General features: G+C 72.1%; 50 protein-coding genes (2 of these 50 only partly in view). 30 read left to right on the top strand and 20 right to left on the bottom strand.

What is annotated here, in order from left to right; translation table 11 throughout:
• The 6 genes in view from ACIBG7_RS03550 to ACIBG7_RS03525 are tightly spaced (at most 22 nt apart) and all read right to left on the bottom strand, a layout consistent with a single transcriptional unit that may run on beyond the window.
• Positions 1-1651 carry the 5' portion of a C2 family cysteine protease gene (locus ACIBG7_RS03550; RefSeq protein ID WP_397335052.1) on the bottom strand. Its footprint begins 215 nt before the window's first position, so only the first 1651 of its 1866 coding nucleotides appear in the window; it begins with the start codon at positions 1649-1651; its stop codon lies off the left edge, out of view.
• Entirely contained in the window at positions 1651-1968 is a 318-nt protein-coding gene (locus ACIBG7_RS03545; RefSeq protein ID WP_357916406.1) for a hypothetical protein, read from the bottom strand. Before ACIBG7_RS03545 ends, ACIBG7_RS03550 begins: the two co-directional genes overlap by 1 nt.
• Complete coding sequence (locus ACIBG7_RS03540) at positions 1955-2404, bottom strand: hypothetical protein (RefSeq protein ID WP_397335051.1); 450 nt, start codon at positions 2402-2404, stop codon at positions 1955-1957. Before ACIBG7_RS03540 ends, ACIBG7_RS03545 begins: the two co-directional genes overlap by 14 nt.
• Positions 2404-4197 (bottom strand): polymorphic toxin type 17 domain-containing protein, encoded by a 1794-nt coding sequence (locus tag ACIBG7_RS03535; protein ID WP_397335050.1) that lies wholly within the window; start codon positions 4195-4197, stop codon positions 2404-2406. The genes ACIBG7_RS03540 and ACIBG7_RS03535 overlap by 1 nt, the downstream gene beginning before the upstream one ends.
• 22 nt (positions 4198-4219) lie before the next feature.
• Positions 4220-4498, bottom strand: coding sequence for a hypothetical protein (locus ACIBG7_RS03530; RefSeq protein WP_357916415.1), 279 nt, complete (start codon positions 4496-4498; stop codon positions 4220-4222).
• 2 nt (positions 4499-4500) lie between these two features.
• Positions 4501-6408 carry a hypothetical protein gene (locus tag ACIBG7_RS03525; RefSeq protein WP_357916418.1) on the bottom strand — a complete coding sequence of 636 codons (1908 nt, stop codon included), beginning with the start codon at positions 6406-6408 and terminating at the stop codon, positions 4501-4503.
• 190 nt (positions 6409-6598) lie between these two features.
• Between ACIBG7_RS03525 and ACIBG7_RS03520 the strand changes: the two genes are divergently transcribed.
• The 12 genes from ACIBG7_RS03520 to ACIBG7_RS03465 all read left to right on the top strand — a co-directional run bounded on the left by ACIBG7_RS03520 (position 6599) and on the right by ACIBG7_RS03465 (position 17563).
• Entirely contained in the window at positions 6599-7426 is an 828-nt protein-coding gene (locus ACIBG7_RS03520) for an SAF domain-containing protein (protein WP_357916421.1), read from the top strand.
• Between the two features lie 3 nt (positions 7427-7429).
• A complete protein-coding gene (locus tag ACIBG7_RS03515) occupies positions 7430-8206 on the top strand; it encodes a hypothetical protein (protein WP_357916424.1) in 777 nt (258 codons plus the stop codon).
• Entirely contained in the window at positions 8203-9510 is a 1308-nt protein-coding gene (locus tag ACIBG7_RS03510; protein ID WP_357916427.1) for an ATPase, T2SS/T4P/T4SS family, read from the top strand. The genes ACIBG7_RS03515 and ACIBG7_RS03510 overlap by 4 nt, the downstream gene beginning before the upstream one ends.
• Entirely contained in the window at positions 9507-10358 is an 852-nt protein-coding gene (locus ACIBG7_RS03505; protein ID WP_357916429.1) for a type II secretion system F family protein, read from the top strand. The genes ACIBG7_RS03510 and ACIBG7_RS03505 overlap by 4 nt, the downstream gene beginning before the upstream one ends.
• Complete coding sequence (locus ACIBG7_RS03500) at positions 10355-11269, top strand: type II secretion system F family protein (RefSeq protein WP_397335049.1); 915 nt, start codon at positions 10355-10357, stop codon at positions 11267-11269. The genes ACIBG7_RS03505 and ACIBG7_RS03500 overlap by 4 nt, the downstream gene beginning before the upstream one ends.
• A gap of 14 nt (positions 11270-11283) precedes the next feature.
• Positions 11284-11523, top strand: coding sequence for a hypothetical protein (locus ACIBG7_RS03495; RefSeq protein ID WP_357916435.1), 240 nt, complete (start codon positions 11284-11286; stop codon positions 11521-11523).
• 95 nt (positions 11524-11618) lie between these two features.
• Complete coding sequence (locus ACIBG7_RS03490; RefSeq protein ID WP_357918364.1) at positions 11619-12044, top strand: TadE/TadG family type IV pilus assembly protein; 426 nt, start codon at positions 11619-11621, stop codon at positions 12042-12044.
• Positions 12041-12454 (top strand): TadE/TadG family type IV pilus assembly protein, encoded by a 414-nt coding sequence (locus tag ACIBG7_RS03485; RefSeq protein WP_357916438.1) that lies wholly within the window; start codon positions 12041-12043, stop codon positions 12452-12454. The genes ACIBG7_RS03490 and ACIBG7_RS03485 overlap by 4 nt, the downstream gene beginning before the upstream one ends.
• The gene (locus ACIBG7_RS03480) at positions 12451-12882 is read left to right on the top strand and encodes a pilus assembly protein TadG-related protein (RefSeq protein WP_357916441.1); all 432 of its coding nucleotides are present in this window, start codon (positions 12451-12453) and stop codon (positions 12880-12882) included. The genes ACIBG7_RS03485 and ACIBG7_RS03480 overlap by 4 nt, the downstream gene beginning before the upstream one ends.
• Positions 12883-12906: 24 nt before the next feature.
• The gene (locus ACIBG7_RS03475; protein ID WP_397335048.1) at positions 12907-15750 is read left to right on the top strand and encodes a BTAD domain-containing putative transcriptional regulator; all 2844 of its coding nucleotides are present in this window, start codon (positions 12907-12909) and stop codon (positions 15748-15750) included.
• Positions 15747-16637, top strand: a complete 891-nt coding sequence (locus tag ACIBG7_RS03470) for a hypothetical protein (RefSeq protein WP_397335047.1) — start codon at positions 15747-15749, stop codon at positions 16635-16637. Before ACIBG7_RS03475 ends, ACIBG7_RS03470 begins: the two co-directional genes overlap by 4 nt.
• The gene (locus ACIBG7_RS03465) at positions 16634-17563 is read left to right on the top strand and encodes a hypothetical protein (RefSeq protein ID WP_397335046.1); all 930 of its coding nucleotides are present in this window, start codon (positions 16634-16636) and stop codon (positions 17561-17563) included. Before ACIBG7_RS03470 ends, ACIBG7_RS03465 begins: the two co-directional genes overlap by 4 nt.
• A 438-nt stretch (positions 17564-18001) precedes the next feature.
• Here ACIBG7_RS03465 and ACIBG7_RS03460 read toward each other — a convergent pair whose 3' ends face one another.
• Positions 18002-23641: an FtsK/SpoIIIE domain-containing protein gene (locus tag ACIBG7_RS03460; RefSeq protein ID WP_397335044.1), complete on the bottom strand. Its 5640-nt coding sequence runs from the start codon at positions 23639-23641 to the stop codon at positions 18002-18004.
• A 538-nt stretch (positions 23642-24179) separates the two neighbouring features.
• Here ACIBG7_RS03460 and ACIBG7_RS03455 point away from each other — a divergent pair.
• The 12 genes from ACIBG7_RS03455 (at position 24180) to ACIBG7_RS03400 (ending at position 34620) form a co-directional block, all read left to right on the top strand.
• Positions 24180-24857, top strand: coding sequence for a hypothetical protein (locus ACIBG7_RS03455; RefSeq protein WP_397335043.1), 678 nt, complete (start codon positions 24180-24182; stop codon positions 24855-24857).
• A 1-nt stretch (position 24858) separates the two neighbouring features.
• On the top strand, positions 24859-25614 hold the full coding sequence (locus ACIBG7_RS03450) for a hypothetical protein (protein WP_397335042.1): 756 nt from the start codon (positions 24859-24861) through the stop codon (positions 25612-25614).
• Entirely contained in the window at positions 25611-26903 is a 1293-nt protein-coding gene (locus ACIBG7_RS03445) for a CpaF family protein (RefSeq protein ID WP_397335041.1), read from the top strand. The genes ACIBG7_RS03450 and ACIBG7_RS03445 overlap by 4 nt, the downstream gene beginning before the upstream one ends.
• Positions 26903-27748, top strand: a complete 846-nt coding sequence (locus ACIBG7_RS03440; RefSeq protein WP_357916464.1) for a type II secretion system F family protein — start codon at positions 26903-26905, stop codon at positions 27746-27748. Before ACIBG7_RS03445 ends, ACIBG7_RS03440 begins: the two co-directional genes overlap by 1 nt.
• A complete protein-coding gene (locus tag ACIBG7_RS03435; protein WP_357916467.1) occupies positions 27741-28658 on the top strand; it encodes a type II secretion system protein in 918 nt (305 codons plus the stop codon). The genes ACIBG7_RS03440 and ACIBG7_RS03435 overlap by 8 nt, the downstream gene beginning before the upstream one ends.
• Positions 28659-28660: 2 nt before the next feature.
• Positions 28661-28888, top strand: coding sequence for a hypothetical protein (locus ACIBG7_RS03430; protein WP_357916470.1), 228 nt, complete (start codon positions 28661-28663; stop codon positions 28886-28888).
• Positions 28885-29349, top strand: a complete 465-nt coding sequence (locus ACIBG7_RS03425) for a TadE/TadG family type IV pilus assembly protein (RefSeq protein WP_397335040.1) — start codon at positions 28885-28887, stop codon at positions 29347-29349. Before ACIBG7_RS03430 ends, ACIBG7_RS03425 begins: the two co-directional genes overlap by 4 nt.
• Positions 29340-29768, top strand: a complete 429-nt coding sequence (locus ACIBG7_RS03420; protein WP_397335039.1) for a TadE family protein — start codon at positions 29340-29342, stop codon at positions 29766-29768. The genes ACIBG7_RS03425 and ACIBG7_RS03420 overlap by 10 nt, the downstream gene beginning before the upstream one ends.
• Positions 29765-30187: a pilus assembly protein TadG-related protein gene (locus ACIBG7_RS03415; protein WP_357916479.1), complete on the top strand. Its 423-nt coding sequence runs from the start codon at positions 29765-29767 to the stop codon at positions 30185-30187. The genes ACIBG7_RS03420 and ACIBG7_RS03415 overlap by 4 nt, the downstream gene beginning before the upstream one ends.
• A 205-nt stretch (positions 30188-30392) precedes the next feature.
• A complete protein-coding gene (locus ACIBG7_RS03410) occupies positions 30393-33140 on the top strand; it encodes a hypothetical protein (protein ID WP_397335038.1) in 2748 nt (915 codons plus the stop codon).
• Entirely contained in the window at positions 33137-33712 is a 576-nt protein-coding gene (locus ACIBG7_RS03405; RefSeq protein ID WP_397335037.1) for a hypothetical protein, read from the top strand. Before ACIBG7_RS03410 ends, ACIBG7_RS03405 begins: the two co-directional genes overlap by 4 nt.
• On the top strand, positions 33703-34620 hold the full coding sequence (locus ACIBG7_RS03400) for a hypothetical protein (RefSeq protein ID WP_397335036.1): 918 nt from the start codon (positions 33703-33705) through the stop codon (positions 34618-34620). Before ACIBG7_RS03405 ends, ACIBG7_RS03400 begins: the two co-directional genes overlap by 10 nt.
• A 57-nt stretch (positions 34621-34677) precedes the next feature.
• Here the strand turns inward: ACIBG7_RS03400 and ACIBG7_RS03395 are convergent, their stop codons facing one another.
• The 4 genes from ACIBG7_RS03395 to ACIBG7_RS03380 form a co-directional block, all read right to left on the bottom strand.
• Positions 34678-35814 (bottom strand): alpha/beta hydrolase family protein, encoded by a 1137-nt coding sequence (locus ACIBG7_RS03395; protein WP_397335035.1) that lies wholly within the window; start codon positions 35812-35814, stop codon positions 34678-34680.
• A gap of 129 nt (positions 35815-35943) precedes the next feature.
• Positions 35944-36444: a methylated-DNA--[protein]-cysteine S-methyltransferase gene (locus ACIBG7_RS03390; RefSeq protein WP_357916492.1), complete on the bottom strand. Its 501-nt coding sequence runs from the start codon at positions 36442-36444 to the stop codon at positions 35944-35946.
• Positions 36441-37859, bottom strand: a complete 1419-nt coding sequence (locus tag ACIBG7_RS03385) for an AlkA N-terminal domain-containing protein (RefSeq protein ID WP_397335034.1) — start codon at positions 37857-37859, stop codon at positions 36441-36443. The genes ACIBG7_RS03390 and ACIBG7_RS03385 overlap by 4 nt, the downstream gene beginning before the upstream one ends.
• Positions 37860-37957: 98 nt before the next feature.
• Positions 37958-39178: an MFS transporter gene (locus ACIBG7_RS03380; protein ID WP_357916498.1), complete on the bottom strand. Its 1221-nt coding sequence runs from the start codon at positions 39176-39178 to the stop codon at positions 37958-37960.
• A gap of 60 nt (positions 39179-39238) precedes the next feature.
• Here ACIBG7_RS03380 and ACIBG7_RS03375 point away from each other — a divergent pair, with 60 nt between their 5' ends.
• Positions 39239-40192, top strand: coding sequence for a DUF5937 family protein (locus ACIBG7_RS03375; protein ID WP_397335033.1), 954 nt, complete (start codon positions 39239-39241; stop codon positions 40190-40192).
• Here ACIBG7_RS03375 and ACIBG7_RS03370 read toward each other — a convergent pair.
• From ACIBG7_RS03370 to ACIBG7_RS03360, 3 genes are all read right to left on the bottom strand, one after another.
• Positions 40181-41122 carry an NYN domain-containing protein gene (locus ACIBG7_RS03370; RefSeq protein ID WP_357916504.1) on the bottom strand — a complete coding sequence of 314 codons (942 nt, stop codon included), beginning with the start codon at positions 41120-41122 and terminating at the stop codon, positions 40181-40183. The two genes, ACIBG7_RS03375 and ACIBG7_RS03370, sit on opposite strands and share 12 nt — an antisense overlap.
• 105 nt (positions 41123-41227) lie before the next feature.
• Positions 41228-41422 carry an acyl-CoA carboxylase subunit epsilon gene (locus ACIBG7_RS03365; protein ID WP_357916506.1) on the bottom strand — a complete coding sequence of 65 codons (195 nt, stop codon included), beginning with the start codon at positions 41420-41422 and terminating at the stop codon, positions 41228-41230.
• Complete coding sequence (locus ACIBG7_RS03360) at positions 41419-43008, bottom strand: acyl-CoA carboxylase subunit beta (RefSeq protein ID WP_397335031.1); 1590 nt, start codon at positions 43006-43008, stop codon at positions 41419-41421. Before ACIBG7_RS03360 ends, ACIBG7_RS03365 begins: the two co-directional genes overlap by 4 nt.
• Positions 43009-43237: 229 nt before the next feature.
• On the opposite strand from ACIBG7_RS03360, the gene ACIBG7_RS03355 reads away from it, so the two are divergent.
• From ACIBG7_RS03355 to ACIBG7_RS03340, 4 genes are all read left to right on the top strand, one after another.
• The gene (locus ACIBG7_RS03355) at positions 43238-44005 is read left to right on the top strand and encodes an ABC transporter ATP-binding protein (RefSeq protein WP_397335030.1); all 768 of its coding nucleotides are present in this window, start codon (positions 43238-43240) and stop codon (positions 44003-44005) included.
• Between the two features lie 39 nt (positions 44006-44044).
• Positions 44045-44338 carry a pentapeptide repeat-containing protein gene (locus ACIBG7_RS03350; RefSeq protein WP_397335029.1) on the top strand — a complete coding sequence of 98 codons (294 nt, stop codon included), beginning with the start codon at positions 44045-44047 and terminating at the stop codon, positions 44336-44338.
• Complete coding sequence (locus ACIBG7_RS03345) at positions 44257-45846, top strand: hypothetical protein (RefSeq protein WP_397335027.1); 1590 nt, start codon at positions 44257-44259, stop codon at positions 45844-45846. The genes ACIBG7_RS03350 and ACIBG7_RS03345 overlap by 82 nt, the downstream gene beginning before the upstream one ends.
• A 166-nt stretch (positions 45847-46012) precedes the next feature.
• Positions 46013-48634, top strand: coding sequence for a phosphoenolpyruvate carboxylase (locus ACIBG7_RS03340; protein ID WP_397335026.1), 2622 nt, complete (start codon positions 46013-46015; stop codon positions 48632-48634).
• 86 nt (positions 48635-48720) lie between these two features.
• On the opposite strand, the gene ACIBG7_RS03335 is transcribed toward ACIBG7_RS03340, so the two are convergent.
• From ACIBG7_RS03335 to xylA, 4 genes are all read right to left on the bottom strand, one after another.
• Positions 48721-50121 carry an MFS transporter gene (locus ACIBG7_RS03335; RefSeq protein WP_357916521.1) on the bottom strand — a complete coding sequence of 467 codons (1401 nt, stop codon included), beginning with the start codon at positions 50119-50121 and terminating at the stop codon, positions 48721-48723.
• A gap of 168 nt (positions 50122-50289) precedes the next feature.
• Positions 50290-51369 (bottom strand): epoxide hydrolase family protein, encoded by a 1080-nt coding sequence (locus ACIBG7_RS03330; RefSeq protein ID WP_357916524.1) that lies wholly within the window; start codon positions 51367-51369, stop codon positions 50290-50292.
• A gap of 85 nt (positions 51370-51454) precedes the next feature.
• Complete coding sequence (gene xylB, locus ACIBG7_RS03325; protein WP_397335025.1) at positions 51455-52831, bottom strand: xylulokinase; 1377 nt, start codon at positions 52829-52831, stop codon at positions 51455-51457.
• Complete coding sequence (xylA, locus tag ACIBG7_RS03320) at positions 52828-53982, bottom strand: xylose isomerase (protein ID WP_397335024.1); 1155 nt, start codon at positions 53980-53982, stop codon at positions 52828-52830. Before xylA ends, xylB begins: the two co-directional genes overlap by 4 nt.
• Positions 53983-54025: 43 nt before the next feature.
• Here xylA and ACIBG7_RS03315 point away from each other — a divergent pair, with 43 nt between their 5' ends.
• The gene (locus ACIBG7_RS03315; RefSeq protein ID WP_397335023.1) at positions 54026-55150 is read left to right on the top strand and encodes an ROK family protein; all 1125 of its coding nucleotides are present in this window, start codon (positions 54026-54028) and stop codon (positions 55148-55150) included.
• Here ACIBG7_RS03315 and fdhD read toward each other — a convergent pair.
• Together fdhD and ACIBG7_RS03305 are read right to left on the bottom strand one after the other, a co-directional pair.
• Complete coding sequence (gene fdhD, locus ACIBG7_RS03310) at positions 55120-55992, bottom strand: formate dehydrogenase accessory sulfurtransferase FdhD (protein WP_357916534.1); 873 nt, start codon at positions 55990-55992, stop codon at positions 55120-55122. The genes ACIBG7_RS03315 and fdhD overlap by 31 nt on opposite strands.
• Positions 55989-56404 carry the 3' portion of an FdhF/YdeP family oxidoreductase gene (locus ACIBG7_RS03305; RefSeq protein WP_397335022.1) on the bottom strand. Its footprint extends 1795 nt past the window's final position, so 416 of the gene's 2211 nt are visible here — the last part of the coding sequence; its start codon lies off the right edge, out of view — the gene reads right to left on this strand; it ends in the stop codon at positions 55989-55991. The genes fdhD and ACIBG7_RS03305 overlap by 4 nt, the downstream gene beginning before the upstream one ends.

The raw sequence follows: 56404 nt of genomic DNA, 5'->3' as shown, positions 1-56404 counted from the left end.
CGTTGCGGTTGTCGATGTCGTAACCGTGCGGGACGCTCATCGTCATCGGCACCTTCTTGTCGACGAGATCCTTGAGCTTGTCGTAGGTGATGTCCTCGGCGTCCATCATGGGCCGGTCCTTGCCGTTCATGTCCTCCCACGGGCGCAGGACGTGGCCGTCCCGCCAGCGGTTGGGGGAGAAGACCTCGCCGACGTCCGGGATGTACTCCGAGTCGCCCTCGATGCCGCGGTACCGGCCGTTCCCGCGGAACTGGGCGAAGGCCTTCTCGTAGATGTTGACCAGAGGCGGATCGACCCCGCTGTCCATGGTCTGGCCGTCCACGCGGACCTTCACCGGCTTGCCGTCCCGGAAGAAGGTGACGGTGTAGCTGCCGTCCGGGTTGAGCACCATGCGCTTGGACAGGAAGTTGGGGTCGCGCTTGAGCTCGCTGATCACCCCGGCCAGGAACCAGCAGTCGCCCACGGCGCCCTGCGAGACGATCTCCCAGTCCACCGGCAGCTTGGGATCGGGGGGCGGGTTGGTCGGGCTGAAGGTGGCGCCGTCGAGCGTTTCCGGGTTCGGGACGGTGAGTTTGTCCGACCAGTCGTTGACGATGGTGTCCAGTGTCTTCTGCACGTCCCCGAACGGGCTGGGAAACCCGCGCTTGGTCTGCGTGAGCCCGAGGATCTTCGCCATGAGTCCCTCGGCCGGGTTGGGCCCGCCGGGCGTCATCCGCTCGTAGTTCTCGTGCGACTCCAGCGTCGCCGCCTTGACGAAGCGGGCGAGGGGGTCGATGAGCTTGGGGTCCTTGATCTGCGTCCAGCCCCAGGCGTTCCCGGACACCATCCCGTTGATGCGGTCGAAGTTGTCCTGGTAGATCTGCGTGGCCGCGAAGGGGTTGCGGGCGGCGGCGTCCAGGAGCTTGGCGATGGTGTAGTTCTGGGAGCCGTCCTTGAGCCCGCCGTTGACGATCTTGACGACGGCGTCCTTGCTCCAGGTGCCGTGCATCATCAGCTCGGCGAGCATGTTGTAGTCGGTGCCCCGGCCGGTGGGGTTGAACTTCTTCAGCCAGTCGTCGTCGATGACGCCGCGGTGGCTGGCGACGGCCAGGATGTTGGCGATGGCCTGGAAGCGGCCCTCGGTGTCCTCGTCGTCGTCGCCCCAGGAGTCGGGGCTCTTGGCGCGTCCGGCCAGCCAGCCGAGCTTGTCGGGGCCGAGCTCGCGGGCGAAGGCCTCCGCGAAGTCGGGGTCGAACTGGTACTTGCGGACCTGCTCCCACACCTCGGCCGGAAGCTCGCCGGGCTCCTTGTACTTGGCGGCCAGCTCCTTGGCCTTGGCCCGGGCCTCCTCGGGACTCTTGAAGTGCCCCGCCCACTCCGACTCGACCATCGCGCCGGTGAAGCCGTAGACGCCGTGCTCCTTGGAGATCTGCTCGGTCATCGACTGCCGCCGGCGTAACATCGGCAGCTCGCCGTGGATCCAGTCGGCGACCGAGCGCAGCGTGGTGATGTGCTTGGCGCTCAGCCCGGCCCGGCCGAAGTCGCGGTCCAGGTGCATGGTCTTCTCGTTGATCAGCGACTTCACGTCGTCCAGGTCGCCGATCATGCCCTTGAGCTGGACCGGGTCGATGCCCGCGAAGTCACCGCCGCCCGGAGGCTCGGGGGGAGCCATCAGTACCTCGACGAGCGGTTGTAGGAGTCCACCTGCCTGCGCCAGCGCTCGGCCTCCTCGGGCGAGCACTTGCGCGGCGTGGCGGCCAGCATCGCGGCCAGCTCGTCATCGAGCGCGCCGACCGCGGTGTTGTACGCCTTCACCTTGTCGTGCAGCTTGCCCTTCCAGTCGGTGGCCGTCTTGCTGGTCCAGACCTTGCCGCTGTCCATGGCGGTGGCGGGCTTGTTCAGCTTCTTCTCCATGGCGTTCTGGATGCCTTGCACCTTGTCCAGCAACGCCTTGAGGTACTCCCACTTGGGGTTGTCAACGTCGGCCATCGTCCTCACCTCGCAGCCGGGCCATCAGCGTCTCGGTCTCCTCCTCGCTCAGCGGCGGATCGGGAAGCAGCGGGGTCAGCTCCTCGACCTCCTGCGGCTCGCCGCTCGCTGGGTGGCCGGCGGCGACGGAGATCCAGTCGATGCCGGGGAAGGGCGTCTGCTCGTCGAACCACACCCCGTGCGCGAGGTCGGCGTCGCCCTCCACGGGCGCGTCGACGCCCAGCAGGCCGAGCGTCTCGGCGACCAGCGACGTCGAGTCCCCCTCGCGCAGGCCGAGGTCGGCGTCGACCATCCAGGTCCCGGCGATCTTCCAGTACGGCTCGGCCGCCGGCTCGCCGTGCGGCGCCACCCGCTGGAGCACGGGCGCGGCCAGCCGTTCGGCCTCGGCCCGGCTGGAGGCCGTCACGTTGAGCGTGATCGTCACCTGCCTGGTCATCAGTTGCCCACCCGCCCGGTCGCCCATTCGACGTTGAGATGTTTGCCGTCGGCGGTCAGCTTGGCCAGCCCGCCGTCCTTCTTGACCTGCACGTCCCACTCCTTGCCCACGTTGTTCTGGCCGCGGCCGTGCTGCTTGCCTTGCTGCCAGACGTTGCCGAAGGCGTCCTCGATGCCGTTGCGGGCGTTGGCCTGGCTCGGCTCCCAGTTCTTCTTCGGCACGAAGGGCACCGGGCCGTCGGTGGGCAGGCCCAGCTTCTCCGCCCGTTCCTTCCACTTGGGGAACCTGGCGTAGATCTTGGCCGCGTCGGTGTGGAGCCGGTTGACGACGCCCAGCGCGTCCATCACTTTGGTCGGGCTCTTCAGGTCGACGTTCTTCAGGGTGTTCTTGAGGTTGTCGAAGCCCTCGTTGATGGCCTTGACGTACGACTTGAGCTTGCCGGCGTCGGCGGCCGCGTCATCGGGCACCTTGAAGAAGATCTTGAGTGCCGGGAAGGCCTTGACCAGCGTCATGAAGGTCTTGATCGGCTTGGCCGCGGCGTCCCCGAAGTACGGGACCACCGCCGCCATGGAGAGCATGGCGCCCTTCCAGTCGCCCTCGCCCAGCGACAGCAGGCCCGAGACGCCGTCGGCGATCGGTGTCGGGTCGAAGATGCCGACCAGGTCGGCGACGAGCTGGACCGTCTGGTACCAGGTCAGGCCGCCTTCGGGCAGCAGGTCCTCGGTGTAGGGGCCCTTGAAGAAGCGCTGGACGATGTCGATGAAGGAGTTCTCGACGGCCTCGAACGGGAAGCGCTCGTCCTTGTGCTCCGCCACGACCTGGAAGAGCTTGAGCACCAGTTCGTCCGCCGGGTTCTTGGCTCCCGGGTTCATCCGTTCGAACGCGTCCGCCGCGTCCACCGTGGCGGCCTTGAGGAAGCGCCCCAGCGGGTCCCCGAGGTCGGGGTTCTTGGTGTTCATCCACCCGATGTGCTTGCCGTACGCCATGTTGTTGATCAGCTCGAAGTTGGTCTTGTAGACCTCGTGAGCGGCGAGCGGGTTGCGGGCGACGGCGTCGAGGATGCGGGCGGTGATGACGTTGCCGCCGCCGAGCTGCACGATCTTGACGCCCTGGTTGCCGATGCGGACCAGGGTCTGGGTGTTCCAGGTGCCGTGCATCATCAGGTCGGCCATCAGCGGCAGGCCCATCTTCTCGACGAACTTGTCGTCGACGACGCCGCGGTGGCTGGCGACGGCCAGGATGTTCGCGATGGCGGGGAAGCGGCCCTCGGCGTCCTTCTCGTCGTCGCCCCAGGCGCGCGGGTTCTTGGCGCGGGCGGCCAGCAGGGCGAGCTTCTCGGGGCCGAGCTCCTTGGCGAAGGCCTCGGCGAAGTCGGGGTCGAACTGGTACTTGCGGATCTGCTCCCAGGCGTCGGCCGGGAACTCGGCCGGGTGCTCGTACTTCCCGGCGAGTTCCTTGGCCTTGGCCTGGGCCTCCTCGGGGCTCTTGAAGTGTCCGGCCCACTCCGACTCGACCATTGACCCGGTGAAGCCGTGGACCCCGTGCTCCTTGGAGATCTGCTCGGTCATCGACTGGCGGCGGCGGAGCATGGGCAGCTCGCCGTGGATCCAGTCGGCGACCGAGCGCAGCGTGGTGACGTGCTTGGTGTCCAGCCCGGCCCGGCCGAAGTCGCGGTCCAGGCCCAGGGTCTTCTCGTTGATCAGCGACTTGACGTCGTCGAGATCGCCGATCATGCCCTTCAACTGGACGGGATCGATCCCCGCGAAGTCGGTGCTGTCTCTGTCGGGAGGCACGGGGGATACCTTACGGCCATGGTCAAGATTTGGCTGATTCGCGTAGTTCGCGAGCTTCGCGACGCAGGTTCTCCGCCGTCGTACGGCAGGCGGAAGCCAGCCCGCCGAGGTTCGAGTTCTGGGTCCTGAGCGTGCCGTTGAAGCGGTCGGCCGCCGGGCCGGTCCAGATCTCCCGTCCGCCCGAGGGCGTGGTGGTGATCTCCTTCAGCACCCCCTCGACCTGCCCCGCCCAGCCCTCGAACTTCTTGGCCAGTTCCTCCTTCGCCTCGGCCTGCGCGATCAGCTTGGCCTTGTCGGTCACGATCAGCCTCCGCGCTTCTTGAGGGCGTCGACCACGGCTTCGGTGTAGAAGCCCTGGATGGCGTTCTTGAGCAGCACCCGGTCCTCCGGGCTGAGCGCGGGCGCGCCCGCGACCTTGAGCCGGTCCTCGTAGGCCTTGAGATGTTGCTCGGACAGCTCGATGACCAGGTCGCTGGCCTCGCCGTTCTCGTTGCCGCCGAACAGCCCGCCGATGAGCGGCAGCTTCTGGAAGAAGTTGTCCTCCTTGTCGAGCGTCTTGGCCAGGTTGCCGGCGACCGGCCACTTCATCCGCTCTTCCAGCAGGTTCTTCCACAGCGTGCTCTGCACCTCGCCGGGCACGAGCTTGCCCAGGCGGCCGATGGTCAGGTCGATCGGGAGGATGAGCATCTCGACGGTGAGCTTGCGCCGCTCCTCCTCCTTGAGGTCGATGTCGTGCACCGCGCCGACCATCAGGCTGCCGAGGCCGCCGAGCTGCGCCATGGCGAGGGTGAACTTCTTGCGGTCCTCGGGGTTGTTGAGGTCGCCGTTGCCCACGTCGAGGGTGCCCTGGAGGCGGCGCATGCCGTCCGCCAGCGTCTCGCGGCCCTCGGGCCGCTGGAAGATGCCGGCGATGAGGTTGGTGAGGTCCTTCTCGCTCAGGTCGTCCCAGCCCTTGCCGGGGCTGAGGTAGCCGAGCTCCTTGTCGTTGCGCCCGGCGGCGAGCCGGGCGATCTCCGGCAGCCAGTTCGCGGCGTGCTTGGCCACGATCGCGTTGATCTCGGCGTCCTTGAGCGCGGCCGGCTTGAGCCCGCGGGCGGCCAGCGCCTTGGCCAGGGTCTGGAAGGCCTCGCGGCCGGTCTTCGGGTCGCTCAGGTCGGCGTTGAGCCCGTCCATGAGCGCCTTCTTGAGCACCGGGTCCTTGGCGAAGGAGTCGGTGTAGGCCCCGGCGGCGTGGGCCAGCGCCTTGCGCCGTTCAGGTCCGGGCAGGCCGCCGGTCAGCGCCCGGGCGATGGCGGCGCTGACCAGGGCGTCGAGGCCCGGTGGGCGACCCTCTTCGAGTACGGCCGGCTGCAGCAGCAGGTCGGCGGTCTTCTGGTCGGTGGCCAGCAGCGCCTGGAAGGCCTCGGGGTTGCCGTCGAGCGCCTTGAAGAACCAGTACAGCCGCCAGTTGTCCTCAGGCCCGGTGTGCCCGGTGACCGCGGAGGCGAGGTACTTGCCCGCCTCGACGAGGAACTCCTTCGACTGCGGCGCGGCGGCCAGCATGGCCGTCATCACGTCCGGGCCCGGCGTGGTGAGCATGTGCTTGCGCAGGTCGGGGATGAGCCCGGCGGCGTCGGCCGCGGCGAAGCCGTCGACCAGCGGCCCGAGCTCCTTCTTGAACTCCTCCAGTTCCTCCGGCGTCAGGCCCTTGCCGAGCGGGTCCTTGTTGTACTCCATCCACTTGGCCATGATGTCGCCGTAGGCCTTGGGCCCGAGCTTGTTGAGGAAGCCCGCGGCGAAGGCCGGATCCTTCATCTGGTCGGCCTTGAGCAGCTTCAGCAGCTCGTCGAAGGTGCTCATCCTGGGGTCCTTCTCGTAGGCAGCCCAGGCGTCCTTCAGCTTCTGCGCCTCCGCCTCGCCGGCCCGCTTGGCCGCGTCGGCGCTGGAGTAGGGGAAGTCGGCGACCTTGAAGTCGTCGCGCACCCGCCGCGCGCCGGGCACCGACTGGATGGTCTGGATCCGCCATTTCAGGTCGCGCTCGGAGTCGCCGAGGAAGGTCGCGCACTGGCCGAGCAGTTCGGCCCCCTTGGCGCCGCTGGGGAAGGCGGCGCCCGCTTCGGCGATCCCGGCCGACAGCGCGCTCTTCAGGGGGCCGGTCGCTTCGGCCGCGGTCTTGAGGGAGGTGGCCAGCTTGGTCGCGGCGGCTGGGTTGAGCCCCACGAACTCAGTCATGTCGCGTCACTTTCATAACGTTTGAGACGTTATCGCCCTGGACCGTGCCAAAGATCATCCTTGCTGAAACGTTCACTGATTCGCCACTAACGTGGTTGAGGGTGTTTATGCGGTCAGTGTGACTTGGGTTGCTTGGGCTAGGTATTGTCGGAAATCGTCACCAGCGTCCCTAACACTGGAGTCCCTGTAGATGAAGGCCACCGAACAGTCCTTCCGCAGGCCCGAAGCGCAGCGCCTGGCTGATCAAGGTCCTTCCTCGCAGCCCGTCCAGAGCCGTCGGCTGCCTTCCGCGCCGCGGGAGCGCAAGCCCGCGCTCGCGGCGCTCGCCGTCCTCCTGATCGTGGGCGGCGCGCTGCTCACCGCGTACCTGGTGATCATCATGGGCGACCGTGTGCCGGTGCTCAAGACCGCCCGCGACGTGCCCGCCGGGCAGCGCTTCGTCGCCGAGGACTTCGTCGAGGTGTCCGTGCCCTCCGACATGGAGGTCGCCTACATCCCGGCCGACCAGCTCGACATCGCGATCCAGAAGTACGCCAAGGTCGGCCTCACCACCGGGACGCTGCTCACCGAGGCCATGACCGCCGACGCGCAGGAGGGCCTGGTCGCCGGCAAGGCGGTCGTCGGCCTGGCGCTCAAGGCCGGGCAGTACCCGGCGATGCTCAACCCGGGCCAGCGCGTGCAGGTGATCTTCGTGTCCGGCGAGGAAGGCAGCGCCGAGGCCGGGCGCGTGCTGGCCGACCGGGCGCTGGTGCAGTCCGCTGAGACCTCGGTCGACGGCGGCGGGGCCCGCGTGGACATCGTCATCGACAAGGCCGTCGCCGCCGACATCAGCGCCGCCGCCTCCGCCGGCCGCGTCGCCCTGGCGTACCTGCCGGGCGGCAAGCCCGGCGACGCCGCCACCCCGGTGACGCCGACGCCGCAGGCCAGCACCCCGGTCACGCCCAGCCCCAAGGAATCGCCGACCGGCAAGGCCTCGCCCAGCGCCAAGGCCACGCCGACGACCACCGAGGACGAGTGAGCCATGGCCCTCATCGCCCTCGCCGCGGACAAAGGCGCGCCCGGCGTGACCACCGCCGCCACCGCGCTGGCCGCCGTCTGGCCGCGCCAGGCCTTCCTGGCCGAGTGCGACCCGGCCGGCGGTGACCTCGCCTACCGGCTGCCCGGGGAGCACGGCCACGCGCTCAACCCCGCGCACGGCCTGCTCAGCCTGGGCGCCGCGGCGCGCAAGGGGCTCGGCCCGCAGCAGGTCCTCGAACACTCCCAGCGCCTCATCGGCGGCCTCGACGTGCTGCTCGGCCTCACCGCCGCCGAGCAGGCGGCCGGGCTGACCTGGCTCTGGGACCCGCTGGCCCAGGCCCTCCGCGGCCTGCCGGAGACCGACGTGGTGCTCGACTGCGGCCGGCTCGGCTCGTACGCGCCGATCACCGGGCTGCTGGCCGCCTGCGACATGGTCGTCCTGCTCGTCCGGCCGCAGCTCGACCAGGTCGCCCACCTGCGCGACCGCGTCTCGGCCCTCGGCGCCGCGCTCGCCGAGCGCACCCGCACCCCGCCGGCCATGGGCGTCGTCGTGGTCGCCGAGCCCAAGGAGTACGGCAGGGCCATCGGTGAGGTCCGCCGCGTGCTGGCCGGAGCCGGGCTGCCCGACCTCGTGCTCGGCGGGCTGGCCTACGACGTCAAGGGCGCCGAGCTGCTGCGCGGCGAGTGGGGCGGCCGGCTCGACCGCACCCTGCTCATCCGGTCCACCCGCGAGCTGGCGACCACGCTCACCGGACATCTCGCGAGGGCGGCGTTCGCATGATCGACCACGGACTGGTGAAGCGGTTCCGGCAGGAGGTCGGCGACCGGCTGGCGCAGCAGCGGCGGCTGGACGCGGCCAACGGCCTGGCGCCGATGACCGGCGAGGACGAGCGCCAGTTCGCCCGCGCGCTCATCGCGCAGGTGCTGGAGGAGCACGCCCGCAGCGAGATCGGCATCGGCCGCACCCCGCCCAACGCCGAGGAGGAGGAGGCGCTCGCCGCCGGCATCCACGCCGCCCTCTTCGGCGTCGGCCGCCTCCAGCCGCTCCTGGACAACCAGGAGATCGAGAACATCGACATCAACGGCTGCGACCGCGTCTTCGTCAGCTACGCCGACGGCCGCGAGGAACTCGGCGAGCCGGTCGCCGAGTCCGACGAGGAACTGGTCGAGCTGATCCAGATCCTCGCCGCCTACTCCGGGCTCAGCTCCCGGCCCTTCGACACCGCGAACCCGCAGCTCGACCTGCGCCTGCCCGACGGTTCCCGCCTGTCGGCGGTCATGGACGTGGCGGTTCGGCCCGCGCTGTCCATCCGGCGCGCCCGCCTGGGCAAGGTCTTCCTGCCCGACCTGATCGGCAACGGCACGATCAGCCCCGAGCTCGGCCGCTTCCTGGCCTCCGCGGTGGCCGCGCGCAAGAACATCATGATCGCCGGCTCCACCAACGCCGGTAAGACGACGCTCCTGCGCGCGCTGGCGAACGAGATCGCGCCCAACGAGCGCCTGATCACCGTCGAGCGAGCCCTTGAGCTGGGCCTCGACCAGTTCCCCGAGCTGCACCCCAACGTGGTGGCCTTCGAGTACCGGCTGCCGAACGCCGAGGGTCAGGGCGAGATCACCATGGCCGAGCTGGTGCGGCGCTCGCTGCGCATGAACCCCTCGCGCGTGATCGTGGGCGAGGTCCTGGGCGACGAGATCGTCACCATGCTGAACGCGATGACGCAGGGCAACGACGGCTCCCTGTCGACCATCCACGCCAACTCCTCCATGGAGGTCTTCAACCGCATCGCGACCTACGCGCTGCAGGCCTCCGAGCGGCTGCCGATCGAGGCGACGCACATGCTCATCGCGGGCGCCATCGACTTCGTCGTCTTCATCACCAAGCGCAACGACTACGACCGGGGCGGGCGGCTGCGGCGGTTCGTCTCGTCCGTTCGTGAGGTGACCGGCGTCGACGGGCGGGTGCTCTCGTCCGAGGTGTTCGCACCGGGGCCGGACGGCGCCGCCGTACCGCACGCGCCCATCCAGTGCATCGAGGAGCTCGCCTACTACGGCTACCAGCCCGGCTACAACGGGGGGTGGCGGTGAACACGCTGATGACGGCGGTGCTCGGCGGCGCGATGCTGTCCGGCGGGCTGTTCCTGCTCGGCCTCTTCATCCGCGGCACCGAGGTGCGCCCACGTGCGGCCACCCCGGCCGACCGCCGCCAGCAGCTCCGCGCCCTGTCGGCCCGGATCGGCCTGGCGGTCGTGGTCGGCGCGGTGGTCCTGGCGGTCACCCGCTGGCCGGTCGTCGCGGTCGGCGCCGGGCTGCTCGTGCTGGGCTGGAACAGCCTGGCCGGCGGCGCGGCCGAGGAGCGCGCGGCGATGAAGAACCTCGAAGCCCTGGCCGCCTGGACCGAGTCCCTGCGCGACACCATCGCCGGCGCCGCCGGTCTGGAGCAGGCCATCCCGGCCTCCATCCGCGCCGCCGCCCCGACCCTGCAGCCGCACATCCGCGCCCTGGTCGACCGCCTGCACACCCGCATGTCGCTCCCGGACGCGCTGCACCGCTTCGCCGACGACCTGAACGACCCCTCCGCCGACCTGGTCGTCGCCGCGCTCATCCTCAACGCCAAGCTGCGCGGCCCCGGCCTGCGCGAAGTGCTCAGCGCCCTGGCCACCTCGGCCCGCGAGGAGCTCGACGTGCGCCGCAAGGTCGAGGCCGAGCGGCGCTCCACCCGGCGCTCCATGCAGATCGTCGTCGGCGCGTCGGTCGGCTTCGCGGCGGCGCTGGTCATCTTCAACCCGTCCTACGTGGGCGAGTACCAGGGCTGGCTCGGCCAGCTCGTCCTGCTGGTCGTGGCGGCCCTGTTCGGCGCCGGATTCGCCTGGATGCGGCGGCTGGCCAAGTACAACAAGCCCGAGCGGCTGCTGGCCCGGGTGACGCCGCAATGAACGTGCTGACCATCTCGCTGCTCGGCGGGGCCCTGATCGGGCTCGGCCTGTTCACCCTGAGCCGCGCCCTGTTCCCGGCCCGCCCCGGCCTCGCCGCGCGGCTGTCGGCCACGGACGGCCTGCGCCGCGAGTCCGAGATCTCGGTCAGCGTGATCAGCCGGGAGGAGGTCAGCCCGTTCCGCCGCCGCCTCGGCGAGTCCATGGGCCGCTTCTACGCCGCCCGCGGCTGGGAGATGCGATCCGCCCGCGCCGACCTGGCCCTGCTCGGCCGGTCCTGGGACGGCTTCCTGGCCACCAAGTGCCTGCTCGGCGCGGCCGGCCTGCTGTCGGCGCCGCTGGTGGCCGGCTGGGTCTCGCTGATGGGCTGGGGGCTCAACCTCAGCGTCCCGCTCTGGTCCGCGCTGGTCATCGCGCTGATCTTCTTCATGCTCCCCGACGTGCAGCTCAAGCGGGACGCCGCGGCCAAGCGCCGCGACTTTCGGCACGCCGTCGGCGCCTTCCTCGACCTGGTGTCCATGAACCTCGCCGGCGGCCGTGGCGTGCCCGAGGCGCTCATGATGGCCTCCTCCGTCGGCGACGGCTGGGCCATGGTCCGCGTCCGCGAGGCCCTGTCCAACGCCCGCATCGTCGGCATCACCCCCTGGCAGGCCCTGGGCCAGCTCGGGGAGGAGGTCGACCTCGACGAACTGCGCGACCTGTCGTCCGCGCTCGGCCTGGTGGCCGAGGACGGCGCCAAGGTCCGCCAGTCGCTCGCCGCCCGTGCCGAGACCATGCGCAAGCGCGAACTGGCCGAGGTCGAGGGCCAGGCGGGCGAGCGCTCCCAGTCCATGCTCGTCGCCCAGCTCCTCCTCTGCGCCGGCTTCCTGATCTTCCTGAGCTATCCGGCCGCAATGAAAATGTTGGGATCATGAAAGGGGACATCCCAATGAATCCGCTTCAGTCACCGCTGGTCGTGTACCTGCGGGCGATGCTGGGAGTCCGCATCGAACGGGCTCGCAACGCACCCTCCCGCGGAGCCTCCGCCGTCGAGTGGGTCATCATCACGGCGGTCATCGCCGCCGTCGCCATGGGGCTCGCGCTGGTCATCCAGCAGGTCGTCACCGAGCGGCAGGAACAGATCAAGACCGGCTTCGGGTCGGGTGGCGGCAAGCCGGCCGGCGGCTGACGCCCGTGCCCGCGCGCCCCGCCTTCCCGGCCGGCCGCCCGCCTGTCCGGTGGGCGGCCGGTCGATGTGCGCGGTTTTCCGCGCGGGCCGGGCGGTTGCCGCGGGTACGGCGGGGCGATCGGGGTGCGTCGGCCATCGAGCTGGCGATCATCATGCCCGTGGTGCTGATCGTGCTCCTGCTCATCGTGCAGTTCGCGCTGATCTTCCATGGCCGCCAGGTCGCCGACGCCGCCGCCCGGGAAGGCGCCCGCGTGGCCCGCTCGGCGGGCGCGGGAGCCCGTGACTGGCAGAGTACGGCCAGCCGCCGGGCCAAGGACATCCTGCGCGCGATGGGCCCCAAGATGCTGGAGAGCGCGACCGTCACCCCCTGGCAGCGCGGCAGCGAACGAGGTGTGACCGTCCGCGGCAACGCCGTGGCGGCTGTTCCGCTCATGCCGGGCATGACCTTCACCATCACCTCGACCTTCGGCGGCCCCATCGAGTGCTTCCGCCCGGACAACGGTTCCGGAGGCTGCGGATGAGGCGGCCGGCCGGTGACGGCGAGCGGGGGTCGATGGCGGTGGAGACGGTGCTGCTGGCGCCGGTCCTGCTGCTGTTCATCCTCTTCCTCGTCGGCGCGGCGGTCATCGTCGAGTCGCAGGGCGAGGTCAACGGCGCCGCCCGCGACGCCGCCCGGGCCGCGTCGGTCCAGCGGGAGTTCGGCGCCGCGCAACGGGCCGCCACCGCGGCGGCGCGGGCCTCGTTGAGCGGATCGTGCGCGAGCCCCGTCGTCAGCCTGGCCGGCTCGAACTTCACCGAGGGCGGCGAGGTGCGCGCCCGCGTCACCTGCCGGCTCGACCTGGGCTCGGTGGCCGGGTTCGGCTTCCCCGCGACCAAGGAGATGAGCTCCACCGCCGTCGCCCCGCTGGAGCAGTTCCGGAGGATCGGATGAGACGGCTGCGGGAACGGCGCGGCGACCGGGGCAGCACGGCGGTGTTCGTCGTGGTCTTCTCGCTCGCGCTCTTCTTGCTGGCTGGGCTCCTGGTCGACGGCGGCGCGGCGATGAACGCCCGGCTCCGCGCCGGCGACATCGCCGAACAGGGCGCGCGGGCGGCGGCCGACACCATCGACGAGGACGAACTGCGCGCCAGCGGGCGGATCCGCATCCGCGACGCCGCGGCCGCCTGCGGGCGGGCCCGGCGGGTGGTCACCGCCCACGCGGAGGCCAAGGCCCGCATGACCGCCTGCAGCGTGCGAGGCGGCAACCGCGCCGAGGTCGGCGTCGAGATCAAGTGGAACGCGATCCTGCTGTCGATCATCGGCATCACCGAGGGAACCATGTCCGCCGAGGTCTCGGCCGGACCGGAAACAGGTAGATAAGGCATGTCACGACAACCTGTGCGAGTGCAGTCGAGGTCCGGCCTCGACATCCTGCTCGGCGTGCTCTCCGTGATCGCCCTGCTCGGGCTGGTGGGCGGCGTGCCGTACGCGCTGGTGCGGTTCTTCGGCAACCCGCTGCCCGAGCAGTTCTCGATCGAGGCGCTGACCAGGCAGGTCGGGTTCGGCACGGTGCTGGACATGCTGGCGATCCTGGTCTGGCTGGCCTGGGCGCAGCTCGTCGTGTGCGTGGTGGTCGAGCTGTGGTCGGCCATCCGGCGGGTGGGCGTGCCGGCGCAGGTGCCGTTCGCCCGCGGGCCGCAGGCGCTCGCGCACCGGCTGGTGACGGCGGCGCTGCTGCTGTTCACCGCGGCGGCGGTGGTGACGCCCATGGTCAACGCGGTGGCCCAGCCCGGCGGCGCCCAGATCGCCGCGGCGCAGCAGGCCGTGCCGCAGCCGGTGGTCCAGGAGGCCGAGCAGCTCGCGCCGGTGAAGAAGGCCAAGAAGGTCTACACCGTCCAGCCGCCCGAGGGACGCCACCACGAGAGCCTGTGGGAGATCGCCGAGAAGTGCCTGGGGGAGGGCCGCAGGTACAAGGAGATCTACGAGCTCAACAAGCACAAGGAGCAGCCGGACGGGACGAAGCTGCACATCGCCAGCCTGATCCGGCCCGGCTGGGTGCTGGAGATGCCGGACGACGCCCGCAACGTGCACATCGTCGCCGAGGACGACTCGCGGCCCGAGATCCTCGACCGGCACCCGGACAAGCCCGCCGAACTGGACGGCCGGACCGCGCACCAGCAGGTCCAGCAGGCCGACGACCGGGCGGGCGACCCGTCCCGCGCCGACGACGCCGCCCCCGGCCGGGCCGACCTTTCGCAGATGTACGGTGACCCCGAGCAGACCATGAACGTCCGGCCGGGGCAGGTCCAGCCCGCCGAGCAGACCCTCCAGGTACGGCCGGCCGAAGTGCTGGCCGGCGACCAGGACCAGGGCCTCGACCTGTCCGCGCTGCCCGACTACCTCGCCGCCGCCTCGCTGGCCGCCGCCGGGCTCCTGGCCGCGCTGGGCCGCCGCCGCCGCGAGCAGTTGTGGGGCCGTGCGTTCGGCCGCCGGCTGCCCGAGCCCTCCGGCCCCGGCGCGCTGGCCGAGAAGGCGCTGCTGCTGGGCGCCGACCACCACGGCACCCGGCTGCTCGACCTCGGCCTGCGGCACCTGGCCAAGGAGCTCGGCGCGGCCGGCCGTACCCCACCCACGGTCTACGGCGCGTTCCTGGCCCCCACCCACCTCGACCTGTGGATCCACCCGGCCGACCGCGAAGCGCCCGCGCCGTGGGTGGCCGTGGACGGCGGGCAGGTGTGGCGGCTCGACGCCACCGCGGGTCTGCGCCTGCCCGAACAGCCGCTGGCCGGCGTGCTGGCTCCCTATCCCGGCCTGGTCTCGCTCGGCGCGAACGAGGGCGGGCGCGTGCTGGTCGACCTCGAAGCCGCGCACGGCATCATCAACCTGCGCGGACCGGCCGAGTACGTGACCGCGGCGCTGGCCGCCGTCGCCGTCGAGCTGGCCACCAACCGCTGGTCCGACCACATGAACCTGGTGCTGGTCGGCTTCGGCGCCGAGCTGTCGATGATCGCCCCCGAGCGCATCGCCGCCTACGCCACCCTCGGCGAGGCCCTGCCCGCGCTGGAGGCCGCGACCGCCGAGGTGCGCGGCGCGCTGGCCGCGCTCGGCGCCGACTCCGTGCTCACCGGCCGGGCACGCGGAGTGCAGAGCGAGTCGTGGATGCCCACGTACCTGATCTCCGCCGTGCCGCCCACACCCGAGCAGGCCCAGCGCCTGGCCGAACTGGCCCGCACCGGCTCCCGGCTGGCCTCCGGCTACCTCGTCGCGGGCGAGGCCACGCCCGGCGCGGTCTGGCAGTGGGAGATGCACGGCGACGGCCGCGCCACACTGCCCGCCCTCGGCTTCTCGGTCAAGGCGCAACTGCTGCCGCAGGACCAGTACCGGCAGGTCATCGATCTCTTCCGCAGCGCCACCGGACGTGAAGGGCTGCCGCTCGGCGACCCCTCACCGTCGGGGCCGGTCGCGCACCAGCTCCAGCCCGGCTTCCAGGCGCTCGCCGACGTGCGGATCCTCGGCCCGGCCGACGTCCAAGCCGGGGGACCGCTCGAACCCGACCGGATCGCGCAGTGCCAGGAACTCATCGCCTACGTCGCCACCCACCCCGGCGGCGTGCACCCGCGCGTCCTGGCCGGGGCGCTGTGGCCGCGCGGCGTCGAGGAGACCGTGCGGGACGCGGTCATCGACCGGGCGATGGACTGGCTCGGCGACGACGTCAACGGGCGGCCCAACCTCTTCCTCGACATGCAGGGCCGGCTGCACCTGGGGCCGTTCGTGCGGGTGGACTGGGAGATCTTCAAGGAGCTCCTGCGGGTCGCGCGGCAGGACGCCGGGCAGGAGGCGGCGATCCTCTCCTACGCCCTTGACCTGGTGCGTGGTCCCCTCCTGGCCGATCGGCCGTCCGGGCGTTACCTGTGGCTGGCCGGCGACCCGATCGAGACCGAGGTCACCGCCCGGGTCTCCGACGCCGCGCAGCGGCTCTGGCACCTTCGCATGTCCGTCTCCGACGCCCAGGGCGCCATCTCGGCGGCCTTGGCGGGCCTTCGGGTGTCCGAGGGGGACGAGGCGCTCTGGCGGTGCCTGCTCCGCGCCGCCCACGCCACCGGCGACCCCGGCACCCTCCAGTTCTGGGTCGGCACCCTGCGGCAGCGGGCGGCCAACTCGCAGTACTGGGGGCGGCTGGTGCCGGAGACCGAGGCTTTGATCGAGGAACTGCTCCCTTCACCGGTGCCGGAACGGGCGGCGGGATGACCAAGAAACCATCCACCCGTTCCTCGGTTTCGCCACGTTCTCTGGCCACCTCCGCCTCCTCGTGGTCCTCGGGCTCCTCCGGTTCGTCGCTGTTGTGGCGGTTCGCGGCACTTGCCGTCTGTACGGCTGTCGCGGTGACGGCGTGCGGGCCCTCGCCGAAGAAGGCCAGCGGCTTCGGCCACTCGGGCTCCACCGACACCGCGGGCCGCCCGGGAACCTCCGCCTCTCCCGGCTCCGGCCCCGACTCCGCCTCCGGCTCGGGTGATCCGGAGTCCCCGAGCACCGCCACCGGCGACCCGGCCTCTCCCGCCCCCGGCCACCCAACGCCCGGCGACCCAACGCCCGGCGACCCATCGCCCGCCGACCCCGAGGCGAATCTCCCGCCCGACCCCTCCAAGGGCAAGCCCTTCGCCCAGGTCCGCCTCCCCGCCGACTTCCGCCTCACCTTCCCCACCCCCACCGGCGAGGCCCGCGCCGCCGTACAGACCTTTCGCGACTTCTGGACCTACTGGTGGTACGCGATCACCACCAACGGCCGCGACCAGCAGTACCAACGCCTCCTGTCCCGCGCCGACCTCCTGGACGGCGGCCTCGGCATCTTCCCCGAGATCGTCGCCGGCTGGCGGTCCGAGGGCGTCCGCCCCACCGGCCACCTCCGCGTCGACCACCTGCGCACCACCCTGATCGAACCCGCCAGGATCGGCTTCGCCGCCTGCGTCGACGCCACCAAGCTCGGCACCCGCTCCCTCTCCTCGGGCGAGGAGCGCTGGACGCTGGGCAAGCGCGACACCTCCCGCTACCAGATGCGAGTCCTCATGAAGCAGACGGCCGACGGCTGGCGGGTCGCCGCCTTCACGTCCGACTACACGGCTAAGGAGTGCCGATGAAGCGGCGCCTGCTCGCCCTCCTCCTGGCGATCGTCACCCTCATCCCCCTGGGCGCCACCTCCGCCCTCGCCGACCCGCCCGTCGGCGGCGGCAACGGCAGCGAGTACTACGTCGAGACCCAGGTCAACCTGTCCGGCAACGGCCACAACCCGGGCGGCAAGACGCACATCCCGCCGGACTTCGACCCGCCCAAGTGCTGGTGGGAGCCGAAGTTCACCTACGACGAGATGGTGAAGTTCCTCACCGACATCCAGGAGCGCTTCGGCGTCTTCGGCGGCGTCATCGAGGCCCTGGTCGACTACATCATCGAGAAGATCCTCGCTGACTACAAGCAGTACGAAAGCTGGCCCGGCAAGATCTTCTGGCTCCTGACTCACGACAAGACCGCCGAGGGCGAGGCCTGCTACCAGGCCACCACCCCCAAGTGGCGCGTCATCCAGCAGGTCCCCGTCGCCGAGAACGACAAGGTCATCGACCCCTGGGACCTCGCCAAGATCGCCCGCGCCAACCTTGTCCTGCCCCGGCCCCGCATCAAGATCAACCCGCCCGGCGGCCGCTCCTACGTCGGCCTGGAGACCTGGATCGGCGTCCGCCCCATGCGCCCCCGCTCCGTCACCGCCTCCGTCCCCGGCTTCCCCCAGCTCAGCGCCACCATCCGGGCCCGGCCTTCCGCCATCCGCATCGAGACCAACGGCCCCGGCCAGGTCAAGTCCGGCACCACCTGCCCGCTCTACACCAAGGGCGCCTCGCTGGCTTCCGGCTGCTGGATCAAGTTCACCAAGTCCTCCCTGGGCGGCCGCTACACCATCACCGTCACCCAGCTCTGGGAAGTCACCAGCACGCCCAACTTCAACCTGCCCCAGGGCGAAGTCTCGGCCAGCTCCACCATCCAGATCGACGAAATCCAATCCACCGTCCGCAAGTAATCGACCGTAGGTTTCCCCCGTGGGGGCCACCTCTTGTGGTCGCCCCCTCGGACCGCCCGCGTTCCGCCCTCCGGGCCAGCTCCCTGGCCGCCCCCTCGGACCGCCCGCGTTCCGCCCTCCGGGCCACCTCCCAGGTGGCCCGCTCGGGCCACGCGCCGGGCTGTCCGCTCGGGCCACCTGCCGGGCTGTCCGCTCGGGCGACCTGCCGGGCTGTCCGGCTTGGCTCGTAGGGGCGGCCCGCTCGACTTGCCCCGACGAGCCACCCACTCGGGCCGCCCCGCGCAGGTAACCCCGCTCAGGCGCCTCAGCTAGTCCGCGGGAAGCCAGGCCCCTCGCCCGCCGGACTTCCCATCTGAAGGGCCGCCTATCCAAAGACCGCTCGCCCGCACAGCACGGCATCGGCCGGTCGGCCACCTCCGGCCTGCCCCCGCCGTACGATCAAGCCCCGCCGCGGTCCGGCAAGGCGGTCTGAACCGGCGTAACCACCCCCATGCCGATCAACAGCCCCCGCCCCGGCGGCCCACCCACAGCCCCCCGAGGCAAGCGCACGTTGAACAGGTCCCCATCCGCCGGGCTCTGGACCGACAGCAACACCCCAGTCCGGGGCTTACGTGCCTCTGCCACGAACCCGCGATAAGCCGTGGTCAGATCCCCGGTAGCTCCGCCGATGATCAACCCGTGCTCCCCGTCCCGCCCGCTCCGCAGTACCTCATCCAGCACCAGCCCCAACGGTGCATCGGGGTTGATGAGCTCAGCGTCGTCCACGATCACCACATACCGCTCCCGGTCGGCGATCAGGTCCTGTAGCCCGGTCCCGTTCCCGTCGAGTACGGCAAGCGCCCCCTCCAACTCCCGCAACGGGCTTCGCCGAGGCACGACGGCGATCACCGGCGTCCCTTGATCGATCAGCGACCGGGCAGCCGTCAGCAGCACCGACGACCGGCCCGACCGTGGCGGCCCGGCCACTACCGCCCCCGGGCCCTGGGCGAGCAGGTCGATCCCCATCGGGGCCAACGAGTCGCCCCCTACGCCCACCAACGCCCACAACGGTGACGGCGGCACGAACCCCGGCACCAGCGCCATGGCCTGGCCGGCGGTGATGCGATTCGGCATGGAGTCCACCCGCAACGGCGGCTCCCCATCCCAAATCCACCCCGCGCTAACGACCCCGCCCTCGCTCAGGCCGACCCCGCCACCGATTGCGCTCTGAGCCGGGATGATCTCGGTGCCGGTGCCGGTGCCGGTGCCGGTGCCGTTGCCTCCGCCACCGTCTCCGCTCCGGCTTGGGGCACCCTGGCTCGGAATGCTCCCGCTGCCCGCACTGACCTCGCTGCCCGCACCGGCCTCGCTCAGGACGTCCCCGCTCGCTCCAGCTTGGTTCGGAACGCCCCCGCCGCTCGCGCCGACCTCACTCAAGAGGTCTCCGTTCACTCCAGCCTGGCTCGGGACGCCCTCGCCTCGGATGGTCCGCTCGCCGGGAGCGCGCTCGTCGCTCTGGGCGGCTCGGGCGAGGCGTGCGAGCTTCTGGAAGGCCGCCACCTGGGCGGGCCCCGAGGGATCTGGGTCCAGCAGGGCGATCTGGCTTTCGATCAAGCCGTGGTCGCCCATCGACACAGCGCGCCCGGGTGGCATGGTCGACGGCAGCTCCTTGATCGGCAGACCTGCCAGGCCGTAGTCGGCCGAGTCGGCCAGGCGGAGGATGAGGCGGTCATCGAAGACCGTGGAGACCTGGCCGATCAGCGCCGATCGGTCCCCGGTGACCACGGCCCGGAGGCCGACCGCCGCGCCCTCGCGCAACAGTTGCAGGAGGGCCTCGGTCAGTCGGCCGTAGTCGTAGCCCTCGAACGCCGCGACATACCCCTCCCAGCGGTCGATCAACAGCACGAGCCACGGCAGTCGGTTGCCCGCTGCTCGGTACTCGGCCAGGGAGGAGTGTCCGGCCTCGGCGAGCAGTTGTTGGCGGCGGCCTACCTCGGCTCGTAGTCGGATGAGGAGGCGTTCGACTCGGTCGAGCTGGTCACGGGTGACGACTGCCCCGCAGTGCGGCATGGCCACCAGCGGCAGCAGCGCTCCCGAGCCGCAGTCGATGGCGTGGACGTGTACGTCTGCGGGCGAGGCTGTGGCGGCGATGCGGCCGGCGATGGTGCGCAAGGCTGTCGACCGGCCTGTGCGTGCGCTGCCGGCGATCAGTAGGTGGCCGCCCTTTTCCAGGTCCAGGGTGAGGGGGCGTTGTTGCTGTGCCCACGGCAGGTCGGTGACGCCGAACTCCACTGGAGCAACCTCCGCCGCGGTGGCGCTTGGACGGTGAGCTTCCGGGATGGTGGGGTCAGCGTGTCGTTCTGGGGTGGCGATGACTACCTGCTCGGGTAGCGGGTCTAGCCAGGGGCTTGGCTGTTCGGGGACCTGGGCCAGTCGGGCTGCCTCGGCGATGGCGTCCACCAGTAGGGCCAGGTCGGTGGTGCCTGAACCGTCGTCGGGGTCCTGCGGTGCGGGTAGTGCGCGGCCCAATGACCGCCATGTCAGGTCTGTCACCCGGACTGGTGCGCTCGATCGGGTTCCGCCGCCTCGGCCGCCGATTCGGGCCGTCTGTACGGCTGTCGCGGCTCCTACCCCGGCTCGGACGTAGCAGCGGCCGGGGGTGGAGCGGGAGATGTGGGCGGCGTCCGGGACGTCGATGACGTCGGCGGATTCGGCTGGTTCGGTTACCCGGAGGGCTATGCGGAGGGAGGTGTTGGCTTGGATGTCGGCTGTTACCACGCCTGCTGGGCGTTGGGTGGCGAGGATCAGGTGGATTCCCAGGGAGCGGCCTCGGCGGGCTATGTCGACCAGGCCGCTTACGAAGTCGGGTAGTTCGGCCACTAGGGCGGCGAACTCGTCGATGATCAGGACTAGGCGGGGGAGGGGGTCCAGCTCCTGCTCGGAGGGGCCCTTCTTGGTTGGCAGGACTTCTGGGGGAGCTTCGGCGTGGGGTTCCCGTGTTTGGGTTCCGGGGGCCTGGCTTCCGGGGGCCTGGGTTCGGCTGGCGTGGGGTCCGCTGGAGCGGGGTTCGTCGAGCTGGGAGGCGTGTGGTTGGCGGGCGTTGGGGTGTGGGCCGCCTCCATAGGGGTGGCTTCCTGTGGGGGCCGGGTCGGCTGCTGCCCAGCTTGGGAGGGCGCTGTTGTGTGGGCTCGTGGCGGGTGCCGCAGGGCCGTGGGGGGCGGTTGAGCCGGTCAGCCAGGGGCCGTCGAGTCGGGACTGTTCCACCGCTCGCAGTCGGGCGAGCCACCCCGCCGGGCCGGAGCCCAGGGTGCCGCGGCTTCCAGAGCCCAAGGGGCCGCTACTCCCAGAACCCGAGGGGTAGCCGCCGCCGGAACCCGAGATCCCACCGGCACCGGGAGTCGGGCTGCCGTCGGCGCCAGTGTCCAAGGTGGGGCGGAACCCGGAGCTCGGGGTTTCACGGGGCCCGAAGCTCCAGGTCCCACCGGTCCCGGAGTTCGAAAGGTTCCCAGCGGTGGAGCGGGCGGGATCACCAGGGTTGGCGGGGGCGAAGCCGGGGCGGCCGGGGGTGGGCCGTGCGGGGCCGTCACCGCCAGACCAATGAGGGGCTGGGCGGGTGAGGGTGTGGAGGTGGTGTGAGTAGTCCTCGATGTCCTTGGCGCCCGCCCGCAGCAGCAACCGTTCGCGGCGGCGGATCTCGGCGGCGAGGGAGTCGAGGGCGCGCTGGGTGAGGTGGCCGTCGAGGTCGGTGACCATGCCGACGGTGTGCGGCAGCCGTACGCAGTCGTTGAACGCGGCCCCGCCCTTGTAGTCGATGAGGACGAAGGTGAGCTGGTCGGGGCGGTTGGCGGTGGCGAGGGAGCAGATGAGCGTCTGCAACAGCTCGGATTTGCCCGCGCCGGTGGTGCCGGCGATGAGACCGTGGGGGCCGTCATGCGCGAGGTCCACAGCGAAGGGGCCGTCGGGACCGATGCCGATGGGGGCGGCGGTCGTCCCCTGGTCGGTCCAGCGGGCGGCGATGTCGGAGGCGGTGGGGGCGGGCAGGGAGAGCAGGTCGAGAAGCCGGGCCGAGCCGGGAAGCTGGCCGGCGAGGTCGGCACGGCTGACGTCACGGATGGGGGCCAGGGCACGGGCGAGACGGTCGCACCAGGAGGGGGAGACCTGGTCGGCGAGCAGGGGCCCGAGGGCGTCGAGGCCGCCGCCGCGAAGGCGGACGAGCCCGGCGTCGTCGCAGGTGGCGACGGTGGCGCATTCCTCGGGGAGCAGGCGCTGGTCGTCGTCGACGGCGAGGGTGTAGACGCCGGCGCGCGGGCCCTGGCGGAGGACCTGCGGCATGCCGGGCAGGCCGCGGAGCACCTGGGCGCCGTCGAGGACGACGAGGACGTCGAAGGGGCGTTCGTCGTAGGTGGCGAAGGCCGGTTCAGTGGGGGTGGCGGGGCCGCCCAGGTCGTCCCAGCCGGTGGGGATCTTGCCGAGTTCGGGGATCGAGGTGTTGAGCCGCTCGTCGATCAACGAGCTGAGCTCGGCGACCCGGCGGGCGGCGGTCTCGGGGTCGGCGCCGACGAGCGTGACGCTGTCGGCGGGCAGGACACCCTGGCCGGAGCAGTGCGGCAGCCAGCGCACCCAGCTCCAGCGCGCCTCGCCGTCGGAGTGCGCGGACAGCACGACGATCGCCAGGTCACGCGGGCTGTGCAGGGTGGCGGCCTGGCCGATCAGCCAGCTCACCAGCCCGGACGTGGTCTCGCGCGGGCCGGTGACGCCCGCGACGCCCAGGCGGCGCAGAGGCAGAGCCACGGGCACGGCATGGCACAGCGGCGGGTCGAGCGGCCCGCCGCGCTCCTCGGCCAGCTCCAGGTTGGCGGGCAGGTCCGCCAGCCCCACCCGCAGCCGCAGCGCGTCGGGGTCGTGGATCCGGCGCTCCCACAACCGGCGCCGCGGCCCGGTCGCGGTGAGCAGGAGCTCGGCGGCGTCGGGCGCGTCGGACCGCCGGGCCAGCTCGTCCTGGCGGCGCGCGTCGGCCACCTCGTGCTCATACTCGGCCAGCCGTTCCTGGTAGTCCTTCATCGCCCGCCGGTGCTTCTTGCGGCCGTGCCGGCGGTCGCTCCACCACTGGCCGAACATGATCAACGGGCTCATCAGGGCGATGAGCAGGAAGTACCACTGGCCCAGGAAGTAGGCCAGACCCACGCCCAGCAGCGCGGGAAGCAACGCGGCCAGCAGTTGCAGCCGCAGCCCCTCGGTCCGGCGGGGCTCGGCCGGCCGCTCGAACCGCCGCTCCGGCTCGGGCCGGCGGAGCCTGGGCGGCCGGTTGTAGGCGACGCCGCCCTCGGGGCGTGGGGCCAGGTGGGCGTCGGGCGCCTCGATGGCGGTGAGCGCCAGGACGGTGGAGCCGCAGGTCAGCAGGGCGTGTTCGGGCCAGTCGGCGGCCTCGGTGACCGGGTCGGACTCGAGCTGCAGGTCGGCGGGCTCGGGAACGGCCGCGGCGCTGCGGGACTCGGCCCGGTCGAGGAGCTGGGCGACGTCGTCGGCGTAGCGGCCCTTGAGCTTGCGGCGGGGGCCGCCGGTCAGCGGTTGCGCATGCCGTACCGGCTCGATGGTGATGGTTTCGGGGGTGATGCGGAGGAGGGCGGCTTCGGGCGGCAGGGACGGGTCGGGCACGGCGATGGCGCACAGATCGCTGGAGCCGATGACGTGCTGGCCCAGACCTAGGCGGTGCACGAGGCCCGCGCCAGGGCCGCCCACGACGCGGATCTCGGCCACTCCGCCGGGCTCGTCGGTGATCGTGTGGCGGGCCAGGTGCTCGGACAGCGCCACGCGGTCGCCGTCGCGCAGGATCGCCCGGACGGGGGCCCGGGGGTCGAGCTCGCGTCCGTTGCGCCACAGGGTGGCGGGGTGGCCGGGCGCGCTCAAAAGGGGATCGGTGTCCCAGGAACTCGTCGGGGAGAGGCCGTAGGGGGCGCGGTTGAGGCGGACGACCTTGGCCAGCGGCACGTCCTGACCTCGGAGGGCGTCGGCGAGGCGGCCGATGGTGAGCTCGCCCTCGCCCTCCACGACCACATCACGATCGCCGCGCTCGTCGAGCACGGTGAGCATGATCCGCATGTGCCGACCCCCTAGGTTCGCGACCGGGCCACCGTAACGCCAGCGACAACGGTAAGCCCGCCGATTGACGGCAACGGCATGACGAAACCAAGGTGTGGATAACTCGGAGCCGCGTCCTCGCCTGTGGAAAACGCGACGAGTTTTTGCCGGACACCGGGAAATCGGCTGTGGACAACCTGTGGACGAGGGTAGACGGCCAATGGTCGATCAGGCTCGCCCGGCTGAGCCGGTCGCCGGGCGTATACGCCCACGTCGAGGGCTGTTCAACCCCCATTAACCACCTCCGACGCACTTGCCGATTTTGTCCTGATAAATCAGTGATGAATGCGTCCCAAGTTACTCAAGTGACTCCTATCACGCTATTCATGGAATAAGCAACTGACTCCACAAAACGGGTCTGGGCAAGGTCGAGTTGACAGGCTCCCACCTGCGAAAGGAGCATGGTTCCCCGCATTCCATCCCCGCCCCAACAATCCGGTGCACATAATGGCGGGGAATTAGACAATTCATCTGAGCTCGTAATGGGAGCCCCCCACCCATGAGGACCAGCGAGAAACCCGCCGTCACCCCGGCGGGCCCGAACGGCGCGCTCTCCGGGCCCGCCTCGCGCAAGCTGCCGGTGCCGCCGCGCGAGCGCAAACCGGCGCTCGCGGCGCTTGCCGTCCTCCTCATCCTGGGCGGAGCGCTGGCCAGCACGCTGCTGGTCATGCGCAGCGGCGAGCGCATCTCCGCGATCCGGGTGACCCAGCAGATCGGGACGGGTCAGCCCATGTCCGCCGAGGCGTTGCAGGAGGTGCAGATCGCCGATACCGGCATCGACTACGTGCCGTGGTCGCGGCGGTTCGAGGTGGTGCGCAACTTCGCGGCGACCACAATCCTGCCCGGCACGCTGCTGACCGCGCAGATGACCATCACCGCGAGCCAGGAACTGGGCCCGGGCAAGGCCAAGGTGGGCCTGGCTCTCAAGGCGGGGCAATATCCCGCGGGACTCGACAAGGGGGATCGGGTCCAAGTCGTCTACGTTCCTGGCCGGACGTCCCAGACGGCCGGCCGGGTGCTGGCGCAGAGCGCGCTCGTGCACAGCGTCAGTCCGCCGGGCCGTACCGGATCCTCCGGACTCATCACGATCATCGTCGACTCGTCGGTGTCGCCGGACATCGTGGCCCGCGCCTCCACCGGGGAGATCGCCGTCGCCGAGCTGCCGGGAGCGCGCTGACGTGGCGCTCATCGTGCTGGCCGCCGACAAGGGCGCGCCCGGCGTGACGACCGGCGCGACCGCCCTGGCCGCGGTGTGGCCACGGCCGGTGCTGCTGGCCGAGTGCGACCCGTCCGGCGGCGACCTGGCCTACCGCCTCCCGGCGCAGGACGGCGGGGTGCTCAATCCGGGCAAAGGGCTGCTCACGCTCGGTGCCATCGCGCGCCGCGGGCTGGAACCGGTGCAGATCCACGAGCACACCCAGAAGATCGTCGGCGGGCTCGACGTGCTGGCCGGGCTCAGCCACGGCGAGCAGGCCGCCGGGCTGAGCTGGCTGTGGGGGCCGCTCGGCAAGAGCTTCGCCGCGCTCCCCAACGCGGACGTGCTCGCCGATTGCGGACGGCTCGGCACACATCCGCACCTAGCCGACCTCATCGCCGAAGCCCGGCTGCTGGTGCTCTTCACCCGCGCGAGCCTCGACCACGTGGCTCACCTGCGCGAACGGCTCAGCCTCACGAAACCGGAGAAGACCGGCGTCGTGGTCATCGCCGACCCGCGGCAGTACCGCGCCTCGATCGACGAGGTCCGCCGCATCGCCGGGCCGAGCGTGCAGTTCGTGCACGGCCTGGCCTACGACCCCAAGGGCGCCGAGCTGCTGCGCGGCCAGTGGGGCGGCCGGCTCGACCGTTCCCTCCTCATCCGTACGGCTCGCGAGCTGGCCGGCCGCCTGCACGGCCGCCTCGCCGGCGCCGACGCCGAGCAGGGGAGGCGCGCGTGATCGACCACGGTCTGGTGAAGCGCTTCCGCCAGGAGGTCGGCGACCGCCTGGCCCACCAGCGGCGGCTCGACGCGGCCAACGGCCTGGCGCCGATGACCGGCGAGGACGAGCGCCAGTTCGCCCGCGCGCTGATCTCGCGGGTCCTGGAGGAGCACGCCAGGAGCGAGATCGGCCTGGGCCGCACCCCGCCCACGGTCGAGGAGGAGGAGGCGCTCGCCGCCGGCATCCACGCCGCGCTCTTCGGCGTCGGCCGCCTGCAGCCCCTGCTCGACGACACCGAGGTCGAGAACATCGACATCAACGGCTGCGACCGCGTCTTCGTCAGTTACGCCGACGGCCGGGAGCAGATCCACGACCCGGTCGCCGAGTCCGACGACGAGCTGATCGAGCTGATCCAGATCCTCGCCGCCTACTCGGGCCTGAGCTCCAGGCCGTTCGACACCGCCAACCCGCAGCTCGACCTGCGCCTGCCGGACGGATCCCGGTTGTCGGCGGTCATGGACGTGACCGTGCGCCCGGCGGTCTCGATCCGCCGTGCGCGCCTGGGCAAGGTCTTCCTCTCCGACCTCGTCGGGAACGGCACCCTGAGCCCCGAGGTGGGACATTTCCTGCAATGCGCGGTCGCGGCCCGCAAGAACATCATGATCGCCGGCTCCACCAACGCCGGGAAGACGACCCTGCTGCGCGCCCTGGCGAACGAGATCCCCGTCACCGAGCGCCTGATCACCGTCGAACGTGCCCTGGAGCTGGGCCTCGACCAGTTCCCCGAACTCCACCCCAACGTCGTCGCCTTCGAGCAACGCCTGCCCAACGCCGAGGGCCAGGGCGAGATCACCATGGCCGAGCTGGTCCGCCGATCCCTGCGCATGAACCCCTCCCGCGTGATCGTCGGCGAGGTTCTGGGCGACGAGATCGTCACCATGCTCAACGCCATGACGCAGGGCAACGACGGCTCCCTGTCCACGATCCACGCCAACTCCTCCATGGAGGTCTTCAACCGCATCGCCACCTACGCCCTCCAGGCCGCCGAACGCCTCCCGATCGAGGCCACGCACATGCTCATCGCCGGGGCCATCGACTTCGTCGTCTTTATCGAGAAGCGCAACGACTACGAGCGCGGCGGCACGCTGCGCCGCTACGTCTCCAGCGTCCGCGAGGTGACCGGCTGCGACGGCCGCGTGCTGTCCAGCGAGGTCTTCGCCCTCGGGCCGGCCGGACTGCTGCCGCACGCCCCGGTGTCCTGCCTGGAGGAGCTCGCCGCCCACGGATACCAGCCGGGAGGGTGGTAATGCCGCTCATCGACCCCCTTGTCCTGCTGTCCGGCGCGGCCGCCGGTGGCGGCCTGTTCCTGCTGATCATGGCCCTGTACGGCATGCGCCCCCGCCCGTCGCGCCCGAAACGCGAGCTCGCCCGCACCCTCACCACCCGCACCGCCATCGCCGCCGTCGCGGCGGTAGCCGTACTCGTGACCACCGGCTGGGCGGTCGCCGCGGTCGGCACGGTGTTGCTGGTCTTCGCCTGGCGCGGCCTGTCCGGCGGCGCGGCCGAGGAACGCGCGGCGATGCAACGCCTGGAGGGCCTGGCCGCCTGGACCGAATCCCTGCGCGACACCATCGCCGGAGCCGCCGGCCTGGAGCAGGCCATCCCGGCCTCCATCCGCGCCGCCGCCCCCTCGCTCCGGCCGCACCTGCGGGCCATGGTCGACCGGATGCACACCCGGATGGCCCTGCCCGACGCGTTACGGCTGTTCGCCGACGAGCTCGCCGACCCCTCGGCCGACCTGGTGATCGCCGCCCTCATCCTCAACGCCAAGCTGCGCGGACCGGGCCTGCGCGACGTGCTGGGCGCGTTGGCGGTCTCCGCCCGCGAGGAGCTCGACATGCGCCGCCGGGTCGAGGCCGAGCGCCGCGCGACCCGCAAGAGCGTGCAGATCGTCGTGATCACCGCGCTGGTCTTCGCCGGGGTTCTGGTCGTCTGGAACCCGGGATACGTCGCCGAGTACAGCTCCTGGCTCGGCCAGGCCGTCCTCACCGTCGTCGCCGGCCTCTTCGGGGCGGGCTTCGCCTGGATGCGCCGCCTGGCCCGCTTCGACAAACCGACCCGGCTGCTGGTGGGAGGCGACCAGAGTGGTTGAGACGGTCGCCGCCGGCGGAGCCCTCGGACTGGGCCTCTTCCTGCTGATCCGCGCGTTGTTCCCGGCCCGTCCGGGTCTGGTGGCGCGGCTGCTGGCGCTGGACGCGGTGCGCCAGGACGAGGGCCCTCGGCTGCAACTCGTCCTGCCGGACGAGGAGGTCGGCGCGTTCCGGCGCGGGCTCGGCGTGCGCCTGGCCCGCCTGTACGGGGCCCGCGGCTGGGAGGCCCGGTCGGTCAAGGCGGACCTCGCCCTGGTCGGGCGCTCCTTCGAGGGCTTCCTGGCGACCAAGGTGTTGCTCGCCGTCTCCGGCCTGCTCGCCTTCCCGGTGCTGCTGGCCTGGCTGGTGCTGATGGAGTGGGGGGTCTCGCTAGCCATCCCGTTCTGGATGGCCGTGGCGGTCGCCGCGCTGTTCTTCTTCCTGCCCGACCTGCAGATCCGGCGGGACGCCGCCACCCGCCGCCGTGACTTCCGGCACGTCGTGGGCGCCTTCCTCGACCTCGTCTCCATGAACCTCGCCGGCGGGCGCGGCGTGCCCGAGGCGCTGCTGATGGCGGTGTCGGTCAGCGGCGAGCAGCCCAACTGGGCGATGTACCGCATCAAGGAAGCACTGGCCGGCGCCCGCATCGTCGGCATCACCCCGTGGCAGGCGCTCGGCCAGCTCGGCGAGGAGATCAACGTCGACGAGCTGCGCGACCTGTCCGCCGCGCTGGGGCTCGTCGCCGACGACGGCGCGAAGGTGCGGACCTCGCTCGCCGCCCGGGCCGCCACCCTGCGCCGCCGCGAGCTCGCCGAGGTCGAAGGGCGGGCGGGGGAGCGCTCGCAGTCCATGCTCGTCGCCCAGCTCCTGCTGTGCGCGGGCTTCGTGATCTTTCTCAGTTTCCCGGCCGCGATGAAGATGTTGGGGTCCTAGCCGTGAACCATCCTTGGGTCATCTACCTGCGCGCATATCTGGGCGTCCGGATCCACCGCGCCCGCACCGCCCCGACCCGGGGCGCCTCCGCCGTCGAGTGGGTGATCATTACCGCGATCATCGCGGGGGTGGCGCTCGGGCTGGCGACGCTGATCAAGACGCTGGTCGAGCAGAAGCAGAGCGACATCCAGAACAGCTTCGGCGGCGAAGGCGGGGGCGGCGACGAGTGAAGCACCCACGGCCCGGCCACCCCGTCCGCGAACCCAGGTCGAAGCGGCGTGGCGAGCGGGGGGCGACGGTGATCGAACTGGCGTTGCTGATGCCGGTGATCCTCGCCGTCTCCCTGCTCGTCGTGCAGGTCGCCCTGTGGTTCCACGGGCGGCAGGTCGCCGAGGCCGCGGCCCGGGAGGGGGCGAGGGTGGCCCGCTCGGCCCCCTACGACTCCGGCTCGTGGGCGGCCGACGCCGAGTCCAAGGCCGAGGAGATCGCCCGCGCGGTCGGCCCCAAGCTGCTGTCCGATCTGCAGGTCGAGGCCACCACCCGGGGCGAGGACGAGCGCTGGGTCGCGGTCACCGCCTCCGCCGTCCAGGTCATCCCGCTGCTGCCCGAGCTGGCCTTCACCATCACCGCCCGCTCCGGCGGCCCCGTCGAGTGCTTCCGCCCGGACGACGGGACCGGCCGATGCGGCTGATCCCTGCCCGTACGGCGAAGCACCCCCGCACCCCGGCAGAGCGGGGCTCCATGGCGGTGGAGACCGTCATGCTCGCCCCGGTCTTCCTGCTGTTCCTGATGTTCCTAGCCGGAGCCGGCCGCCTGGTGGAGGCCCAGGGCGAGGTGAACGGCGCGGCCAGGGACGCCGCCCGTGCGGCCTCCGTCCAGCGGACGAAGGCGGAGGCCGAGGCCGCCGCCGACGCCACCACCCAGCACGCGCTGGGCGGCACGTGCGACGGCCCCGAGTCGTCCCTGGCCGGGACGGAGTGGGCGGAAGGCGGGCAGGTCACCGCGACCGTGACCTGCCGCCTCGACCTCGGGTTCGTGGGGTTCGACCTGGTCAAGGACCTGACCGGCGACGCGGTGGTGCCCCTGGAGACCTTCCGGAGGGTCGAGTGACCAGCCGAAGGGACGATCGCGGCTCGATGTCGGTGTTCACCGTGCTCTTCTCCGTCGTGGTCTTCCTGCTCGCCGGGCTCCTGGTGGACGGCGGCTCGGCCATCAACGCGCGGCTGCGGGCGGCCGACGTCGCCGAGCAGGCGGCCAGGGCCGGAGCGGACCGCATCGACGTCGAGCACCTGCGCGAGACCGGCCAGGCGCGGCTGCTCGGCAGCGAGGAGGTGTGCGCGCGGGCGTGGGAGGTGCTCGACGCGCACCGCTCCACCGGGCTGGAGGCCGGGACGTGCGAGGTGACCGGGGGCGGGGCGGCGGTGACCGTGCGGGTGCGGGCGGAGTGGAAGGCGTTCTTCCTGGGCGCGGTCGGCTTTCCCGGGTCGTGGATGGAGGGCGAGGCGACGGCGGGGCCGGACGCGCGGTGACGAGGTAGACCGAAACGCGCCGGTCGGTGGCGGGTGCGGGGGGTGAACGAACACGCTGGACGAAGAAGGAGGGCCGATGCCGTCGGGTAAGCGCCCACACAGCTCTGGGCAGTCAGGTCCGGGCACCCCCAAGGGGGGCCGTCCCGGGGCCTCCCCTTTTCCCCGACCGGAACAACGGCAGGGGCAGGGGCAGAGGCGTAGGCCGGTGCCGGTGCCGGTGCCGGTGCGGATCCCGCCGAGGCGGACCGCGGGCGACGTGCTCGCCGGTCTGGGTGCGCTCGTGGTGCTGGTGCTGCTCATCGCCGGCGTGCCGTACGCGCTGCTGACCCTGGCCGGCCCGCCGCTCTCGCCCGAGTTGCTGACCCTCGACCTGTTCACCAGCGAGATCGGCCCGAGCACGATCCTCGCGGTGCTGGTCCTGCTGGTGTGGCTGGCCTGGTTCCAGCTCCTGGTCTGCGTGGTCGTGGAGCTGTACGCCGGGGTGCGCCGGGTGGGCATGCCCAGGCGGGTGCCGCTGTCCGGCGGCACGCAGGTGCTGGCCAACCGGCTGGTCTCGGCGGTGCTCGTGCTGTTCACGGCGAGCGCGGTCGCCGTCCCCGCGGCCAGTGCCGCGACGCGGGTGGAGGCCCCGAGGCTGGCGCCGGTCACCTACGCGGCGCCCGTGGCCGAGGGCACGGTCGAGACCGTCACGACGACCAAGAAGGTGTACGTCGTGCAGCCCCCGCACGGGCGGCATCACGAGAGCCTGTGGGAGATCGCGGAGAAGTGCCTGGGCGACGGGCGGCGGTATCCGGAGATCTACCGGCTCAACCAGCACAAGGCCCAGCCGGACGGGACCCGCCTGCAGATGGCGGACCTGATCCGGCCCGGCTGGGTGCTCGACATGCCGGACGACGCCCGCAACGTGCACACCGTGCCCCGCGACCAGAAGCGGGTGGACACCCTCGAACGCTTCCCAGGCCGCGCAACCCCCGCCGAAGCCCGTGCCGAAGCCCCCAAGGAGGCCCGCACCGGCACCGCAGCCATCGGCGCCCACGCCGAATCCCCCGCCAAGCCGGAAGCCCGCCAGCCGGCCGCACCCCCGGCCCAAACCCCCAAACCAGCCGCGAAACCCGCAGCACCGGAGACCACGACACCGAAAGCCACGGCACCGGAAACCCCGGCCACCACCCCCGCCCTGGACCTGGTCGACTACCTGGCCGGCGCCTCCCTGGCCGCCGCGGGCCTGCTCCTGGCCCTCGGCCGCCGCAGAAGGGAACAGCTCTGGCGAAGGGCCTTCGGCCACCGCCTGTCCCGCCCCCGAGGCGACGCCGCCAAGGCCGAGGTCGCCCTCCGGCTCGGCGCGGACGCCCCCGGCACCAGGATGCTCGACATCGGCCTGCGCCTCCTGGGCGCCGAACTGGCCGCCCAGAACCGCACCCCGCCGACCGTCTACGCCGCCCACCTGTCCTCCAGGACCCTCGACCTGTGGGTCCACCCGCCGCAGGCCGACGCCCCGCCCCCCTGGACGGCGGGTGACGGCGGCCAGGTCTGGCGGCTGCCCGCCCACGAGGGCCGCCTGCTGGAGGAACAACCGGGCGGCGCGCCGTACCCCGGGCTGGTCTCGCTGGGCGCCGACAGCTCGGGCCGGATCCTGATCGACCTGGAGGCGGCCCAGGGCCTGATCGCGGTGACCGGCCCGCAGACCACCGCCGCGCTGGCCGCGATAGCCGTGGAGCTGGCGACGAACCGCTGGTCGGACCGCATGCGCATCACTTTGGTCGGCTTCGGCGAGGAGCTCACCGCCATCGCCCCCGAGCGGATCAAGGCCGTGGGCGGCCTCGCCGAGGTGCTGCCCGAGCTGGAGGCGACCGCGGCCCCCCGCGCCGAGGTGTTGCGCGGCCGGGTGACCGGCAGCCCGCGCGACGCCCACTACCTGCTGTGCGCCGTCGCGCCGACCCAGGAGGAGGCCAGCCGCCTGGCCCTGCTGGCCCGCAAGGACAGCGCCGGGTACGTGGTCGCCGGGGAGGTGCCGCACGCGACCTGGACGATCCAGATCACCGACGACGGCCGCGCCCGCGTGCCGGAGCTGGGCCTGGAGACGACCGCGCAACTGCTGCCGCGCCGCCACTACCGGGCGCTGGTGGAGCTCTTCACCACCGCCGAGCACCTGGACGGCGAGGCGGTCCCCGAGGCCGAGCCGCTGGACATCCGGCAGCCGCCCGCGGTCGAGATCCGGATGCTCGGCCCGATCGAGATCGTCGGCGTCGACCCGCTGGAGGAGGGCCGCATGGTCCTGGCCACGGAGCTGATGGTCTACCTGGCCACGCATCCCGGCGGCGTGCACCCGGTGGTGCTCGGCGGGGTGCTCTGGCCGCGCGGCGTGCAGACGATGGTGCGGGACGCGACGATCGCCCGGGTGGCCGAGTGGCTGGGTCCGGAGCACCTGTTCACCGACGAGGCCGGGCGGCTGCGGCTGGGCCCGGGGGTGCGCACCGACTGGGAGCTCTTCCGCGAGCTGGTCCGCCGCTCGCACTCCGACGAGACGGCCCGCGCGGTCCTGCTGGAGCGGGCGCTGAGCCTGGTCCGCGGGCCGCTGCTGAGCGGCCGGCCGCGCGGGCGGTACGCGTGGCTGGCCGCCGACGAGCTGGAGTACGACGTCAGCGCGGGGGTGGCCGACGCCGCGCACCGGTTGTGCGAGGTACGGCTGGCCCACGGCGAGCCGGACGCGGCGGTGGCGGCGGTGCGGGCGGGCCTGCTGCTGGCCGCCGACGACGAGGGCCTGTGGCGCGACCTGCTGCGCGCGACGCACGCGACCGGCGACCTCGTCCGGCTGCGGGCCGTCGTCGAGGGCCTGACCAGGCGTTCGGCCTCGCATCCGTACGGCGGCGGCATGGCGCCCGAGACCGAGGCGCTGATCGACGAGCTGTTGCCCTCGTGGCGCATCCACGTGGTGAGGGAGAGCACGGCATGAGGCGCTGGCTGCTGGTGCTCCTGCTGGCCGCCGGCTGCGGCCAGGCGGACAAGCCGTACACGCCCCGCCAGGCCGCGGCCCCGCCGGCCGCCTCCGAAGAGGCCGGCTCGACGCCGACTCCGACCGTGGAGACCGTGCGCCTCGGCCCGGAGCTGTCGGTGGGCATCGACTGGCCGGCCGACGCCGACCTGGCGCTGCTCAAGGGCTTCACCGACCTCTACCTCGACTCGTGGCGAGCCGTACAGACCGGGGACGACGGCTACCTCGACCGGGTCGAGGGCGCGGCGGCGGCCGAGGCGCACGCGTGGGTGCGCGGCTTCCGCGGCGCGAAGGTGCGGGGCCAGGCCCGGCTGTACGCCCTGAACGTGCGCGCGGTCGTCGGCGACGGCGCCGAGGTGGGGGCGTGTGTGGACGAGAGCGGCCTGCGCCTGCTGTCCAGGACCGGCCGCGAGCTCGCCCGCCAGCCGGCCTGGACCCGCGGCCCGTACCTGCAGGCCGTCGTGTTGCGGCGCGACGACGACGGCGGCTGGCGGGTCAAGGACTTCCGACATGATCTGAAGGGATGCGCGTGATGCTTCGCCTGCTCGCAGCGGTCCTGCTCGTGCTCGATCCCGGCGGCCCGCGCGGTGAGGGCTTCCAGGACGACCGTACGGCAGGCGTCAAGCTGGAGAACTCCGACATCGTCATCACCGGCAACGGCGCGAGGGGCGGCACCGGCGACGGCTACCGCATCAAGCGCCCGTGCTGGTACGAACCCGGCCCCGACGGCGCGCAGATGGCCCAGACCCAGGAGTCGCTGCGCGCCCGCTGGTTCAGCCAGAACCCGCGCGGCACCGAGGCCCAGTTCCAGGAGTTCCTCAAGCAGTTCAAGGACAAGGTCGGACAGGAGGGCCGGTGGTGGAAACCGGCCTACAACAACGCCGATCCGGGCGGTTACGCCTGCTGGGGCGGCCTGGAGCCGTTCGTCTGGGTGCCGCCGGGCACCACGCCTCCGGCGGGCATCACGCTGGAGGAACTGGTGCAGATCGCCCGGGCCGCGCTGACCGTGCCCGAGCCGCAGATCAAGCTGAACCCCGACGCCAAGAGCTACGTCAACCTGCCCACCTGGGTGTGGATCGACGGGATCGGCACCACCCGGCGCTCGGTCACCGCGAGCCTGCCGGGCGTCATGTCGGCGACGGTGACCGCCCAGCTCAAGGACATCGAGATCAAGTCCGGCACGACCGCCGACCGGGCCGAGGTCAAGGAGGACTGCGGATCGTCCGGCCGGCCGTACGTGCGGGGCGGGCAGTTCACCTGCGGGGTGCGTTACCTGCGGGCCTCGATCGACCAGCCGCGCGGGGTGTACGTGCTCACCGTGAACACGGTCTGGCCGGTCGAGGTGGACAACGACGTGGTGCCCTTCGCCTACGACCCGATCGAGGCGGGCGGCACCCGGGACGTGCCGGTCGGCGAAGTCCAGAGCAACGTCAGAGGATGAGCACCGTCAGAGGATGAGCACCGTCAGAGGATGAGCACCGTCAGGGGATGAGCAGCGTCAGGGGATGAGCTCGACGTCCGGGTGCTCGGCGCTGGGCGCGTCGAACAGCGGCGTCTGCCGTCCCTTGAGGTGCAGGTCGAAGAAGGCGGCCGCGTAGGCGCGCTGCCCGGCCAGCGAGCGCTCCGGGTCGATGGTGCCGAGCAGCCCGCGCAGCCGTGCCTCGGGCACGCCGGGCACCTGCGGCCCGAGGGTCTGCAGGTCGGTGAAGGAGTAGTGCTCGGCGCCGGTGAAGCGCAGCTCGCGCTTCCAGCCGGTCGAGCGCTCCCAGAAGGTGCGCCAGCTCGCGTCGCTCTCGCGGGTGTGCGGCTGCGCGGCCATCTGGAGGAAGGGCTTGGCGACGCCGCTCTGCGCGACCGGGCCGCGGTGGCCGCCGTCGAGGTTGACGCCGGCGTCCACGCGCGGGTCGTCGTGCGTGGCCTCGGCGGCGGTCGAACCGCCCATCGAGTGTCCGATCATCCCGGTCCTGGACAGGTCGAGCGCGCCGGGCAGGCCGCCGGGCAGCCGTCGCCGCGCGGCGTCGGGGTTGTGCCCGCGGGCCAGCCGGTCGAGCTGGTCGAGCACGAAGCGGCTGTCGGCGACGCGGGTGCGCAGCGCCTTCAGCATGTCCGCGGTGTCCGGCTGGGCCGGCAGCTTGGCCCGTTCGAGCCGCCCGCCGGGGAACTCGACCTGCGCGGCCTCGTAGGTGTGGTCGATGCTGACCACGATGTAGCCGCGGCTGGCCAGGTCCTCCACGATCGCGGTGCCGACCGAGCGCGGGGCGCCGAAGCCGGGGGAGAACAGCACGACCGGCAGCTTGCCGCCCTTGACCGGCGCGCCGTACCGGGCGTGCGTCTTGGTGCCGGTCCAGTCCACCTCGCCGGGTTTCGTGCCGAACATCGCGGGGGCGACGGTCTGGCCGAAGTCCTCGCCCGCGCGCCGCGTCATGTGCGGCGCGTACGGCAGGCGCCGCGACCCGGCCGCCGGGTACCACACGCTGACCATCAGCTCGCGGTACGGCCGGCCCGCCACCCACGGTTCGGGCCGCGACCGGTCCACCAGGTGGAGCGCGACCGTGCCCACCTCGCGCGGACCGGTCGGGACGGGCAGGGTGAGGGCGCCGATCAGTCCGGCGGCGGTGACGAGGGCGGCGAGCATGCGTGGTTCCTCCTGGTCGGCGAGATTCCTCCCCAGCCTCGCAGCGATCTTGCTCCACGCCTTCGCCCCTCGGGACGAACCCGCCGTCAGACCACGGTCTGACGGCGGGCCCGGGCATCAGCGCCAGGCTTACGGCCGGCGCGCCTCGTGGGCGAGAAGCCACTGCTTGACGTGGGTGCCGTAGTAGTAGCCGCCGAAGCCGCCGGTGCTGGGCAGCACCCGGTGGCAGGGCACGAAGGGCGCGATCAGGTTCTGGGAGCACGCGCTGCCCGCCGCCCGGGCTCCGGTGCGCGCCAGCCCGGCGCGTTCGGCCAGCTCGGCGTAGGAGACCGTGGTGCCGGCCTTGACCTCGCGCAGCGCCTGGTGCAGCCGCCGGCGCGTGTCGGAACCCGGCTGGTCGACCGGGACGGTGTCGAGGGCGTCGAGGTCGCCGGCGAAGTAGGCGCGGACCGCGGCCGAGATCTCGCCCAGCGAGTCGACCACCTCCAGTCCCTCCTCCTGCAGGGCCGGCGTCAGCCGTACGAACATCTCCTTGGGGTCGGCGGTGAAGCCGGCCGCCACGAGCACGCCGTCGCGGGTCAGGAGGGAGAGCGGGCCGACGGGGGTGGGCTCGATGCTTGCCGTGATCATGATGCGCTCCAGAGGTAGAGAGCGGCGTAGGCGCGCCAGGGGCGCCAGCGCTCGGTGTGCTCGTCGGGGATGTCCAGGGCGGCCATGCGCTTGCGCAGGACCAGGTCGCCTTCGGGCCAGGCGTCGGGGTCGCGCAGCGCGCGCAGCGCGATGTAGCCGGCCGTCCACGGGCCGATGCCCGGGACCTCCAGCAGGCGGGCGACCGCTTCGGCGGGTTCCTGGCCGCCGTCGAGGTCGATCTCGCCGGAGCCGGTGCGCTCGGCGAGGGCGTGCAGGGTGGCGATGCGCCGGGTGGTGAGGCCGAGTCCGTCGAGGTCGGCCGCGGCCAGCTCGGCGGGGGTGGGGAAGAGCCGGGCGCCTTCCTCAGGGGGACCGACGGGACTGCCGGCGCGGGCGACGATGCGGCCGAGCAGGGTGCGCGCCCCGGCGACCGACACCTGCTGCCCCACCACGGCCCGCACGGCCAGCTCGAACCCGTCGAAGGCGCCCGGCACGCGCAGCCCGGGCCGGGCGGCGACGAGCGGGGCCAGGGAGGTCTGGCCGAGAGTCTCGGCGATGGCCGCCGGGTCGCTGTCCAGGTCGAGCAGCCGCCGGCAGCGGCCCACCAGCCGGGCGAGCTGCCGGGTGTCGTCGATCGACACCTCCAGGGCGATGTGCCCCGGTTGCGGGGTGAGCGTCAGCGTCCCGCCGGGGACCACCCGGCTGTAGGAGGCCGGGCCGGCCTGCTCCAGCCCGGGGATGGCCCGCGCGGCGAGGAAGGCGAAGACGCCCGCCACGTCGTACGGCTCGCGCCGGTGCAACCTGAGCCGGAGGCTCGCCGTCTCGGCGGGCGCCGCGGCGGCCCCCCGGGCGGTGGCCCGCAGCTCGCTCGGGGTGAACCCGTAGGTCTCCCGCATGGTCGCGTTGAACTGCCGCACGCTGCCGAACCCCGCCGCGAAGGCGACGTCGGTGACCGGCAGCCCGGTCTCGGTGAGCAACTGCTTGGCCAGCAGCAGCCGCTTGGTCCTGGCCACCGCCAGCGGGCCGACGCCCAGCTCGGCCACGAACAGCCGGTGCAGGTGCCGCTCGGTGATGTGCAGCCGCCGGGCGAGCCCGGCCACGCCGGTGTCGTCCGCCGCGCCGTCGTCGATCAGGCGCAGCGCCCGGCCGACGAAGTCGCCCCGCACGTCCCAGCCGGGATCGCCGGGCGACAGCTCGGGCCGGCACCGCTTGCACGGCCGGAACCCGGCCGCCTCGGCCGAGGCCGCGTGCCGGTAGAAGCGCACGTTGCGCGCCGCCGGGGTGCGGGCCGGGCAGATCGGGCGGCAGTAGATCCTGGTCGTCTTCACCGCCGTGTAGAACCGCCCGTCGAACCGGGCGTCCCGCGCGGAGACTGCCCGGTAGCAGGCGTCGAAGTCGAGGTCCTGAGCGGTCATGCCACCGACTCTACGTCCGCCCGCCGACCGCCGACTGGCGGGAATCGGACCTGACCGTGATCCGCCCAGGCCCAGCTAGTGAGCGCGAATCGCGGGAATCAGACCTCGCGCCTGAGCGGTGAGTTGACCAGCGGCAGCCAGCTCAGCGCCCAGATCACCCCGCCGGTCCACATGGCCGCCCGCACCCCCCACAGCTCGCCGATCAGCCCGGCCAGCAGCCCGCCGAGCCCGACCGCGCTCATCAGGATCAGCCGCATCGTCGCGTTCACCCGGCCGAGCATCGGGTCCGGCGTCACCAACTGGCGGAAGCTCACCAGCAGCACGTTGTTCAGCCCGGTCCGGTAGGTCAGCACGAACCAGGCCACGCCCGACACCCAGAGCCAGGGCCCGGCGTCGAGCAGTGGCGCGGCCAGCGCGGCGGGCGTGGTGGTCAGGCTGATCAGCCAGACCGCGCGCCCGCGGCCGAGCCAGGAGCCCACCAGGTGCGCCGTCGCCGACCCGGCCAGCACACCCGCCCCGCCCACCGCCATGAACAGGCCGAACACCCACGCGGGCAGGCCGAGCCGGTCGATCATCAGGACCGGCAGCAGCACGCTCAGCAGCGGGTAGCCGAGGTTGCTCAGCGCGCCCTGGATCGCGATCGGCCGCAGGTGGGCGTCACGCACGACGAACCGCACCCCTTCGGCGATCTGCCGGCCCAGCCGCTCGCCGGGCGCGCGGGGCTCGGGCGCCGGCTCGGCCTGGCGCACCCGGCCCAGGAACAACGCCGAGGCCAGGTAGGAGAGCACGTCGAGCAGGACGGCCAGCGGCGCGCCGACCAGCCCGACCAGCACGCCGGCGAAGCTGCGCCCGGCGATGTCCATGCCCGCGCTCGTGCTGACCAGCAACGAGTTGGCCGAGGTCAGCCGATCGCGGCCGACCAGGCCGGGCAGCACGCTGTGCGAGGCCACGTCGAAGAAGAGCGTGCCGACGCCGGTCAGCATCGCCACCAGGTAGAGCTGGCCCATGGTCAGCCAGCCGAACCACCAGGCCAGCGGCAGGCTGGCCAGCAGGGCCGCCCGCGCCAGGTCGGCGAGCATCATCACCGGCCGCCGCCGCACCCGGTCGATCCACACCCCGGCGGGCAGCCCGACGACCAGCACGGTGATCGTCGCCAGCGACGCCAGCAATCCGACCTCACCGGGCCCCGCGCCGAGCGAGGTCACCGCGAGCAGGGGAAGCGCGACATAAGTGATCTGGGACCCGAACTGGCTCACCGCCGCCGACGCGTAGAGCTGACGGAAGTCCGGATGGCGAAGAATCGGGGTCGTGGTGGTCATGGCCCCGACGATCCAGCACCATGGAGGACAGACCAATCGATTGAGCGAGGCGTTAATCCGATGGCACGGGAGCTGATCTTCACCGCCGAGGACGTGGCGAACACCCGGTTCGCCCTGTCCCCGCTCTGGGAGGTGATCGCCAGCGTCCGGGTGGTCAAGAACCCCGCCGGGCACCCGCTGCTGCGGCCCTGGGCCGACCAGGTCGCCCGGCGGCTGCGCGACGTGGACTGGCGGCTGCTGCACGACCTCATCCCGGTGCCGACCAGGGCGATCCCGGCCTTCGTCTGCCCGCCGCCCAGCACGCCCGTGCCCGACCTCGACGTCGAACTGGTCACCCTGCGCGCCCAGGCCGCGCACGTGCGGGAGGAGCTCGACGACCCGCACACCAAGCCGCTGCGCGCCCTGTGCGACGACCCCGAGGCCGGCCTCGACCGCCTCGCCGGCGAGATCGGCGCCTACTGGGCGGCGGCCGTCGACCCGTACTGGCCCAGGATCCGCAGCCTGCTCGAAGGCGACGTGCTCTATCGCGCCCGGCAACTGGCCGAGCACGGCCTGCGCCACACGCTCGCCGAACTCGACCCCGGCGTGCGCTGGGCGGGCGAGACGCTGATCCTGCCCAGCCGCTACGCCTCCGGGGTGCGCCCACTGCGCGGCCTCGGCCTGCTGCTGGTGCCCTCCGTCTTCACCTGGCCGTGCATCTTCTCCGGTACGGCGCCGCCCTGGCAGCCGACGGTCCGCTACCCGCCGCGCGGCCTGGCCACGCTGTGGGAACGCCGCGAGAGCGAGCCCCCGGAGGCGCTCGCCGCGGTGCTGGGCCGGACCAGGGCCCGCCTGCTGGCCGAGCTCGACCAGCCCGCCTCGACGCGGGACCTGGCGCTGCGCACCGGCCTGACGGAGCCGGGCGCCAACCGCCACCTCACCGCGTTGCGCCGCGCCGGACTCTGCTCGGCCCACCGCACCGGGCGATACGTCCTCTACGCCCGTACGGCTGTCGCCGAGGCGCTACTTCGATGAGATGCCGACCCCCAGGTCGAACTCGCGGTAGACGCGCGCCCAGAACCCGTCCCGCAACCACACCCTGGCCTCCGGGTACGGCCGCAGCGAGTGACCGAGCTCCTTCTCCGCCTCGATCAGCAACTCGGTGTCGATGACCGTCGGCAGTATCGGCCCAGGCAGCAGGTCCCGGATGTTGTCGCGGCCACGGGTGAGGATCCACTTCTGGGCCACGTGCTCGCCCACCTCCTCGACCCGGGGCCGGGAGGGGCCCAGCTTGGCCACCTGGCCGGGCTTGAGCGAGGGCTTGACCTGCGTACGGCCGGCGAAGACCTGGGCGGGCGAGGGCGTGGTGACCGGCGGAGCGACCGTCACCGGCTGCGGAGCACGACTGAAATAGGCACGCAGGAAATCAGCGGAGATCACTTCAACGGTGTCGGACTCCCACACGAGGCGCTCGGCCTGGTTGGTGCCGTACGGCGGTTCGACGCCCCACAGGTGGATGCGGACGCCATACGCCTGAGCCGCCTCCACCGCGGGCACCATGTCCTCATCGCCCGCCAGCAGGATCGTGTCGGTCACCGCGTGATGCCTGGCCAGGGCCTCCAGATCGCTCCTGATCTGGGCGTCCACCCCTTTCTGCTGGCCACGCGCGTTCAGGTTGCCAAGCCGTACCTTCACCCAGGGAAGCTGGGCGATGACCCGCTGATCGACGGTGGGCACCCGGTCACGAGCCGCGTCATACCAATAGATCCGCAAGAGTTCGCCGGAAATACGTTCCAGTGCATGTTTCTGAAGAGCTTGGATCAGCTCATCGGCGGCCACCCGATATTCCTTGCGTTCCTTGGCCCCAAGGAGCACTTCACCAGCGGCGGCATACAGATAACCGACATCCACGAGCACGGCGTACTTCGCTGCGACAGGATGCGGCGTGAGGTCTGGGATGGCCATGTCGTCCTCCAGGCCGCGGACTTAGTTGATCGGCTGACTATATACGCCTATTTTCTAGATACTCCCAAGTCCCGGGGAAGTTGACACCCGTTTCTTCGGATCCTTCTATGGTAGGCCGCTGTTCCGCCAGGCCGACTTCCCCGGCGTGAGCGCCTTACGCATGGATCTTGCCGGGTTTCGCCATGATTCGGTTTTGCGTGGGGCCGGGGCGGGCGTCTGATCGTTTCGCGTGGTCAGGACGGCGACCAGCGCCGCGATCTCTTCGGGGGTCGCCTCGCCGCGCACGATGCTGAGCTTCACAGCGGGATGTTCCCATGCTTCTTCGGCGGAAGGGAGGCCCGCTTGTTGCGCAGCGCGCGCAGCGCCCGGACGACCTGGGGGCGCGTGTCGGACGGGCGGATCACCGCGTCGACGTAGCCGCGCTCGGCGGCGATGTAGGGGTTGGCCAGGGTGTCCTCGTACTCGGTGACGAGGCGGGCGCGCTCGGCGTCGGGGTTGTCGGCGGCGGCCAGCTCGCGGCGGTAGAGGATGTTGACCGCCCCCTGCGCGCCCATCACCGCGATCTGCGCGGTCGGCCAGGCCAGGTTGACGTCGGCGCCCAGGTGCTTGGAGCCCATGACGTCGTAGGCGCCGCCGTACGCCTTGCGGGTGATGACGGTGATCAGCGGGACCGTGGCCTCGGCATAGGCGTAGAGGAGCTTGGCGCCGCGGCGGATGATTCCGTTCCATTCCTGATCGGTTCCTGGCAGGAATCCCGGAACATCCACAAAAGTGAGGATTGGAATATTGAAGGCATCACATGTTCGGATGAATCGCGCGGCCTTCTCGGATGCGTTGATATCCAGACATCCTGCGAAATGCATGGGCTGGTTGGCGACTACCCCCACGGGGTGTCCGTCGATTCGTCCGTATCCGACCACGATGTTCGGCGCGAACAACGCGTGGACCTCCAGGAACTCCCCGTCGTCCAGCACGTGCTCGATGACCTGGTGCATGTCGTACGGCTGGTTGGCCGAGTCGGGGATGATCGTGTCGAGCCCGGCGTCCGGCTCCAAGTCCTCGGCCGGCTCGTAGGCCGGTGCCTCGTCGAGGTTGTTGGAGGGCAGGTAGGACAGCAGCGCCTTGACGTACTCCAGCGCGTCCTTCTCGTCCGACGCCTGGTAGTGCGCGACGCCCGACTTGGTGTTGTGCGCGTGCGCGCCGCCCAACTCCTCGAAGCTCACCTCCTCGCCGGTGACCGTCTTGATGACGTCCGGGCCGGTGATGAACATGTGCGAGGTCTGGTCCACCATGACCACGAAATCGGTCAGCGCGGGGGAGTACACGTGCCCGCCCGCCGCCGCGCCCATGATCAGCGAGATCTGCGGGATCACGCCGCTGGCGTGCACGTTCCGCTTGAAGATCTCCGCGTACAGGCCCAGCGCGACCACGCCCTCCTGGATGCGCGCCCCGCCGCCCTCGTTGATCCCGATGATCGGGCAGCCCGTCTTGAGCGCCATGTCCTGGACCTTGACGATCTTCTCGCCGTACACCTCGCCCAGCGACCCGCCGAACACGGTGACGTCCTGCGAGAACACGCACACCTGCCGGCCGTCGATCGTCCCGTACCCCGTGATCACCCCATCGGAGTACGGCCGGCGGGCCTCCAGCCCGAACATGGTCGAACGATGCCGGGCGAACTCGTCGAACTCCACGAACGAGCCCTCGTCCAGCAGGGCCAGCACCCGCTCCCGGGCGGTCATCTTGCCCTTGGCGTGTTGCTTCTCCACCGCCGCGGCCGATCCGGCGTGCGCGGCTTCGTCCAGCCGGCGTTCGAGGTCGGCGATCTTTCCCGCGGTCGTGTGGATGTCGATCTCGGGGAGCTGCGGCACGGGCTCGGCACTCATGCCCACAGGCTAATGGCCCCTCCCACCCGACCACATCCCAGGGCTTCCCGTGTCTTCCCGCCCCGCCACATCCCAGGGCTTCCGTGTCTTCCCCGACCCACCGCCTCTTAGGGGATCCCCCCGCTTCTTAGGGGATCCCCCCGCTTCCCCCCGGACCTCCTCGCCGAGTTATCCACAGCCCCCCACCACCCGCCTCCCGCCCTCCACCGGCGAGCCATAAGGTGGCGGCATGACCGAAGCCGCCGTCCGCACCCACGCCCTGCTCAAACGTTTCGGCCCCCAGGTGGCGGTGGCCGGCGTGGACCTGGTCGTGCCCGCAGGCAGCTTCGCCGGCCTGGTCGGCCCCAACGGCGCCGGCAAGACCACCACCCTCAGCATGATCACCGGCCTCCTCCGCCCCGACGGCGGCGCCGCAGAGGTCGCCGGCTACAACGTCTGGGCCGACCCCGTCCAGGTCAAGGCCCGCATCGGCGTCCTCCCCGAGGGCCTGCGCCTGTTCGAGCGCCTGTCCGGCCGCGAGCTCCTCATCTACAACGGCCGCCTCCGAGGCCTGCCCCGAGCCGAGGTCCAGCGCCGCGCCGAGGAGCTCCTCCACGTGATGGGCCTGTCCGACGCCGCCGACAAGCTGGTCGTCGACTACTCCACCGGCATGCGCAAGAAGATCGGTCTGGCCGCCGCCCTCCTCCACAACCCCGCCGTCCTCTTCCTGGACGAGCCCTTCGAGGGCGTGGACCCGGTCAGCGCCAACACCCTCACCGAGGTCCTGCGCCGCTACACCGCCTCCGGCTCGACCGTCGTCTTCTCCAGCCACGTCATGGACCTCGTCGAGCGGCTGTGCGACTGGGTCTCGGTCATGAGCGGCGGCCACATCGTCGCCCAGGGCACTCTCGACGACGTCCGCGCCGGCCGTACCCTCAACCAGGCCTTCCTCGACCTGGTCGGCGGCCCCTCCGGCACCGACGGCGACGGCCTCTCCTGGCTCGGAGCCCCCCAATGACCCCCACCCCCACGGACCCCACCCCCACGGACCCGACTCTTGCGGACCCGACTCCCGCGAGGTCAACCCCGGCGGACCCGACTCCGGCGGACCCGACTTCCGCGAGGTCAACCCCGGCGGACCCGACTCCGGCGGACCCGACTCCGGCGGACCCGACTCCGGCGGACCCGACTCCGGCGGACCCGACTCCGGCGGACCCGACGCCAGTGGACCCGACCTCGCCGAAGCCAACTCCCGCGAGGTCAACCCCGGTGGTGCCCCTCCCGGCCAAGCCCTTGCCCCGGGAGCCCATCCGCCCCTTCACCCTGTTCGCCGCCCTCAAGCTCCGCCTGATCGGCGGCAACCTCCGCGGCGCGGTGGACCGCAAACTGGGCTTCGTCTTCACCCTCCTCGCCGCCCTCTTCGTGGCGACCGTCAGCTTCCTCTCCCTCCTGGCCCTCCGCCTGGCACCCCCAGACCTGGCCGCCGACCTCGGCACAGTCCTGTTCACCGCCTTCCTCATCGGCTGGGCGGTCGTCCCCCTGCTCGCCTTCGGCCTGGACGACACCCTCGACCCGGCCCGCCTGTCCCTCTTCCCCCTGACCACCCGACAACTGGCGATCGGCCTGTTCGCCTCCTCAGCCACCGGCGCCTGGCCCCTGACCACGCTGATCGCCCTCTTCGGCGCCCTGGCCGGCCTGGCCCGCAGCCTCCCAGCGGCCCTCACCGGTCTGGTAGCCGTCCCGCTGATGTTCGCCCTGTGCCTGGTGACCTCCCGCCTGGTCACCACGGCCCTGTCCGGCCTGCTCCGCTCCCGCCGGGGCCGCGACCTCCTGGCCGTCGCCGCGATCGCCCTGGTCCTGCTCTTCCAGCTCCCCAACATCATCGTCAACCGCGGCCTGGACGACCCCGCCGCCCTGCTCCGCGGCGCCGCCGGTTTCCTCCGCTGGACCCCGCCCGGCATGGCCGCCGAGGCCATCTCCATCGGCAACCCCCTGTGGCTGCTCCCGGTCGCCCTCACCGTCGCCGTCGTCGGCTACCTGTGGATCAAGGTCCTGGGCCGCGCCCTGGTCACCCCCGACTCCTCCACCCAGGCCGCCGCCTCCGTACGCGCCTCCAGCGGCCTGCTCGACCGCCTCCTGCCCGACGGCCCCCTGGCCGCCGTGGTCTACAAGGAGGTCCGCTACCTCCGCCGCGACCCGCGCTTCCGCGTGAGCTGGCTGGTCGCCGTCGTGGTCACCGGCGCCCTGGCCTTCTCCATGAGCGGCGACGGCGCCGGCCCCGCCCTGGTCATCGGCCTGAGCGTCCTCGGCGCCATCATGATCGGCGCCCAGCTCAGCAACCTCTTCGGCATCGACGGACGCTCCCTGTGGATGAACGCCGTCGTCTTCGCGCAGGACCGTGACTTCCGCACCGACATCCGCGGCCGTCACCTAGCCGCCGCCCTCATCGCCCTGCCGTTGCTCGCCGCCCTGGCCCTGGCCATCGGCCTGTTCACCGGCAACCCGGCCGCCGTCCTCCCCGCCCTCCTCACCGCGTGGGGCGTCCTCGGCCTTGCCCTGGGCGCCGGCGCCATCACCAGCACCCTCATCCCCTACACCGTCCCCGAACGCATGAACGCCTTCACCGGCGCCGCCCCCGGCCAGGGCGGTCAGGCCTTCCTCGGCTCCATGGGCTCCATGATGGCCGTCGTCCTCCTGGCCCTGCCTCTGGCCCTCCCCGTCGTCCTGGGCTTCCACTGGCTCGCCGCCCTCATGCTCCCGTACGGCGTCGCCGCCACCCTCCTGGGCCAGCACCTGGCCGCCAAGCTGGCCCGCCTCCGCCTCCCCGAAATCCTCGCGGCCGTCAGCCGCCCGACCTGACCCCCTGACGAGGCACCGGCGAGGGGGAGAGCTTGGGTTGCCCATAGAGGGGACCTCGAAGGGCGTGCGAAGCCGAAGGCCATGCTTTCACCAGGAGAAACAGTGGTCTAGTCCAATACTCGAGACCGGTATCCATCCGCTGAGAGCGCCTGGATACCCTCTGAGCATGACTTCCCAGGCGGTTGAGCGCCACAGCGCCGTCATCGAGATGCCCGAGGAGCTCCGCGCCGATGTGCGGCTCCTGGGAGAACTGCTGGGCCAGGTGATCGCCGAGCAGGGCGGCCCTGACCTGCTGGCGGATGTCGAGAAGCTGCGTAAAGCAGTGATCGGCGCACGCCGCCGTGAGGTGCCGTTCGACGAGGTGGCCGCGATGGTCGGCGGGTGGGACATCGACCGGGCGGTGCAGATCGCCAGGGCGTTCACCTGCTACTTCCACCTGGCCAACCTCGCCGAGGAGCACTACCGGATCCGGATCCTGCGCGAGCGCGACAACGACGGCGGCCAGCGGGAGTCGCTGGCGTCGGCGGTGGAGGAGCTGGGCGTGGAGCGGGTCGCGCAGTTGGTCGAGGGGCTGGAGCTGCATCCGGTCCTGACCGCGCACCCGACGGAGGCCCGCCGCCGGGCGGTGGTGACGGCGATCCAGCGGGTGAGCACGCAGCTCACGGAGTACAACACGCCGGGCCGCGGCGAGTCGGAGCGGGCGGAGAGCCGGCGCCGGCTGCTGGAGGAGATCGACCTGCTGTGGCGCACCGCCCAGCTCCGCAACACCAAGCTCGACCCGCTCGACGAGGTGCGGACCGCGATGGCCGCCTTCGACGAGACGTTGTTCCGCGTGGTCCCGCAGGTCTACCGCAGTCTCGACGCGGCGCTGGGGGAGGGGAGCGGCACGCGGGAGCCGCTGGCCAGGCCGTTCATTCGGTACGGGAGCTGGATCGGCGGCGACCGGGACGGCAACCCGAACGTCACCGCCAAGGTGACCCGCGAGGCGGTGCTGATCCAGGCCGAGCACGTGCTGACCGCGCTGGAGACCGCGACCGGCCGGATCGCTCGCACGATCACCGCGGCGGCGCAGTTCACGCCGCCGTCGGCGGCGCTGCGCGGGGCGATCAAGGCGGCGACGGACTCGCAGCCCGACCTGGTCTCCGAGCTCGCCACCCGCTCGCCGTCGGAGCCGCACCGCCAGTGGCTGCTGTTCGTGGCCGCGCGCATCGGCGCGACCCGCCGCCGCGACCTCGACCTCGCCTACCGCTCGCCCGCCGACCTGCTCGCCGACCTGCGGCTGGCGCAGGAGTCCCTGCGCGCCGCCGGCGCCGTACGGCAGGCGTACGGCGAGCTCCAGCACCTGATCTGGCAGGTCGAGACGTTCGGCTTCCACCTGGCCGAACTCGAGGTACGCCAGCACTCCCAGGTCCACGCCACGGTGCTGGAGGAGGTCAGGGCCGGCGGCGAGCTGTCGGAGCGCGCCGAGGAGGTCCTGGCGACGATCCGGGTGATCGGCTGGATCCAGGAGCGCTTCGGCGTGGACGCCTGCTCCCGCTACGTGGTCTCCTTCACCCGCAACGCCGGCGACATCGCCGCGGTGTACGAGCTGGCCGAGTTCGCGCTGGGCGCGAAGACGCCGGTGCTGGACGTGGTGCCGCTGTTCGAGTCGGGCGCGGACCTCGACCACTCGGCCGACGTGCTGGCCGGGATGCTCGACCTGCCGCAGGTGCAGCGCCGGCTCAAGGACAACGACCGCCGCGTGGAGGTCATGCTCGGCTACTCCGACTCGGCCAAGGAGCTGGGCCCGGCGGCGGCGACCATGAAGTTGTACGAGGCGCAGGAGCGGCTGACCGCGTGGGCGGCGGCCAACGACATCAAGCTCCGCCTGTTCCACGGCCGCGGCGGCGCGCTGGGCCGTGGCGGCGGTCCGGCCAACCGCGCGGTGCTGGCGCAGCCGCCCGGGTCGGTGGCGGGCCGGTTCAAGGTGACCGAGCAGGGCGAGGTGATCTTCGCCCGGTACGGTCATCAGGCCATCGCCCGCCGGCACATGGAGCAGGTGGCCAACGCGGTGCTGCTGGCCTCCTCCCCGGTGGTCGGCGAGCGCACCTCGGCCGCGGCCGACCGGTTCCGCGCGCTGGCGTCGGAGGTGGCGACGGCGTCCGAGCGGGCCTACCGGGCGCTGACCGAGGCGCCGGGCTTCCCGGAGTGGTTCGCGCTGGTCAGCCCGCTGGAGGAGATCGGCTCGTTGCGGCTGGGCTCGCGTCCGGCCCGGCGCGGGCTCGGCGCGCCGCGCTCGCTGGACGACCTGCGGGCCATCCCGTGGGTGTTCGCCTGGGCGCAGACCCGCGTCAACCTGCCCGGCTGGTACGGCCTGGGCAGCGGCCTGGAGGCGGTGACCGACCTGGAGCAGCTCCGGGCGGCCTACCGCGAGTGGCCGCTGTTCGCCGCACTGCTGGACAACGCGGAGATGTCGCTGGCCAAGACCGACCGCTCGATCGCCAAGCGGTACCTGGCGCTCGGCGGCCGGCCGGACTTCGCCGAGCAGGTGCTGGAGGAGTACGACCGCACCCGCCGGCTCGTGCTGGCCGTGACCGGGCACGAGCGGCTGCTGCAGAACCGGCGGGTGTTGTCGCGTGCCGTACAGCTTCGTGACCCGTATGTGGACGCGCTCTCGCACCTGCAGCTTCGCGCGCTGACCGCGTTGCGGTCGGAGGAGAAGCCGTCGGAGGAGGAGCGCGAGCGGCTGTCGACGCTCCTGCTGCTCTCGGTCAACGGCGTCGCAGCCGGTCTCCAGAACACCGGCTGACCACCCCGGAACGCCGGCTGATCATCCGGACGACAGCGAAAGGGGCCAAGGATCACCTTGGCCCCTTTTCGTGCTGCGAAAGCCGCTCAGTGCGCGAGCTCGACCCCTTCGCGGCCCTGCTTCGGCAGCAGGAACCCGACCGCCAGGGTCAGCGCGATCAGCCCGGCCGCCGCCGCGAAGGTGATCTCCGCGCTCCCGGTCTGGAAGAAGACCGTCCCCAGGATCGCCAGCCCGAGTGCGTTGCCGACCTGCTGGATCGCGGTCAGCGTGCCGGAGGCCGAGCCCATCTCCTCGGGGTCCACCGCGGCCAGCACGATCGAGTAGTACGGACCCATGATCAGGCCGCTGCCCAGCCCGACGAAGACCAGGGAGGGCGCGAGCTGCCAGGGCGTGATCGCCGGGTCGGCGATCAGGACCAGGGACAACACCGCGGTCCCCATGATGACCGCGCCGGTGAGCAGCACCTTGCGGCCGTACTTCACGCTCGCCTGGGCGATGGTCATACCGATGATCATGCCGATCGAGCTGGGCACGCCGGTAAGTGCGGCCTTGAGCGGCGAGTAGCCCAGGGCGAGCTGGGTGTAGAGGCCGATCACCACGAACACCCCGCCGAAGGCGGCGAAGTAGGTCGCGCCGACGGCCATGCCGCCGAGGAAGGCGGGCTTGCGGAACAGGCTGGGGGCGATGAGCTGGTCGCTCTTGCGCCGGCGCTCGTAGGCGACGAACACCGCGAAGGTCACGGCCGACAGGCCCATCAGCACGAAGCTCCAGACCGGCCAGCCGTGCTCGCCGCCCTGGACCAGCGGGAAGACCAGCAGCACGGTGGCGAGCGAGGCGAGCAGCGCGCCGGGCAGGTCGAGCCGGACGCCCCCGGTGGGCTTGGTGTTCGGCAGGAAGCGCAGCGCGGCGACGGCGGTGGCGATGCCGATCGGCAGGTTGATCAGGAAGATCATGCGCCAGCCCGGCCCGTCCACGAGCGCGCCGGCCAGGATCGGGCCGCCCACCGCGGACAGACCCATGATCGGGCCGAACAGGCCGAAGGCCGCCTGCAGCTCCTTGGGCTGGAACATCTCCTTCATCAGGCCCATGCCCTGCGGGATCATCGCGGCCCCGAACAGGCCCTGGACCACGCGGGCGGCGATGATCGTCTCGGGCGAGACGGCGATCGCGCAGAGCAGCGAGCCGATGGTGAAGCCGATCACGCCGATGAGGAACATGCGCTTGCGTCCGACGATGTCGCCCAGCCGGCCGCCGGTCAGCAGCCCGGCGGTCATCGCCAGGGTGTAGGCCGCGCCGAGCCACTGGATCAGCGAGGTGCCGCCGCCGAGCTCGGCCCGCATCACGGGGCCGGCGATGTTGGTGACGGTCGCGTCGAGCAGCTCCATCACCGAGCCGGTGATGATCACCAGGAGGGCGATCCAGCGCCAGCGGTTGGGGGTCGGCGTCGGGGCTTCCACCACCACGGGGCGGGTGTCGAGAGCGGTCACTGGGGGCCTCCTGAATCGGAACGGCTTGTTCTGTTCCAGAATAACAGAACGGAATGCTTCATTCCATAGCTGGGTCGAAAAAGTGGGGTGCGGCCGGCAACCGGGCTGGCCGCACCCCGGAGTGGTACGGCAGGCGGGCCGCCTGCCGTACCCGTAGAACCGGAGGGGTCAGGCGGTGAAGAAGGCGCGCACGTCCTCGACGAAGAGATCCGGCGCCTCCAGAGCGGCGAAGTGCCCGCCCCGGTCGAACTCGCTCCATCGGACGATGTTGTTGACCTCCTCGGCATACCGCCGGATCGCCACGTCCTCGGCGAAGTTGGCCACCGCGGTCGGCACCGGCGAGGGTGTCGGCCAGGAGCCGGAGTGCATGCTCTCGTAGTAGAGCTGCGACGACGAGCTGCCGGTGTTGGTGAACCAGTACAGCGCCGCGTGGGTCAGCACCACGTCCCGGTCGATGGACCCGGCCGGGTGCGCCCAGTCGTGGAACTTCTCCGCGACCCAGGCGAGCTGCCCCACGGGCGAGTCGGCCAGCGCGAAGCCGAGCGTGTGCGGCTTGGTGGCCTGGATCTGGAAGTAGCCGTTCCCGCCCGAGGTGTAGTCGTTGAGCCGCTGCAGCCGCACCCGCTCCGCCTCGGTGAACTGCTCGGGATCGACCTCGTCCATCGGGATGAACCCGACGCTCGCCGCGTTGACGTGCACCCCGACCACCCGGTCCGGCGCGACGCGCCCGAGGTCGGGGGCGATGAAGGCGCCGAAGTCGCCGCCCTGCGCGCCGAAGCGCTCGTAGCCGAGCCGCGTCATGAGCTCGGCGTAGGCCGTGGCGATCCGGCGGGAGTCCCAGCCGGCCGCGGCCGGGCCGCTGAAGCCGAAATTCGGGTGCGAGGGGATGACCAGGTGGAAGTCGCGCGAGAGCGGCTCGATCACGTCGAGGAACTCCACGACCGAACCCGGCCAGCCGTGCGAGAGGATCAGCGGGAGCGCGTCCGCCTTGGCGGAGCGCACGTGCAGGAAGTGGATCTTCTGGCCGTCGATCTCGGTGACGAACTGCGGGTGCTCGTTGATCCGCTTCTCCCAGACCCGCCAGTCGTAGCCGGTGGTCCAGTGCTCCACCAGCTCCTGGAGGTGGTCCAGGGGCATGCCCCGGCTCCATCCGGCGCCGGGAACCTGGTTCGGCAGGCGCGCCTCGCGAAGGCGGCGCTGGAGGTCGTCGAGGTCGCTCTGCGGGATGTCGATCCGGAAGGTTTCCATGGGTCAACGGTAGGAAGGATCGCGGAAGACTTCGTTCCGCGATCCCTGATCACCCCGGAAAAGTTTCGCGGTGATCTCGCCCTGGTCACCCCGGAAGAGTTTCGCGGTATCCAGCCCGGATCCCCGGCTGCGCGGGCGCCTCGAACACCTCCTCCTTCGCCGCCGCCCAGGCCGGTGGCTCACTGCCTCCCGCGAGTGCCCAGGCCGCCTGGCGGGCCGCTCCGTCGGCCACGTACTCGCCCGGCTCCGGCACCACGACCGGCCGCCCGAAGACGGCGGGGGCCAGCTCCCGCACCGCCCGCGAACGCGCCCCGCCGCCGACCAGCAGCACCCGGCGCGGCTCCGTGACGCCGAGCGCGTCCACGGCGTCGGCCAGGTGGCACAGCAGCCCCTCGACCGCCGCCCTGGCCAGGTGCTCCGGGGTGGCCGTGCGCAGGGTCAGCCCGTGCAGGGTCCCGGTGGCCTCGGGCAGGTTGGGCGTGCGCTCACCCTCCAGGTACGGCACCAGCACCAGCCCCCCGGCCCCGGGCTCGGCCCGCAACGCCAGGTCGTCGAGCGCGTCCAGGCTCACGCCGAGCATCCGCGCCGCCGCCTCCAGCACCCGGGCCGCGTTGAGCGTGCACACCAGCGGCAACCAGCGCCCGGTCGCGTCGGCGAACCCGGCCACCGCGCCGCTGGGATCCCGGGCCGGCCGGTCCGCCACGGCGAACGCGGTGCCGGAGGTGCCGATCGACACCACCACGTCGCCCGGCCCCGCGCCCACGCCCAGTGCGGCGGCCATGTTGTCGCCGGTCCCGGCCGCCAGCCTCGCGATGGGCCCGTCGAGCCGCCGCACCTCGGGCACCAGGGCGGTCCGGCCCAGCGCCAGCTCCAGCAGGTCGAGCCGGTACTCCCCGGTGATCGGCGACCAGTAGCCGGTGCCGGAGGCGTCCCCCCGGTCGGTGACCAGCCGCTCCATCGGCAGGCGGGCGCCTCCGTCCAGGGATCCGGCCAACTGCCAGGTCAGCCAGTCGTGCGGCAGGCAGACCGCGGCGGTCCGTGCCGCGTGGTCCGGCTCGTGCGTGGCCAGCCAGCGCAGTTTGGCCACGGTGAAGGCGGCCACCGGCACGCTGCCCACCGCCTCCGCCCACGCATCGGGGCCGCCGAGTTCGGTCACCAGGTCCGCGGCGGCGCCGGCCGAGCGGGTGTCGTTCCAGAGCAGCGCGTCGCGGACGACCTCGCCGCCGGCGTCGAGGCAGACCATGCCGTGCTGCTGCCCGGCCACGCTGACCATCGCCACGTCGCCGAGCCCGCCCGCCTGCCGTACCGCCTGCTGGAGGGCGGCCCACCAGTGCCGGGGATGCACCTCGGTGCCCTCCGGGTGGGCGGCGCGGCCCTGCCGTACCAGCCGCCCGGTGGCGGCGTCCCGGACGACGACCTTGCAGCTCTGGGTGGAGGAGTCGATCCCGGCGACCAGGGTCATCCCCGCACTCCGAGCAGGTGCTCCAGGGCGAGCTGGTTGAGGCGGGTGAAGTGGAAGCCGCGCGCGGCCACGGCGTCCAGGTCGAAGGCGTCGCCGGCCAGGTCGGCCAGGCTCTCGCCGGGCGCGAGGGTGGGCTGGGCGAGCTCGTCCACGCGCGAGGCGCGCAGGGCCTCCTGCACCTCGGGGTCGGCGCGGTAGGCGCGGGCCTTCTCGCGCAGGATCAGGTAGGTGCGCATGTTGGCCGCGGCCGAGTCCCAGACGTCCTGGGCGTCCTCGGTGCGCGCCGGCTTGTAGTCGAAGTGCCGCGGGCCGGTGTAGCCGCCGTGCTCCAGCAGGTCGACCAGGAAGAAGGCGCTCTTCAGGTCGCCGTGGCCGAAGATGAAGTCCTGGTCGTAGCGCGGGCCGGTCTGGCCGTTGAGGTCGATGTGGAACAGCTTGCCGTGCCACAGCGCCTGGGCGATGCCGTGCACGAAGTTGAGCCCGGCCATCTGCTCGTGGCCGACCTCGGGGTTGAGGCCGACCATCTCGGGGTGCTCCAGGCCGCCGATGAAGGCCAGCGCGTGCCCGATCGTCGGCAGCAGGATGTCGCCGCGCGGCTCGTTCGGCTTGGGCTCCAGCGCGAAGCGCATCTCGTAGCCCTGCTCGAGGACGTAGGCGCAGAGCAGGTCGAGCGCCTCCTTGTAGCGGTCGAGCGCGGCGCGCACGTCCTTGGCCGCGTCCGACTCCGAGCCCTCGCGCCCGCCCCAGCAGACGTAGGTGGTCGCGCCCAGCGAGGCGGCCAGGTCGAGGTTGCGCATCACCTTGCGCAGCGCGTACCGCCGGACCTCGCGGTCGTTGCTGGTGAACGCGCCGTCCTTGAAGACCGGGTGGGTGAACAGGTTGGTGGTCGCCATGGGCACCTTGAGCCCGGTCGCGGCCAGCGCCTTGCGGAAGGACTCGATCGCGCGCTCGCGGTCGGGCTCGACGGCGAGCAGGTCGTCGTCGTGGAAGGTCACGCCGTAGGCGCCCAGCTCGGCCAGCCGGTGCACGCTCTCCACCGGGTCGAGCGGCGCCCGGGTGGCGTCGCCGAACGGGTCGCGGGCCTGCCAGCCGACGGTCCACAGGCCGAAGGTGAAGCGGTCTTCCGGGGTCGGCCTAAGATTAGTCCACATAATGAACTAAATAACTATGAGGGCTATGGCAACGTCAAGACCTGTGCGACACGACGGCATGCGCGCCCGCAACCTCGCCCTCGTGCTGGGTGAGGTCCAGCGCGGCGGCCCGCTCAGCCGCGCCGCGCTCAGCGAGCTCACCGGGCTGACCAAGACCACCGTCTCCAAGCTGGTCGGCGACCTCCTGGAGGCGGGCATCGTCGAGGAGGCCGGCCCCGCCCGCGACGGCGAGCGCGGGCGTCCCGGCGTGCCGGTCCGGCTCAGCGGCGCCCGGGTGGGCGCGCTCGGGCTGGAGGTCAACGTCGACTACCTCGCCGTCTGCGTCCTCGACCTCACCGGCACGGTACGGCGAAGCCGCAAGGTCCCCGCCACGAACCGCGGCACCACCCCCGCCAAGACCCTCGCCGCCCTGGCCGAGCTGGCCGCCGAGGAGGCCGCCGCCTCCGGGCTGACGATCGCCGGCACCGGCCTGGCCGTACCAGGACCGGTGCGCGAGGGCGTCCTGCAGCACGCCCCGCACCTGGGCTGGCACGACGTCCGCGTGGACCTCGGCCGCCCGGTGGAGGTGGACAACGAGGCCAACCTCGCCGCGTTGGGGGAGTTGTGGTTCGGCTCCCGCGAGCGCGACTTCCTGTACGTGTCGGGGGAGATCGGCATCGGCGCCGGCATCGTGGTCGGCGGCGAGCTCTTCCGCGGCTGTCACGGCTTCGCCGGCGAGCTCGGCCACGTGGCCGTGGACCCCGCCGGGTCGCCCTGCCGTTGCGGCGCCCGCGGCTGCCTGGAGGTCTACGCCGGCCAGGACGCCCTCGTCGGGCCCGCCGCGGGAGAGGACGCGGTGGCCGAGCTGGTGGGCCGCCTGGAGTCCGGCGTGCGGCTCGGCGTGATCACCCGGGCGGGCGAGGCCCTCGGCCTGGTCCTGGGCTCGGCGGTGCACCTGCTCGACCCGGGCCGGATCGTGCTCGGCGGCATCTTCGCCCCGCTGTTCCCGTGGCTCGCGCCCCCGGCCGCCGAGGCCATGGCCGGACGGCTGGGCGGCCTGCGGGCCACGCCGCCCCCGCTGATCCGCTCGCGTCTGGGCGCCGACGCGGCGGTCCTGGGCGCGGCCGGCCAAGTGATCAGGAGAGTGCTCTCCGACCCCTACGCCTTCACCCGCTCGGCGCCCGCGTAGAGGTTGCAGCGCTCCTCACGCAGGAACCCGACGAGCGTGAGCCCGAACTCCCTGGCCAGTTCCACCGCCAGCGAGGAGGGCGCGGACACCGCGCAGACCACGGGCACGCCCGCGGCCAGCGCCTTCTGCATGATCTCGTAGCTGGTCCGCCCGCTGACCATGAGCAGGTGCCCGGCCAGCGGCAGCCGCCCGCCGAGCGCCGCCCAGCCCACCAGCTTGTCCACCGCGTTGTGCCGTCCCACGTCCTCGCGCACCGCGACCAGGTCGCCGTCCGGGGTGAACAGCCCGGCCGCGTGCAGGCCGCCGGTCTTGCCGAAGACGCCCTGGGCCTGGCGCAACCGGCCGGGCAGCGAGTAGAGCGTCTCCGCGGTGACCGTGACCCCGTCCGCGGGCAGCGCCGAGCAGCGGTCGCGCAGGGCGTCGAGGCTGGCCGAGCCGCAAACCCCGCAGGCGCTGGAGGTCAGGAAGTGCCGGTCGAGCGTGGGCAGGTCGGGCAGCGGGCCGCTCACCCGGACGGTCACCGTGTTGTAGCGCGCCTCGGGGGCCACGTCCTCGTCGGTGCAGTAGCCGATGGTGTCGATCCCGTCCCTCGGGACCAGGCCCTCGCCGTGCAGGAAGCCGGCGGCCAGCTCGAAGTCGTGGCCCGGCGTGCGCATGGTGATCGCGACGGTCCGGCGGTCGGCGCCCGAGGCGAGGCGGATCTCCAGCGGCTCCTCGGTGGCCAGGTCGTCCCGCCGGTCCCGCACCTCCTTGCCGGTCAGGGTCCGCACCCGCACCGGCGTGCTGGGCCCCGGCCGGACCACCTCCCCGGCCCGCTCCGGAATCCCGCGGCCCGCGCTCACGGCAGCCTGCGGAGGGTGACGACGGCGTTGTAGTCCGGGATCTTGGCGTCCGGCGAGCGCCGGGCCTCGTCCAGCAGGACGTTCCCCTCGGGCCAGTGCACCTGGAGGTTCCCCGGCATGATCGGCGCCCGCAGCACCTTGCCGGCGAAGACCCCGGACGGCGAGGTGAGCTCGACCGGCGCCCCGTCGGGCAGCCCGAGCCGGTCGGCGTCGTGCGCGCTGATCAGCACCGCCTCCCGGGTGGCGCCGTTGAAGCCGTCGCGCCGCTCGTGGACCATGCTGTTGAACTGCTTTCCCCGCCGCGTCGCCACCGCGAAGCCGCCGTCGGGGCGCTCCAGCCGGGGCAGCCGGACCGGGGACAGGCGGGCCAGCCCGTCGGGCGTCTGGAACCGCCCGTCGGCGAACAGGTGGC

This window comes from Nonomuraea sp. NPDC050328 (genome assembly GCF_044459405.1).
Classification (GTDB): Bacteria; Actinomycetota; Actinomycetes; order Streptosporangiales; family Streptosporangiaceae; genus Nonomuraea.
This window is presented reverse-complemented; position numbering and strand designations above follow the sequence as displayed.

Coding starts and splice junctions, on each gene's coding strand:
- ACIBG7_RS03545 (WP_357916406.1), bottom strand. CDS start 1,968: ATGGCCGACGTTGACAACCCCAAGTGGGAGTACCTCAAGGCGTTGCTG.
- ACIBG7_RS03540 (WP_397335051.1), bottom strand. CDS start 2,404: ATGACCAGGCAGGTGACGATCACGCTCAACGTGACGGCCTCCAGCCGG.
- ACIBG7_RS03525 (WP_357916418.1), bottom strand. CDS start 6,408: ATGACTGAGTTCGTGGGGCTCAACCCAGCCGCCGCGACCAAGCTGGCC.
- ACIBG7_RS03520 (WP_357916421.1), top strand. CDS start 6,599: ATGAAGGCCACCGAACAGTCCTTCCGCAGGCCCGAAGCGCAGCGCCTG.
- ACIBG7_RS03515 (WP_357916424.1), top strand. CDS start 7,430: ATGGCCCTCATCGCCCTCGCCGCGGACAAAGGCGCGCCCGGCGTGACC.
- ACIBG7_RS03510 (WP_357916427.1), top strand. CDS start 8,203: ATGATCGACCACGGACTGGTGAAGCGGTTCCGGCAGGAGGTCGGCGAC.
- ACIBG7_RS03500 (WP_397335049.1), top strand. CDS start 10,355: ATGAACGTGCTGACCATCTCGCTGCTCGGCGGGGCCCTGATCGGGCTC.
- ACIBG7_RS03495 (WP_357916435.1), top strand. CDS start 11,284: ATGAATCCGCTTCAGTCACCGCTGGTCGTGTACCTGCGGGCGATGCTG.
- ACIBG7_RS03485 (WP_357916438.1), top strand. CDS start 12,041: ATGAGGCGGCCGGCCGGTGACGGCGAGCGGGGGTCGATGGCGGTGGAG.
- ACIBG7_RS03480 (WP_357916441.1), top strand. CDS start 12,451: ATGAGACGGCTGCGGGAACGGCGCGGCGACCGGGGCAGCACGGCGGTG.
- ACIBG7_RS03470 (WP_397335047.1), top strand. CDS start 15,747: ATGACCAAGAAACCATCCACCCGTTCCTCGGTTTCGCCACGTTCTCTG.
- ACIBG7_RS03465 (WP_397335046.1), top strand. CDS start 16,634: ATGAAGCGGCGCCTGCTCGCCCTCCTCCTGGCGATCGTCACCCTCATC.
- ACIBG7_RS03460 (WP_397335044.1), bottom strand. CDS start 23,641: ATGCGGATCATGCTCACCGTGCTCGACGAGCGCGGCGATCGTGATGTG.
- ACIBG7_RS03455 (WP_397335043.1), top strand. CDS start 24,180: ATGAGGACCAGCGAGAAACCCGCCGTCACCCCGGCGGGCCCGAACGGC.
- ACIBG7_RS03440 (WP_357916464.1), top strand. CDS start 26,903: ATGCCGCTCATCGACCCCCTTGTCCTGCTGTCCGGCGCGGCCGCCGGT.
- ACIBG7_RS03420 (WP_397335039.1), top strand. CDS start 29,340: ATGCGGCTGATCCCTGCCCGTACGGCGAAGCACCCCCGCACCCCGGCA.
- ACIBG7_RS03405 (WP_397335037.1), top strand. CDS start 33,137: ATGAGGCGCTGGCTGCTGGTGCTCCTGCTGGCCGCCGGCTGCGGCCAG.
- ACIBG7_RS03400 (WP_397335036.1), top strand. CDS start 33,703: ATGCGCGTGATGCTTCGCCTGCTCGCAGCGGTCCTGCTCGTGCTCGAT.
- ACIBG7_RS03395 (WP_397335035.1), bottom strand. CDS start 35,814: ATGCTCGCCGCCCTCGTCACCGCCGCCGGACTGATCGGCGCCCTCACC.
- ACIBG7_RS03390 (WP_357916492.1), bottom strand. CDS start 36,444: ATGATCACGGCAAGCATCGAGCCCACCCCCGTCGGCCCGCTCTCCCTC.
- ACIBG7_RS03385 (WP_397335034.1), bottom strand. CDS start 37,859: ATGACCGCTCAGGACCTCGACTTCGACGCCTGCTACCGGGCAGTCTCC.
- ACIBG7_RS03380 (WP_357916498.1), bottom strand. CDS start 39,178: ATGACCACCACGACCCCGATTCTTCGCCATCCGGACTTCCGTCAGCTC.
- ACIBG7_RS03375 (WP_397335033.1), top strand. CDS start 39,239: ATGGCACGGGAGCTGATCTTCACCGCCGAGGACGTGGCGAACACCCGG.
- ACIBG7_RS03370 (WP_357916504.1), bottom strand. CDS start 41,122: ATGGCCATCCCAGACCTCACGCCGCATCCTGTCGCAGCGAAGTACGCC.
- ACIBG7_RS03360 (WP_397335031.1), bottom strand. CDS start 43,008: ATGAGTGCCGAGCCCGTGCCGCAGCTCCCCGAGATCGACATCCACACG.
- ACIBG7_RS03355 (WP_397335030.1), top strand. CDS start 43,238: ATGACCGAAGCCGCCGTCCGCACCCACGCCCTGCTCAAACGTTTCGGC.
- ACIBG7_RS03340 (WP_397335026.1), top strand. CDS start 46,013: ATGACTTCCCAGGCGGTTGAGCGCCACAGCGCCGTCATCGAGATGCCC.
- ACIBG7_RS03330 (WP_357916524.1), bottom strand. CDS start 51,369: ATGGAAACCTTCCGGATCGACATCCCGCAGAGCGACCTCGACGACCTC.
- xylB (WP_397335025.1), bottom strand. CDS start 52,831: ATGACCCTGGTCGCCGGGATCGACTCCTCCACCCAGAGCTGCAAGGTC.
- xylA (WP_397335024.1), bottom strand. CDS start 53,982: ATGTGGACTAATCTTAGGCCGACCCCGGAAGACCGCTTCACCTTCGGC.